Annotated in this window: 58 protein-coding genes, 1 riboswitch and 1 other annotated feature (1 of these 60 only partly in view); of the genes, 7 read left to right on the top strand and 51 right to left on the bottom strand. The window is 38.0% G+C overall.

The features are described from left to right. From RT41_RS01895 to RT41_RS01875, 5 genes are all read right to left on the bottom strand, one after another. Positions 1 to 6, bottom strand: partial view of an alpha/beta hydrolase gene (locus RT41_RS01895; RefSeq protein ID WP_180752665.1) — the 5' end (the start) only. 921 nt of this gene lie to the left of the window's left edge; only the first 6 of its 927 coding nucleotides appear in the window; the start codon lies at positions 4 to 6; its stop codon lies beyond the left edge, outside the window. Positions 7 to 157: 151 nt separating this feature from the next. Continuing rightward, entirely contained in the window at positions 158 to 847 is a 690-nt protein-coding gene (locus RT41_RS01890; RefSeq protein ID WP_054638859.1) for a YjjG family noncanonical pyrimidine nucleotidase, read from the bottom strand. Position 848: 1 nt separating this feature from the next. Then, positions 849 to 1,805 (bottom strand): zinc-binding dehydrogenase, encoded by a 957-nt coding sequence (locus RT41_RS01885; RefSeq protein ID WP_096817010.1) that lies wholly within the window; start codon positions 1,803 to 1,805, stop codon positions 849 to 851. A gap of 3 nt (positions 1,806 to 1,808) precedes the next feature. Then, positions 1,809 to 2,651: a thymidylate synthase gene (locus tag RT41_RS01880; RefSeq protein ID WP_096817009.1), complete on the bottom strand. Its 843-nt coding sequence runs from the start codon at positions 2,649 to 2,651 to the stop codon at positions 1,809 to 1,811. Positions 2,652 to 2,735: 84 nt separating this feature from the next. After that, positions 2,736 to 3,002, bottom strand: a complete 267-nt coding sequence (locus RT41_RS01875; RefSeq protein ID WP_245811560.1) for a bacteriocin immunity family protein — start codon at positions 3,000 to 3,002, stop codon at positions 2,736 to 2,738. Between the two features lie 187 nt (positions 3,003 to 3,189). Here RT41_RS01875 and msrA point away from each other — a divergent pair, with 187 nt between their 5' ends. Next, positions 3,190 to 3,720: a peptide-methionine (S)-S-oxide reductase MsrA gene (gene msrA / locus RT41_RS01870; protein ID WP_054638860.1), complete on the top strand. Its 531-nt coding sequence runs from the start codon at positions 3,190 to 3,192 to the stop codon at positions 3,718 to 3,720. 27 nt (positions 3,721 to 3,747) lie between these two features. On the opposite strand, the gene RT41_RS01865 is transcribed toward msrA, so the two are convergent. The 25 genes from RT41_RS01865 to RT41_RS01745 form a co-directional block, all read right to left on the bottom strand. Continuing rightward, positions 3,748 to 5,625 (bottom strand): ABC-F family ATP-binding cassette domain-containing protein, encoded by a 1,878-nt coding sequence (locus RT41_RS01865; protein WP_096817007.1) that lies wholly within the window; start codon positions 5,623 to 5,625, stop codon positions 3,748 to 3,750. Between the two features lie 103 nt (positions 5,626 to 5,728). Continuing rightward, positions 5,729 to 7,201, bottom strand: a complete 1,473-nt coding sequence (locus RT41_RS01860) for an MDR family MFS transporter (RefSeq protein ID WP_096817006.1) — start codon at positions 7,199 to 7,201, stop codon at positions 5,729 to 5,731. Between the two features lie 121 nt (positions 7,202 to 7,322). Next, positions 7,323 to 8,759, bottom strand: coding sequence for a C69 family dipeptidase (locus RT41_RS01855; RefSeq protein WP_054638862.1), 1,437 nt, complete (start codon positions 8,757 to 8,759; stop codon positions 7,323 to 7,325). A 2-nt stretch (positions 8,760 to 8,761) separates the two neighbouring features. Beyond that, a complete protein-coding gene (locus RT41_RS01850) occupies positions 8,762 to 9,982 on the bottom strand; it encodes a CCA tRNA nucleotidyltransferase (RefSeq protein WP_096817005.1) in 1,221 nt (406 codons plus the stop codon). Between the two features lie 160 nt (positions 9,983 to 10,142). Continuing rightward, positions 10,143 to 10,976, bottom strand: a complete 834-nt coding sequence (locus RT41_RS01845; protein ID WP_096817004.1) for an energy-coupling factor transporter transmembrane component T family protein — start codon at positions 10,974 to 10,976, stop codon at positions 10,143 to 10,145. Further along, positions 10,977 to 12,716, bottom strand: a complete 1,740-nt coding sequence (locus RT41_RS01840) for an ABC transporter ATP-binding protein (RefSeq protein ID WP_096817003.1) — start codon at positions 12,714 to 12,716, stop codon at positions 10,977 to 10,979. Between the two features lies 1 nt (position 12,717). Beyond that, positions 12,718 to 13,260: an ECF-type riboflavin transporter substrate-binding protein gene (locus RT41_RS01835; RefSeq protein WP_054639073.1), complete on the bottom strand. Its 543-nt coding sequence runs from the start codon at positions 13,258 to 13,260 to the stop codon at positions 12,718 to 12,720. A 33-nt stretch (positions 13,261 to 13,293) separates the two neighbouring features. Continuing rightward, positions 13,294 to 14,130, bottom strand: coding sequence for an SAM hydrolase/SAM-dependent halogenase family protein (locus RT41_RS01830; RefSeq protein ID WP_096817002.1), 837 nt, complete (start codon positions 14,128 to 14,130; stop codon positions 13,294 to 13,296). A 90-nt stretch (positions 14,131 to 14,220) separates the two neighbouring features. Further along, positions 14,221 to 14,429, bottom strand: a binding site (T-box leader). Between the two features lie 237 nt (positions 14,430 to 14,666). Beyond that, a complete protein-coding gene (gene dapB / locus RT41_RS01825) occupies positions 14,667 to 15,437 on the bottom strand; it encodes a 4-hydroxy-tetrahydrodipicolinate reductase (protein WP_096817001.1) in 771 nt (256 codons plus the stop codon). Positions 15,438 to 15,533: 96 nt separating this feature from the next. Next, the gene (locus RT41_RS01820) at positions 15,534 to 16,373 is read right to left on the bottom strand and encodes a DegV family protein (RefSeq protein WP_096817000.1); all 840 of its coding nucleotides are present in this window, start codon (positions 16,371 to 16,373) and stop codon (positions 15,534 to 15,536) included. Between the two features lie 49 nt (positions 16,374 to 16,422). Continuing rightward, positions 16,423 to 16,815, bottom strand: coding sequence for a DUF1149 family protein (locus tag RT41_RS01815; RefSeq protein WP_054639074.1), 393 nt, complete (start codon positions 16,813 to 16,815; stop codon positions 16,423 to 16,425). Then, a complete protein-coding gene (locus RT41_RS01810) occupies positions 16,812 to 17,465 on the bottom strand; it encodes an HAD-IA family hydrolase (RefSeq protein ID WP_096816999.1) in 654 nt (217 codons plus the stop codon). Before RT41_RS01810 ends, RT41_RS01815 begins: the two co-directional genes overlap by 4 nt. Beyond that, positions 17,462 to 18,205, bottom strand: a complete 744-nt coding sequence (gene trmD / locus RT41_RS01805) for a tRNA (guanosine(37)-N1)-methyltransferase TrmD (protein ID WP_054638863.1) — start codon at positions 18,203 to 18,205, stop codon at positions 17,462 to 17,464. Before trmD ends, RT41_RS01810 begins: the two co-directional genes overlap by 4 nt. A gap of 6 nt (positions 18,206 to 18,211) precedes the next feature. Further along, complete coding sequence (gene rimM / locus RT41_RS01800; protein WP_096816998.1) at positions 18,212 to 18,754, bottom strand: ribosome maturation factor RimM; 543 nt, start codon at positions 18,752 to 18,754, stop codon at positions 18,212 to 18,214. 68 nt (positions 18,755 to 18,822) lie between these two features. After that, positions 18,823 to 19,785, bottom strand: coding sequence for a glycosyltransferase family 2 protein (locus RT41_RS01795; RefSeq protein WP_096816997.1), 963 nt, complete (start codon positions 19,783 to 19,785; stop codon positions 18,823 to 18,825). Positions 19,786 to 19,886: 101 nt separating this feature from the next. Continuing rightward, on the bottom strand, positions 19,887 to 20,126 hold the full coding sequence (locus tag RT41_RS01790) for a KH domain-containing protein (protein ID WP_054638866.1): 240 nt from the start codon (positions 20,124 to 20,126) through the stop codon (positions 19,887 to 19,889). Between the two features lie 86 nt (positions 20,127 to 20,212). Further along, a complete protein-coding gene (gene rpsP, locus RT41_RS01785; RefSeq protein WP_096816996.1) occupies positions 20,213 to 20,485 on the bottom strand; it encodes a 30S ribosomal protein S16 in 273 nt (90 codons plus the stop codon). A gap of 99 nt (positions 20,486 to 20,584) precedes the next feature. After that, the gene (locus RT41_RS01780) at positions 20,585 to 20,911 is read right to left on the bottom strand and encodes a DsrE family protein (RefSeq protein WP_054638867.1); all 327 of its coding nucleotides are present in this window, start codon (positions 20,909 to 20,911) and stop codon (positions 20,585 to 20,587) included. 12 nt (positions 20,912 to 20,923) lie between these two features. Beyond that, the gene (locus tag RT41_RS01775; RefSeq protein WP_096816995.1) at positions 20,924 to 21,559 is read right to left on the bottom strand and encodes an NAD(P)-dependent oxidoreductase; all 636 of its coding nucleotides are present in this window, start codon (positions 21,557 to 21,559) and stop codon (positions 20,924 to 20,926) included. Between the two features lie 100 nt (positions 21,560 to 21,659). After that, on the bottom strand, positions 21,660 to 21,878 hold the full coding sequence (locus RT41_RS01770) for a hypothetical protein (RefSeq protein ID WP_054638868.1): 219 nt from the start codon (positions 21,876 to 21,878) through the stop codon (positions 21,660 to 21,662). 22 nt (positions 21,879 to 21,900) lie between these two features. Next, entirely contained in the window at positions 21,901 to 25,689 is a 3,789-nt protein-coding gene (locus RT41_RS01765; RefSeq protein ID WP_096816994.1) for a beta strand repeat-containing protein, read from the bottom strand. Between the two features lie 219 nt (positions 25,690 to 25,908). Next, a complete protein-coding gene (locus RT41_RS01760; RefSeq protein ID WP_096816993.1) occupies positions 25,909 to 26,541 on the bottom strand; it encodes a WxL domain-containing protein in 633 nt (210 codons plus the stop codon). 192 nt (positions 26,542 to 26,733) lie between these two features. Further along, positions 26,734 to 27,909, bottom strand: coding sequence for a WxLIP family cell surface protein (locus RT41_RS01755; RefSeq protein WP_096816992.1), 1,176 nt, complete (start codon positions 27,907 to 27,909; stop codon positions 26,734 to 26,736). 126 nt (positions 27,910 to 28,035) lie between these two features. Continuing rightward, a complete protein-coding gene (locus RT41_RS01750; RefSeq protein WP_096816991.1) occupies positions 28,036 to 29,265 on the bottom strand; it encodes a hydroxymethylglutaryl-CoA reductase, degradative in 1,230 nt (409 codons plus the stop codon). 51 nt (positions 29,266 to 29,316) lie between these two features. After that, a complete protein-coding gene (locus RT41_RS01745) occupies positions 29,317 to 30,468 on the bottom strand; it encodes a thiolase family protein (protein ID WP_245811558.1) in 1,152 nt (383 codons plus the stop codon). A gap of 189 nt (positions 30,469 to 30,657) precedes the next feature. Between RT41_RS01745 and RT41_RS01740 the strand changes: the two genes are divergently transcribed. After that, complete coding sequence (locus RT41_RS01740) at positions 30,658 to 31,827, top strand: hydroxymethylglutaryl-CoA synthase (protein ID WP_054639076.1); 1,170 nt, start codon at positions 30,658 to 30,660, stop codon at positions 31,825 to 31,827. 30 nt (positions 31,828 to 31,857) lie between these two features. Here RT41_RS01740 and RT41_RS01735 read toward each other — a convergent pair whose 3' ends face one another. Beyond that, entirely contained in the window at positions 31,858 to 32,706 is an 849-nt protein-coding gene (locus RT41_RS01735) for an aldo/keto reductase (RefSeq protein ID WP_054638873.1), read from the bottom strand. A 109-nt stretch (positions 32,707 to 32,815) separates the two neighbouring features. Further along, a riboswitch (FMN riboswitch) is annotated at positions 32,816 to 32,996 on the top strand. A gap of 116 nt (positions 32,997 to 33,112) precedes the next feature. On the opposite strand from RT41_RS01735, the gene RT41_RS01730 reads away from it, so the two are divergent. Further along, entirely contained in the window at positions 33,113 to 33,712 is a 600-nt protein-coding gene (locus RT41_RS01730; protein ID WP_054638874.1) for an ECF transporter S component, read from the top strand. 50 nt (positions 33,713 to 33,762) lie between these two features. On the opposite strand, the gene RT41_RS01725 is transcribed toward RT41_RS01730, so the two are convergent. Further along, complete coding sequence (locus RT41_RS01725) at positions 33,763 to 34,470, bottom strand: glucosamine-6-phosphate deaminase (RefSeq protein ID WP_096816990.1); 708 nt, start codon at positions 34,468 to 34,470, stop codon at positions 33,763 to 33,765. Positions 34,471 to 34,606: 136 nt separating this feature from the next. Between RT41_RS01725 and queA the strand changes: the two genes are divergently transcribed. Both queA and RT41_RS01715 read left to right on the top strand, forming a co-directional pair. Next, the gene (gene queA, locus RT41_RS01720) at positions 34,607 to 35,644 is read left to right on the top strand and encodes a tRNA preQ1(34) S-adenosylmethionine ribosyltransferase-isomerase QueA (protein ID WP_096816989.1); all 1,038 of its coding nucleotides are present in this window, start codon (positions 34,607 to 34,609) and stop codon (positions 35,642 to 35,644) included. 131 nt (positions 35,645 to 35,775) lie between these two features. Then, entirely contained in the window at positions 35,776 to 36,357 is a 582-nt protein-coding gene (locus RT41_RS01715; protein WP_096816988.1) for a hypothetical protein, read from the top strand. Here RT41_RS01715 and RT41_RS10415 read toward each other — a convergent pair whose 3' ends face one another. From RT41_RS10415 to RT41_RS01685, 4 genes are all read right to left on the bottom strand, one after another. Beyond that, positions 36,358 to 36,525, bottom strand: a complete 168-nt coding sequence (locus RT41_RS10415; RefSeq protein WP_096816987.1) for a hypothetical protein — start codon at positions 36,523 to 36,525, stop codon at positions 36,358 to 36,360. It lies immediately after the preceding gene. A 17-nt stretch (positions 36,526 to 36,542) separates the two neighbouring features. Beyond that, on the bottom strand, positions 36,543 to 37,856 hold the full coding sequence (gene obgE, locus RT41_RS01705; RefSeq protein ID WP_054638875.1) for a GTPase ObgE: 1,314 nt from the start codon (positions 37,854 to 37,856) through the stop codon (positions 36,543 to 36,545). A 232-nt stretch (positions 37,857 to 38,088) separates the two neighbouring features. Beyond that, entirely contained in the window at positions 38,089 to 38,394 is a 306-nt protein-coding gene (locus tag RT41_RS10725) for a tyrosine-type recombinase/integrase (protein ID WP_096816986.1), read from the bottom strand. Between the two features lie 1,500 nt (positions 38,395 to 39,894). Further along, a complete protein-coding gene (locus tag RT41_RS01685; protein ID WP_096816983.1) occupies positions 39,895 to 40,371 on the bottom strand; it encodes a GNAT family N-acetyltransferase in 477 nt (158 codons plus the stop codon). Positions 40,372 to 40,543: 172 nt separating this feature from the next. Between RT41_RS01685 and RT41_RS10555 the strand changes: the two genes are divergently transcribed. Then, positions 40,544 to 41,608, top strand: coding sequence for a CHAP domain-containing protein (locus tag RT41_RS10555; RefSeq protein ID WP_219524931.1), 1,065 nt, complete (start codon positions 40,544 to 40,546; stop codon positions 41,606 to 41,608). A 53-nt stretch (positions 41,609 to 41,661) separates the two neighbouring features. Here the strand turns inward: RT41_RS10555 and RT41_RS01675 are convergent, their stop codons facing one another. Then, on the bottom strand, positions 41,662 to 42,540 hold the full coding sequence (locus tag RT41_RS01675) for an alpha/beta hydrolase (RefSeq protein ID WP_245811557.1): 879 nt from the start codon (positions 42,538 to 42,540) through the stop codon (positions 41,662 to 41,664). A 241-nt stretch (positions 42,541 to 42,781) separates the two neighbouring features. Here RT41_RS01675 and RT41_RS10410 point away from each other — a divergent pair, with 241 nt between their 5' ends. Continuing rightward, the gene (locus RT41_RS10410; RefSeq protein ID WP_096816982.1) at positions 42,782 to 43,357 is read left to right on the top strand and encodes a hypothetical protein; all 576 of its coding nucleotides are present in this window, start codon (positions 42,782 to 42,784) and stop codon (positions 43,355 to 43,357) included. 154 nt (positions 43,358 to 43,511) lie between these two features. Here the strand turns inward: RT41_RS10410 and RT41_RS01665 are convergent, their stop codons facing one another. The 14 genes from RT41_RS01665 to pyrR all read right to left on the bottom strand — a co-directional run bounded on the left by RT41_RS01665 (position 43,512) and on the right by pyrR (position 57,651). Next, positions 43,512 to 44,870 (bottom strand): cell division protein FtsQ/DivIB, encoded by a 1,359-nt coding sequence (locus RT41_RS01665; RefSeq protein WP_096816981.1) that lies wholly within the window; start codon positions 44,868 to 44,870, stop codon positions 43,512 to 43,514. Further along, a complete protein-coding gene (murG, locus tag RT41_RS01660; protein WP_096816980.1) occupies positions 44,867 to 45,961 on the bottom strand; it encodes an undecaprenyldiphospho-muramoylpentapeptide beta-N-acetylglucosaminyltransferase in 1,095 nt (364 codons plus the stop codon). Before murG ends, RT41_RS01665 begins: the two co-directional genes overlap by 4 nt. Positions 45,962 to 45,982: 21 nt before the next feature. Further along, entirely contained in the window at positions 45,983 to 47,335 is a 1,353-nt protein-coding gene (gene murD, locus RT41_RS01655) for a UDP-N-acetylmuramoyl-L-alanine--D-glutamate ligase (protein WP_096816979.1), read from the bottom strand. A gap of 170 nt (positions 47,336 to 47,505) precedes the next feature. Continuing rightward, positions 47,506 to 48,993, bottom strand: a complete 1,488-nt coding sequence (locus tag RT41_RS01650) for a sensor histidine kinase (RefSeq protein WP_096816978.1) — start codon at positions 48,991 to 48,993, stop codon at positions 47,506 to 47,508. A 73-nt stretch (positions 48,994 to 49,066) separates the two neighbouring features. Beyond that, positions 49,067 to 49,762, bottom strand: coding sequence for a response regulator transcription factor (locus RT41_RS01645; RefSeq protein ID WP_096816977.1), 696 nt, complete (start codon positions 49,760 to 49,762; stop codon positions 49,067 to 49,069). Positions 49,763 to 49,912: 150 nt separating this feature from the next. Next, positions 49,913 to 50,446: a YceD family protein gene (locus RT41_RS01640; protein ID WP_054638885.1), complete on the bottom strand. Its 534-nt coding sequence runs from the start codon at positions 50,444 to 50,446 to the stop codon at positions 49,913 to 49,915. Between the two features lie 146 nt (positions 50,447 to 50,592). After that, the gene (locus RT41_RS01635) at positions 50,593 to 51,183 is read right to left on the bottom strand and encodes a flavin reductase family protein (RefSeq protein WP_096816976.1); all 591 of its coding nucleotides are present in this window, start codon (positions 51,181 to 51,183) and stop codon (positions 50,593 to 50,595) included. Positions 51,184 to 51,204: 21 nt separating this feature from the next. After that, complete coding sequence (locus RT41_RS01630; RefSeq protein WP_096816975.1) at positions 51,205 to 52,383, bottom strand: VOC family protein; 1,179 nt, start codon at positions 52,381 to 52,383, stop codon at positions 51,205 to 51,207. Positions 52,384 to 52,407: 24 nt separating this feature from the next. Continuing rightward, on the bottom strand, positions 52,408 to 53,016 hold the full coding sequence (locus RT41_RS01625) for an alpha/beta hydrolase (RefSeq protein ID WP_054639077.1): 609 nt from the start codon (positions 53,014 to 53,016) through the stop codon (positions 52,408 to 52,410). 165 nt (positions 53,017 to 53,181) lie between these two features. Then, complete coding sequence (locus tag RT41_RS01620; protein WP_096816974.1) at positions 53,182 to 53,421, bottom strand: type B 50S ribosomal protein L31; 240 nt, start codon at positions 53,419 to 53,421, stop codon at positions 53,182 to 53,184. A gap of 130 nt (positions 53,422 to 53,551) precedes the next feature. Beyond that, entirely contained in the window at positions 53,552 to 54,640 is a 1,089-nt protein-coding gene (locus tag RT41_RS01615) for a carbamoyl phosphate synthase small subunit (RefSeq protein WP_054639078.1), read from the bottom strand. Between the two features lie 71 nt (positions 54,641 to 54,711). Next, positions 54,712 to 55,653 (bottom strand): aspartate carbamoyltransferase catalytic subunit, encoded by a 942-nt coding sequence (locus tag RT41_RS01610; RefSeq protein ID WP_054638886.1) that lies wholly within the window; start codon positions 55,651 to 55,653, stop codon positions 54,712 to 54,714. Positions 55,654 to 55,727: 74 nt separating this feature from the next. Then, a complete protein-coding gene (locus RT41_RS01605; protein WP_054638887.1) occupies positions 55,728 to 57,017 on the bottom strand; it encodes a uracil-xanthine permease family protein in 1,290 nt (429 codons plus the stop codon). Positions 57,018 to 57,129: 112 nt separating this feature from the next. Continuing rightward, positions 57,130 to 57,651: a bifunctional pyr operon transcriptional regulator/uracil phosphoribosyltransferase PyrR gene (pyrR, locus tag RT41_RS01600; RefSeq protein WP_096816972.1), complete on the bottom strand. Its 522-nt coding sequence runs from the start codon at positions 57,649 to 57,651 to the stop codon at positions 57,130 to 57,132. Between the last annotated feature and the right edge of the window lie 20 nt (positions 57,652 to 57,671).

The raw sequence follows: 57,671 nt of genomic DNA, 5'->3' as shown, positions 1-57,671 counted from the left end.
CTTCATGATCATCCCCTTTTTCTTAACTGTATGAATTATAACACTTTGAAGTCTCCATATTTTACATTCGAATGAGAATTTATCAAAATTTTCATGAGATTTTATCAGACAAAAGAAAATAAAAAAAGAAATACAATTGTATTTCTTGACTCGATTATTATAGATTAACAACTGATAAAACATCCAATAAATCAGAAATTTCATACTCAGGTATGCTGTCAGTGCTGACAGAAAGGTGTTTGGGATTGTACCAAATCGTATGGATACCGGCATTATTTCCACCTTGAATATCTGTCGTTAATGAATCACCAATAATTGTAATTTCTTCATTTTCGTCAGTTTTAATATGATTTAAAACATAATCAAAAAAAGCAAGAGAGGGCTTATGTGCTCCAACTTCTTCACTGATGAATATTTCATCAAAATAAGGGGTAATCCCAGATTCAATGATTCGAGGGCGTGAAACTTTTGAAGTCCCATTTGAAACAATGTAAAGACGAGCAGGTGTTTTTGACAATTCATCAAGTAGCTCTTGAGCATGTTCCATCATTTCGTGTCCCTGAGACAAGTAGTATTGATAATCCACATCAACTTGGTGGCCGTCATAAGGAGTGGTTATTTTCATCGCTTCAAAAGCTTTGACAAATCGAGTGGATAACAATTCTGCTCTGCTTATTTCTCCTGCTTCATGACTTCGCCATAGTGCTTTATTCTCACGGGAATAGATGCTTCGATTTACATCATTGTCTTCAATATTGTAATGTTCAAAAATCTTTCCAAGTGCTACTTCTTCCGCACGATCAAAATTTAAAAGTGTGTTATCAATGTCAAATAATAATATGGTCATATCAATCCTTTATATTTTCTGTTACAAACAAAATTTTCCCTATGTTTTTTCCTGTTTCTAGGAATTCATGCGCGGCTTGCCCATCTGCTAATTCGAAAACGGTCGGTTCCGTCAATTGAATTTTACCGCTGGTAATATAACTAAATAGGCGACGTGCTCTACGTTCTCGTTCTTCAAAAGAAGTCAAATAGTCCCACAAGTCGCCTGTCATTACTGATTTTGACTCAGCCATTAAGTCAACAGGATTGATGAGTGGGGGATTTCCTCCCGCCATTCCAAAAAAGACAACTTTTCCTCGATGTTTCACTAAATCTAATGATTGGTTTATAGTTGAACCAACCCCATCAAAAACGGTATCAAACTGATTCTTCTCACGCTCAACCCAATCATTTGTCCGACTGTTAAACAATTGATTCACACCAAAAGAACGGGCGACATTTTGTTTATTAAGTGAAGCTGACCCAGAAACCTCTACGCCATCTGCCAATAAAATTTGTGCGAGTAATTGTCCAACACCGCCTGAAATCCCTGTGACAAAAACTTTATCTCCACTCTTATTTTGACCCAAATCATGTGCTAAAAAATCAGCAGTTAGCCCTTGGAGGCCAATGCTTGCGGCTAGTTTGAGACTGATTTCATCGGGTAAAAAAATAATTTTTTCAAGAGGGACAGCTACCAATTCAGCATTTGCTAAGGGACAATCCACGAACAGTACCTTTTGACCAACGATGTTTGCATCATCAGCCTCCACAATTATTCCTGATCCCTCGTAACCATTAATATAGGGGCGATGGGGTTCAATATGATAAGTTCCTCGACGTCTGTAAATATCCGCAAAGTTTAAACCGATAAATGCCGTCTGAACAAGGACTTCGCCTTCTTTTCTCATTGGTCGAGGCAAATCTCCATAAATCAGCTGCCCGACACTGCCAAAATCATTAAAATACAATGCTTTCATATCTTATATCGCCAAATCAAATTTAAGTTGTGGTTGAACAGGTTCGTAATTAACCAATTCAAAATCTTCTGGTTTAATGTCAAAGAAATTAGTCCCATCAGCAACATTTAATCGCAATTCCGGTTCAATAGCGTTTGCCTGACGATTCAAAAGTTCATTCGCTTGTTCAAATTGGTTATCATAAATATGCAAATTATTAATGAAATAAAAGAATTTGCCCACTTTCCATGAAAAATGTTTAGCAATCATCATTTGTAAGGCGACGTACTGCATGGCGTTGATATGGTGAGCAACAAGCATATCATTCGACCGTTGTATCAGTGTGGCATCAAGATAAATTTCACCATCAGCCCCACGGCGAACATCAAACATTGTTTGGAAGGCACAAGGCAGGAGGCCTTCAGTTTCTTCAAAGTCCTCATATTGCCAAAGGTTAATAATATTTCGTCTATTCCATGGGTTTTTCGCTAAACCATCGAGCAATTTGTTAATAATTTGATATTTTTTAACCGTTGCTCCATACCGCTGTCCAATAGTTCCACTATTAGCCACTTCCCATTCATCCCAGTAATTGACCGCATACTTTTCTTTTAAAACACCAAGATCACTGGTTTGGTCTTGATAAATCCACATTAATTCTTTGATGGCCGTCTTTATTGGAATCCTTCTCAACGTGGTAATTGGAAATTGTCCTTTTTGCAAATCATAAGTCGCAAAACTTCCCGTTATGTACTTGCTATTTGCCGTTTTTCCATTTTTATATTTAGGACGAGCCTGTTCAGAAAAAACGCCATTATCGAGAATATTGCTTATATTTTGTTTAAAAATTGTGTCTGCGTAAGTCATTTCCTTTGCTTTCTAATTTTAAAATATACCAACTCTAATTAATCATTAAATCTGGTTCTGTAAATTTACACTGAATTAATTATATCACAAAATTTTGCCCACTCCTGGTGCAAATAAACCATCTCTGGCAATCTGTTGATAAAAAGTGGTTACCTTGGGAGTTAAATTATATCTTAATGCAAGGGGGCGCAAAGTTGCTTCTAATTCTGCTAATGTATTTTTTACTCCGTCACCTGCTTCAATTTGATTTTTAGCCTTGAGTAAACATTGACGCTCGTATGTCCGAATGTGTTTATCTAAAATGAGATTGTATAACTCATTTAATATCTGAATCTTATCTAACTTTTCCATGATTGAATTATAGCAGAAAAATTTTAATGTCGCTTTTTTGTTAACTTATATGCTGGACTTTTGTATTAATGAATATGATGTAATTACCTTTGTTCCAAATTCTCTAGATTTGATTGACCAGTAAAAGTAAAGTTTTGCTTTGATTCTATTTAAGCATGCTATAATTAAATTAAAATGAGGTGATAAAATGATTGAAAAAGCAATATTTGCCGGAGGATGTTTTTGGTGCATGGTCGAACCCTTTGAGGAAAAAGAAGGTATTATTTCGGTAACGAGTGGTTATACTGGTGGTCACATTGATGACCCAACATACGACCAAGTATCAGGCAAATATACCGGTCATACTGAAGCAGTTGAAATCCTGTTTGACCCTGAACATATTTCTTATCAAGACTTGCTTGATATTTATTGGTCATTGATTGATCCAACTGATGCCGACGGTCAAATTTACGATCGCGGTTCAAATTATCGTCCAGTCATTTTTGTTGAGAATGCTGAACAACGTGTCATTGCTGAGAAAAGTAAGGCTGATCTGGAAGCGACTCACCTTTGGACTAAACCAATTGTTGTCCCGATTGAAGACAGTCAAGCTTTTTGGCCAGCCGAAGAATATCACCAAGATTTTTATAAGAAGAATCCAAAACGGGCGGAAGCCATGCATAAGGCTAGGAATCGCTACTTAGCAATGAAAAAATTTAAAGCTAAATTTCATTTATAAAAAAAACGCATGTCGCGTTTTTTTGTTTTAAACACGTTCGCTCAGGTATTCCCAACGTTCGTATTTTATTTCGAGTTGTTTGGTCGTCTCGTCGAGTTCGTCTTGTAATTTGAGCAAAAGCTCTGTATTTGAACCATTTAAGTTCATCTCTGTATCTATTTCTTCAATTCGATTTTCGAGCAAAGCAATATCATCTTCGATCGATTCCCATTCTTTCTTTTCCATGTATGTCAATTTGGGTTTGGCATCTTTTTTTTCTGGTGACAAAGAACCGACCGGCTCTTTGTCACCTTTATCAGGAATGACAGCAGAATTTTCTTGCGCTTTGACCGATAAATAATCACTGTAGGCCCCAAAATAGTGTTCAATCTTTTGGTTTTCGAAGGCAAGTAACTCCCTCGAAACCTTATCTTGAAAATATCGGTCGTGAGAAACTGTTAGGACTGCACCAGGAAATTGAGCTAAGAAATTTTCAAGAACAGTTAGAGTAGCAATATCTAAATCATTCGTAGGTTCGTCCAGTAATAAAACATTGGGCTGTAAAAGTAAAATTTTCAATAAGTAAAGTCTCTTTTTTTCGCCACCAGACAACTTGGATATGAGTGTCCCATGTGTACTTCTTGGGAATAAGAATTGTTCAAGCAAATTGACCACTGAAATGTTTTCACCAGAGGTATTGTGCGCTGCTGCTGCCGTTTCCTCGAGAAAATTAATCATTCGCTTACTTTCATCAAGCCCTCGAACTTCCTGGCTAAAATAACCAATATTGACAGTTTCACCAATTTCAAGTTGGCCAGACGTCAGTTCTAATTCATGGTCAATAATGTTTAAGAGCGTTGACTTTCCGACACCGTTATCTCCGACAATCCCAATTCTAGCATGTGGTTTTACGATGAGGTTGAAATCACTAAAAATTTCTCGGTCAGGAAAGGCAAAACCAGCGGCTTTAAATTCAATGACTTTCTTTCCAAGCCTTTGACTCGCGATATTCATGTCTAAATCGCCCAAAGCTTTTTCCGTTTTTAAACTGTCCTTCAAGTCTTCAAAACGTGAAATACGGGCTTGCTGTTTGGTTCCTCTGGCTTGCGGTGATTTGCGTATCCAGACTAATTCTGATTTGTAGAGTTGTTTTGCTTTGTGGCTACTCGCTGCATCACGTTCTTCATCATCAGCTTTTTTTGCTAAATAATCTTGATAATTTCCTTGATATTCTTTAAGCTGAGCATGGTCTAATTCAAAAATTCGTGTGGCAACTTGATCTAAAAAATAGCGATCGTGTGTAACAAAAAGGACAGTTCGTTTTGCATTCTTTAAATAGTTTTGTAACCAGGCAATCGTTTCGACATCTAAATGATTGGTAGGTTCATCGAGTAAAAGTAAGTCAGAGGGATTAACCAAAGCTTGAGCTAATTGTACTCGACGCATTTGACCTCCAGAAAGTGTCCCAATTTTTGTCGTTGGATCAGGCAAATTTAATTTCGTCAGCACTGTTTTGACGTCCGCTTCCACATTCCACGCATCAAGGCGATCCATATCAGCTTGGATTTTTTCAAAAGCTTGCATCTTCTCTTCAGTCAGTTCGGACAAGATTAACTCATACGCTTTAATCGCTCGCATTTGTGGCAACTGGTCATCTAATACAGCATCCAAAATGGTTGATTCATCATCAAAATCAGGTTCCTGAGTCAAATAAGTAAACGTAAAATTTGTAGGCTTATCAAAGGGAGAAACATCGCCATCAAAGCCCGACTGTCCCGCAATAACGTTTAAGAGAGTCGTCTTACCAGTTCCATTCACACCGAGCAGACCTATCCGATCTAGATCATGAATGATGAAATTTACGCCATCAAAAACCATCTTTTCGCCAACACTTTTAGTTAAATTTTGTGCAATAAAATCTGCCATTTTCTATTTTGTCCAATTCTAATTTCGATACAATCTAGACTTAATTATATCATAAAAAGCCTGTCAGAACGGACAGACTTTTTTCTATAAGGAATTTTTTAATTTATTCTTTTATGTCCCTTTTTGACCCTTGTTTTTCAAAACAACAAACAATTAACGTTAATAAACATAGAGATGTCACAATCCAAAAGACTGAATGAATAGCTCCGAGTACAACTTGGTCCAATAGGTTCTTCAATCTTATCGGAACTTCTGACGCTGTACTGGAACTAATAAATTCGTTGACTTGTTGAAAGTTTAACTCCTGATGGTTAGTGAGGCCAGAATTAATTCCCAGTGAGAAAGCTAAGCCAAATATTCCTGTCATCATGGCCTGTCCAAGTGTCCTCCCTAATACAATCATTGAACTCGCGAGTCCAATGTTTTCTTTAGGGACCAAATTTTGTGCAATTAACGTTGACATCGTCAATATTATCCCCATACATGCGCCCATCAATCCAGCGATGAGATAGAAATAAAACATTGGGAAAGTCACACTTGCAAAAACAAGTGGAAGGCTGAGTAAAGTCAAAATTCCACTAATCAACAAGAAAAGTTGTTTTGTTTTGAATTTTTTCATGAGCCAGCCGACAAAAAAGCCGGATACCATCCACATGACTGAGCTTGGCGTTAACGTTAAACCGGCCAAAAAAGCAGGGACGCGATAAATCGCTTGAAGCCATATGGGGAAATAAATGTTGTAACCAATAAGTGCACCTGATAAGAGCAAAGAAACCATGATTTGAATGGAAAAGGTTCGATTTTTAAACATTTCGATTTGAAAAATAGGATCTTTTGCCTTTTTCTCTGCCCGAATGAACCAGTAGGTTGAAGCGAAGAAAACAAGAACCAAAATTAGTTCCCAAAGCCAATTAATTCGACTTGCGCCAAGCTCTTGAAAAATCATGAGCAAAGAAAGGAGGAGAACAGATAAGGATGCAATTCCCGACCAATCCATATTGATTTGGCTCGTTTTTTTATGGTGATCATGGTAGCCCCACGCGGTCAATGCGATCGTCAAAAGTCCCAGAGGAACATTAATGAAAAAGACCCAATGCCAGCTTAGTGTGTCAACAATCCAACCTCCCAAAAGAGGGCCAGCCAAGGCAGAAATAGCCCATGCCGTGTTATTGAAAGCGAGAATATTCGCTCTTTCTTCAAATGAAAATAAATCGGCAATTATTGTAAATGTCAAAGGCATAATTGCTCCGGCACCTATCCCTTGAATCAGGCGGAAAATGATTAGGGTTAACATATCTGGCGCTAAACCACACAAAAATGACCCAATGATGAACAATGCCAAGCCAAAAATAAAAATATTTTTACGTCCTATTGCATCTGACAATTTTCCGTATAGCGGTGTTGTAATTGCGGAAATCAAGAGATAAACAGCAAAAACCCAGCTTTGTATTTCAAGCCCATGTAATTCTGAGATAATTGTAGGCATGGCTGTCGTAACAATTGTCACTTCGACAGAGGTCATAAATGTTGCGAGAAATATTGCTGCAAGTATCGCAAACCTTCCTTTAATTTTCATAAATAGAGAAGTCCTTCATTCCAAAATAAATTTTTAATACAATACTCCTATTTTAACATATTATTAATGTGGAAAAGGGTATCTAAAAATAAAAAACATGCACGCATGTTTTTTTATTTTTTTAGTCATTGAAATCATAGCGAAGCTTCATATTTGCTGAACCTAGAATGACCATTCGACCAAGCAGTTCATTTTGTGCAGAAAAAGCGATTTGCGCTAGTTTTTCATTTGCCTCTGTTAAATAAGTTCTGATGTCTGTATCTTTTGGTAGATTTTCAAGATTTTTATCTGTCTGATTTTGAATTTCATGGAATTTAGCCATTGTATTCAATGCGAAAGTATCACGCAAGTCAACAAACAGGTTGTAATTGGCATCTCCTAATACTGCTGTTGTAGCGCTCAACCAGTACATATTTGTTGGGTCATACTCTGCCCTAGCATCACGATAGCAGGCAGGGGTGTCAGTAATATTCGTGTAAAATGGCACCACATGATTGAAAGTATTTGCACCGAAAGCCAACCAGTGAACGCCAGCAACTTCTTTGGGCACATTATTTCTCACTTGTAAAATATGGACGGAATGATTCCGGTTAATACCGATTGGACGGAATAGCTCGCCCTCTTCTTTTGTATTTGTCGTGCCATAGACGTCATATTTTGTATTTTCAAAATGGCTAGAGAGGACAAATTTAACATCTTCGATTGAGATTTTACGAGTCGCTTCGCAAATGAATGGCATATCCGCACTTTGTGGATCACCAGATGGTGTACCTAAATAATTTTGACCGTACCAAACACGTGGATTATTATAGACTGTATCTTTAATTGAACTTGAACCAAAAATATGTCGCAAATTATAATGGGTTTCATAGCCACCCAAATCATCGGGATTCAAATGATATTCTTCAATCATTGCTTTCAAATCGGAAGAGCAGAGGGTATCATTACTTTCAAAATCGAAAGCATCAATATTCATGCGATTAGGTGCAACAACGTAAGAATCATCGGGAATACGAACAGCAGCCCAATGATGACCACCGATTGTTTCTAGCCACCACACCTCTTTATTGTCAGCGAAGGCAATCCCATTGGGCTCGTAGGTTCCATAAGTTGTCAACAACTCACCTAAACGCGTAACTCCTTCACGCGCAGAATGAATATAAGGCAAAACAAGTGTGACAATGTCTTCTTCACCGATCCCATCTGCAACATATGGGTCAATCCCTAAAATACGTGGATTCGTTGTGATTGTTTCTGTTGCTGACATGGCAACATTTTCACTATTAATCCCCGCAGCTGGCCAGATTCCTTCGGTCAAAACAGCATTGGGTGTTGACGTGTAAGACAATGGGTTTTCTGGTAGATCTAATTCGAGAGCTGAAAGTACTGCTTTATAATGACGTGGTTGCTCCTCCGGGCTAACAAGAACAAAACGTTGTGGATCTAGTGCTTCATGTCCATCATCGTTTCGTGCAATAATCGTTGACCCATCCAAAGATGCTTTTCTACCGACTAAAATTGTTGTGCAAGAACCTTTACGGCGACTTTCTATTTTCATTTTTACTCCTTATTTTTTAATAATTCATTTTTTGCAAAATCAAACAAATGAACTTTATCATTTTGCAATTCATTTAAGACGACACTTTTTTCAATAGATTTTAACAGCTGACCCAATTTGGGACCAGGTTGGATTAAATCTGGAAATTTGGTAAGCAAATCGTGTCCTGATATTTGTAATTCAGATTTGTCGTGAATTTGCAATGCTTGGTTGAGTCTAATCACAAGTTTCTCGTCTACTGACTTTCCTTCAGCTTGTCGTAAATCGTCAATGAGTTGGATGCTCTTAAGACCAAACCTGTACAAATTTGACAAATTCCACTCCTGTTCACGATATGCTTCCATCAGTAAGGCCACATCACGAATAAATTCGTTTGGAACCTTCCATTTTCGAAGAAATTGATGCGCATCAACATCTGGATTGAATCTGACTAGAAAAGCAGCCCAAGCCTGCTCTGAACTTTTGAAAGTAAATGAAGCAACTAATTCTCTTTGTAGTTTTCGAAGCGGTTCAAGTTTAAATTGGGGTAAATATTGCCAAGCACCTGATTCCATCAGCACTGACAAGCCTTTTTTGTAGCCCTGAGCTTGAATTAACTTATCAAATTCAATGAAAATTCGTTCGATCGAAATTTTCGATAAAAGGGGGGCATGAGATTTCATGGCTAAAAATGTTTCTTCTTCAATAGAAAAATTTAAACTTGATGCAAAACGCATGGCTCGCATGATTCTCAAAGCATCCTCATTGAAACGTTCTTGAGCTTTGCCTACTGCGCGAATTCTTCGTTCTGACAAATCTTGAAGGCCATTGAAACAGTCAATAATTTCACCATCTATGCCACAGGCGAAAGCATTAATCGTGAAATCACGTCTTTTTAAATCTTCCTTTAAATCACGCACAAAATCAACATGATCAGGTCGGCGATAATCGGTATATTGACTTTCGGTTCTAAATGTTGTCACTTCATAATGCTCAGCTTCCGTTTTTCCCGCCAATACCAGAACTGTCCCATGCTCAATTCCCACATCAATGGTATGCGGGAAAATCGCCTTTATTTCCTCTGGATAAGCACTTGTGGCGATATCCACATCGTGAATGGGACGCCCAAGCAAGACGTCGCGAACAGATCCGCCAACGAAATAGGCCTCATACCCATGTTCAATAATTTTTTCTAAAACCGGTAAAGCTTGACTGAACTCAACAGGTATTGTTTCTAATTTCATATCCTCTATTATAGCACAAATCACAGTCTCCTTTTACCTTTGGGAATAAGAAAACTGGTCTAATTTATTTAGTTTGACCTTTATCCGATGTCAATTTTTTCACATAAAAAGCCTAAAACAAAATAAGAATAAGGAAACTCATTCTTATTTATTCATGATTTTAAAGCTTCCTAAAAGGATTGTAAAAACGACCGTCATTAATCGCATAAAGTGAGATTGATATCATTATTGCCAAAATTGAGACAACAATCATGATATAATCGGCATTTCTTAGTTTTCTTGTTTTGTACCATGTTCTTTTTTTACCTTTACCAAAACCACGTAACTCCATCGCGTTAGTTATGACGTCAATTCTGTCCAAACTTGTGAAAACAAGTGGCATCAAAATGGTTGTCATATTTTTAATTCGTGTCCAGAGTTTCGCTTTTTTACTGGTGTCGATGCCACGTGCTTGTTGACTTTGCGAAATGTTTTTAAAGTCCCTTTGAATATCTGGGATATAGCGAAGGGTCAGGGCAACAGAATATGCAATTTTGTAAGAAACACCAACCCGGTTGAGTGAAGCAGCAAATTCTGACGGGTCTGTTGTCATGATGAAGATCAAAGCTAATGGTAAAACAGCAAAATATTTCAAAACGACATTTAAAATATAAAATAACTCTTCTGCACTCATGGAATATGGGCCAACCATGTGAAAAAGCAGATGATAACTTCCATAGACCATTGTACCTTGATTAGGTGAAAATAGGAAAATGACAAGGGCATTAATAACCATAAAAACCGCGATAAAAATAAAGAGCACTCTTATTTCCGAAAATTTAATTTTTGCCATTGCAAACATTATTAACGACAATAACACAACAGCAATTAAGAAACGCGTATCATAGGTCATCATTACTGAAATTGAAACAAGCAAAACCATTAAGAGTTTACTCATTCCATTCAAGGCATGGATAGGGGTATCTCGCTTGACGTACCCAAAACTTTTTGCCATTTAATTGACCTCCCCTAGATTGATTAGGTCGTGTTTTCGTCGCCGTTCCGAATCAATAAAATGCTTAATAAATCCAGTGCCATCATTAATTGAACAACGTTTTGCCAATTCGAATAGCGAAGTCTCTTTTAAACTTGCCTCAGTCAGTAATTTTTCATCAACAAAAACTTCTTCTGGTTTCAAATCAGCTAATAAACGCTGCTTCCCAAAGACGAGGACCCGACGAGCACATTCCAACATTAAGTGCATGTCATGCGTAATGATGACGATGGTAATCCCACGAGCATTTAATGTCTCCAAAAAATCCATAATTTCAGTGTAGTGACGATAGTCTTGCCCAGCCGTTGGTTCATCTAGGATTAACATTTCAGGATCGAGAACTAGAATTGAAGCTATCGTCACCCTCTTCTTTTGACCAAAGGAGAGTGCAGAAATCGGCCAATTTCTAAAAGGGAAAAGTCCACAAATCTTTAGCGTTTTTTCGACCTTTTCACGGATTTCTTGCTCCGAATAATCACGTGAACGTAAACCCAAAGCAACCTCGTCAAAAATCAATGATTTAGAAATCATCTGGTTGGGGTTTTGCAAAACATAACCAATATGTTTTGCCCTCTCAGCAATCGTGAGCTCTGACAAATCCTTCTGATTGAAATATATTTTCCCTTCGTTTAATTTTTCAAAGCCACAAATCAATTTGGACAAGGTTGACTTCCCAGCTCCATTTTGTCCAACTACCGCAGTAAACTCACCTTGATTGATGATTACGTTGATATCCTTTAAAACTGGACGATTTTTTTCATAAGCAAAGTTTAAATGTTCTATTCGGACTAATTCTTTAGTCGTTTCTTCTTTTTTTTCATCATATTTTTCATTAAACCAATTTTGAATGGCTTTTTTATTTTCATCAGTCATGACAAAATGCGAGAGGGAGTCAGGATGTTGCTCAGGTAAAATGGTTTGATTTGCATATCGAAGGGCAGCCAAATAAAGCGGTTCGCGAATGCCATAAGAGCTTAATAAGTCCGACGTCAAGAGATCATCTGCTGGCAGGTCCGCAATAATTTCTCCATCAGCAAGTAAAACAATTCGATCAACCCGACGGTAGAGAACATCCTCAAGTCGATGTTCAACGATAACAGTGGTTGTCTTTTTTTCTTTGCTGAGCCAATCGATTAAATGAATCGCTTCTTTACCAGCTGAAGGGTCGAGATTAGCCAACGGCTCATCAAACAAGAGAATATCGACCGCGTCAACAAGGACACCAGCAAGTGAGACGGATTGTTTTTGCCCCCCAGAAAGCGCGTGTGGCTCGTTATCTAAAAATGCAGACATTCCGACTAATTGACTCGTCTCTAGAACACTTTGGTGCATTTGCTCAGGAGGTACCTCATCGTTTTCTAAAGAAAAAGCGATGTCTTCTGCCACGGTTAAGCCAATGAACTGACCGTCAGTATCTTGTAAAACAGTTCCGACAAGTTTTGACCGCTCGAATAAAGGAAGCTCACTTTCGAGCACATTTTGTCCTTTAATCCATAATTCCCCAGATGTTTCGCCTTGATAACTATGAGGAATAAGCCCATTGATACAATCAGTTAATGTCGATTTACCTGACCCAGAAGGTCCAATAATTAACACCTTCTCTCCTTCATGGATCGTTAAGTTAATATGCTTCAAAGTTGGCTCAGCTTGAGCCAAATATTGAAATGAAAAATCTTTGAATTGGATTGCAATTTCAGACATCTTATTCTTTCTTTAAACTTCCAGGTTTTACAATTGTTTTACTGTACGCTACTAAAAGCAAGGTCCCGATGACACCAGTTGAAATAATATCGCCAACAGAGGCAATCAAGCCCTGTGTAAACACCTTATTCGCTGGTTCAGCATAAATCAATATATCACCAATTGGTGCGATAACGCCCCAACATACGATATTTGCAATAATCTGCCACAGATTAAACGTAATTATCTTTTTACCATCAAAAGGCTCTGACGCGATCTTAATGCGGTTAACCAAAAGTCCAAGTGCTAGACCTAGCAAGCCGTCAGCAATAATCCAACTCCACCAAGGTCCATAAGTAGTAAAATCATTCAGTGCATGACCAATAAATGCAATTAGGAAACCCGCAATTGGGCCAAAAATAACTGCAAAGAGTGCCAATATTCCGTATTGTAATGAAATAGTTGTATTTGCAAATACTGGAATAGAGGCAAATCGGTCAAGAACAAAGAATAAAGCAGCGCCAATCCCTGCAGCAACAAAGGTTTTAATTGTAACTTTAAACATAATTTCCAACTTTCTATTTTTCTAATTCGTCTATCAATTTACTTTTTTAAATGATATTTTCCAATTAATGCCCGTCCCCAAACCATAGGCTTTCAAAAAATTACCTTGATTGATTGCTAAGGCAATGTTATCGAGGCTATTGACATAAATTAAAGCAGCACCTGGTTTAACCTCTGCAAAGAAATGGTCAAAGGTCAAGGTAGCTTGATAATAGACTTGCTCATTGTGAGTAATTTCCACCTCAACATCCTGTCCATAACCGATAAGATTTTGAAAATCCAATCTCGGAACATTCGTCCATAAATTTCCATACCTGATATCTGAAACATCAATTGTCCCACTTATTTCGGTATCCGTTAATTCTGGTTTATCTACCTTTAATTTGACCAAGCTCTCAACATCGACCGAAGGCCCAACTTCGCTGTAATTAATGATTCCCGCTGCTAAACGGGCTCCTGTGTACGCATAAACATCCCGACCGTGAAAAGTATAAGACTCCGAACTCCCAGGAAGCCGATTGACATTTTCATCAATAATACGAAGCTCTTCAATTCCCAAATGTAGATATAAATGAGTCAAAGTGCCGTTGTCAGGGCTGACAATATAATGCCCCGTTGAAGTCTTAGCCACAATTGAGCGGCGACTTGAGCCTACGCCAGGATCAACTACAGAGACAAAAACAGTTTCTTTTGGCCAGTAATTAACGGTTTGTAACAAACGATATGATGCCTCCCAAATATTAAACTGAGGGATTCCGTGTGTTAAATCATAAATATTAAGCGTTTGCGAAACCTGATTGGCAACACCATACATGGCTGATACAGCTCCATCACTACGACCGAAATCGGTCTGTAAAACTAATAAATCCATTATTCTTGCTTCATTGTGTGGTCAAAGGCTGCAACCATTCAAGAAGTCTCCCTTTCTGTATATTCATGAGACAAAAAAAGTCCTAGCATAGCTTAGGACGAAAACCGTGGTACCACCTAAATTCGCTGAAAATTCAGCCTTAAAATGATGAGCGATAAAGGCGCCACCTCTTCAAGCTCGAATAAACTCACTTGAAAGAATGCTCGGAATCCATTTTCAAACCTGCCAAACATGACTTTCCACCAACCAGTCACTCGCTGTACTTTTTTCGGTTCTACTTAATTCTTCATTGCTATGATTTCAAATTTTAACACAGGATTCAATACAATACAAGCCTGTTTTTAGAAAATTATAAACTTTTCTGTGTATTGTTCGGAAATAGCGGTTTTGATGAAATTAAAAAAATGGTTGAAGTCAATCCAGAACCGCAAAACACCTTAAAATGCCTCACGATTTGACATAAAATCTTAACTTTGTATTTCAAAAAAATTTTAAAAGAATAAAAAAACTGGATTCCCAGTTCTTCAGTATCTAAATTACAAATCTAGAAAATGTTCCAAGCCATATTTTAGTTCTGTAACGTTCATGACCTGACGTACACCAAGTGCGACTCCCGTCATAAAACTGATTCTGTCATAAGAGTCGTGACGAATGGTCAGTCCTTCACCTTGAGAACCAAAAATAACTTCCTGATGTGCCACCAAGCCAGGCAACCGAACGGAGTGAATACGCATCCCCTCAAAATCAGCTCCACGCGCTCCCGAAAGAGTTTCTTCTTCATCAACGGCACCTTGATGATGCGCTTCACGTACCTCCGCCATTAGCTCTGCGGTTTTCACTGCCGTACCGCTAGGCGCATCTTTTTTCTGGTCATGGTGTAATTCAATAATTTCAACATCAGGAAAATATTTGGCAGCTGCTTTTGAAAATTGCATTAATAAAACAGCTCCAAGTGCAAAATTTGGTGCAATAAGACCACCTCGTTTTTCTTTCTTAGAAAGGTCTATCAAACTTTTAATTTGATCGTCGCTAAATCCCGTTGTTCCGACTACTGGCCTAAATCCGTTTTCCAAAGCAAACAAAGTATTTTCGTAAGCAACAGCAGGCTGGGTAAAATCAATCCAGACATCAGCCTTGACATCAACCATGTCTTTTTTGTCATTGAAAACGGGGGCTCCAAAGGCCTCCTTATCTGTCGCATTGGGGTCTAAAAGTCCGACCAATTCAAAATCAGTTTGTTCGAGGACCATATTGACCGCCGTCGAACCCATTCGACCTCGAAATCCAGCAATAATTACTCTAATCATCTCTATTCCTCTTTCAATTCAAAGTATTCTGAACATTTATATTGCTTTAAAAGCACGCAAATCACGTGCTTTTAGTAAATAATAACGTTTAATAATTTATTTGGGAGATACAGCATATGCAACTGCACCTACTCCTAGATGAGTGGCTACCACAGGGCCAAGTGTTGTAAATTCAACATCTTTAAAACCTTGTTCAATCGCAAAATCATATAGCTCTTGAGCACGATCTAGTGTCCCCGTATTCAAAACAAAGACCTTGTAATCCCCATCTTGTGTCCGTTCCAACAATAACTTCTTCATTGCCGCGATGGCTTTTTTCGTCGTCCGGACTTTATCATAAACAACAACCTCGCCTTCTTCAGAAAATTGAAGCAAGGGTTTAATATTCATTAATGTTCCAACAAAAGCGGAAGCATTTGACAAGCGACCACCTTTGGCTAACCATTTCAAATCATCAACCAACATAAAGGCAGTGTCATGGTCTCTCTGATATTCAAAAGTAGCCTTAATTTCATCAAATGTCTTACCAGCATCAATGCCGTCAAGTGCTGTTTCAACCATGTAGCCTAAAGGACGTGCCGTAATAAATGTCTCGGGGAACTCCACTTTCATATTATTGTATTCACTTTGCAAATAGAAAGCATTCGCATAAAAGCCCGATATCCCAGAAGGTAAAAATAGACCTAATACGTGTGTATAGCCTTTCTTTTCAAGTGTTTTCAAAAGAATGGCCAATTCCGCTACTGAAGGCTGAGATGTTTTAGGGGCATCTTTCGATGTTTTCATCAAATCAAACCAAGCTTCAGCCTTCATTTTCGAAGGTTCATAATCCACCCCATCAATTGAAATCGGAATTTCAAGGACGAAAAGATCAGCTCTTGTTTTATAAGTTTCGGCGATATCTGCCGAGGTGTCAGTGACTATCGCTAATTTCATTTAAAATAATAACTCCAATAATTTTTTATCAAAAAATAAAATTTCTAGTTTAGAATTCGAGTTGAATTCCAGGCTGGTCCAATGCAACTTCCGTTGTTTCACGAACTAACCGTTTCAACAAATCAAACAAAGGGGCAGCCAATTCGGCCATATCGTCTTTATCTAATTCTTCTTGTTCTTCAATCACACGGTCTCGAACATAGTCCAATTGGCTTACAAAACCTGATAAGACCACATTTTCAAGTGGAATCATATAAGTCAAAACGGTATGGATAGCAGTATCGCCTTCTTTTGCGTTTTTCAAATCATCCACAGGAACCAATTGAAATTGGACATTTAAAGCTGTTTCAGGTGTCCCATTTTCTTTTTCCCATTCATAATTTCGCGCATCATAGTGAAATTGATTTACGAATTCTTGTTCACGTTCGATAACTAATGTCATTTCCATTCACTCCAATTTTTTATTTTTTTATCGGCAATAGGGCCGAATAATTCATTCTCATCAAATAACAGTGTTTGCACACCAGCATTCCGCCCCGCCTCAACATCGAGAGGACGATCGCCTACCATCACTGTCTCAGCTGGATTTAAGTGATACTTTGAGACCAAATAGAGAATTGCTTCAGGATTAGGTTTTCTCGCAAAAGACTGTTTAGATGTAATAATTTCCCTAAATACCGATGTTAAAAGTCCTAAATACTCAATGGTGGACTCGTCACGATGGCTCAGGACGAAATTCTGTCCTCCATTCTCTTGAATCGATACCAAAATTTCTGCAAGATGCGGATAGATTTTTGGTCGATACCTTTTTTGCAACTCACTTTCCAATCGGTGGTAGTCATCCAAAAAAGGTTGATTAGCAAACCGTTCAGCAAATGTTTTGATTGAATGCTGTTTTATATAAACTGCTAAGTCACCCTCAAAGCTTACTTTATTCAAAATCATCGCTTGTTTTAAGGCTTCTAACATTACTGGATAAGTATTAAAAAGTGTTCCATCAAAGTCCCAAATAAAGTTCTTCTGGTGAAAAATAGGTTCGAGTTGAACATTCGATTTGTTCTTCTCTGAACTTCCCTTCGTCAACTTCTTCATTCTATCACATCATGAGGTTCATTGCATGAATGACGCAATTCATCCAAGATTTTGACCTCTTCTTCATTTGCCTCATATTGATCAAGCAAATCTGGACGTCGCACGAGCGTTTTCTTCAAGCTTTCTCTTAATCGCCATTGACGAATATTTTCGTGGTGGCCCGATGTTAAAACCTCAGGCACTTTCATTCCTCGAAAATCGTCAGGCCTCGTGTATTGTGGATATTCAAGCAAGCCACTAGAAAAAGAGTCGTCTTCATAAGAGGCCTGTTTACCTAAGACACCTGGAATGAGGCGCGAAACAGCATCAATCATGACGTTAGCCGCAACCTCTCCACCAGTCAAGACAAAGTCGCCTAATGAGACCTCGTCGGTTACGAGGGTTTTAATCCGTTCATCATAACCCTCATAATGACCACAAATAAAAACGACTTGTTCTTCATTTGCTAATTCTTCAGCCATTTTCTGATCAAATTTTCGACCTGCAGGATCCATTAATAAGACTCTGGCTCCCTCATGTGGAAATTGATCCATGGTGTCAAAAATAGGTTGAGGCATAAGAAGCATCCCTTGTCCCCCACCATAAGGCACATCATCAACGTGACGTTGTTTGTTAGATGCAAAATCACGGAAATCATGCGTATGAATTTCGACAATTCCTTTTTCTTGCGCTTTTCCAACGATTGATTGATTCAATGGTGAAAACATATCAGGGAAAATTGTTAATATATCAAATCTCATTTTTCCTTAGTCCTCATTTTCATCATTCCCGGCGTCATCATCCAATCCATCCATAATATCAACATCAACGCGTTTTCCTTTGACGTCCACATTAAGAATAACCGACGGGATATAAGGCAAAAGTAAATCTCTTTTTCCTTTCCGTTTTACGACCCAGACATCATTTGCACCTGGTTGTAAAATTTCTGAAATTTGGCCGACTAAGCTGTCGTTTTCATAGACTTCCAAGCCAATAATTTCGTGATAATAAAACTCACCATCATCTAAGTCCGTCAGTTTATCTTCTGAAACCTTGAGGGACATCCCCTTAAATTTCTCCACATCATTGATATGGTCAAATCCGAAGAACTTGACCAAGTACATGTTTTTATATGACTTTCCTGATTTAACTTTTAATTCTCTGATTTTTAAATCTTTATCATCAAAAAGTGTGAGTTCTGAATTCTTTGCAAAACGTGCTTCTGGAAAATCAGTTGTTGGCATCACACGTACCTCGCCCTGAAGTCCTTGAGTATTAACAATTGTTCCAACTTTGTAAAATTTTGTCATAGAACTATTATAGCAAAAAAAGAGAATCTTTTCTGAACAAAACGAAACTTTCTTTGCCCTTCGAATCGTCAATCTTTAAAGGAATTTTGTAGCTTATATTGATGCTTTTGTAAAAAAAGGAAAATCTGCCTTCCCCAATGCGTTTCTTTCAGTGATTTAATAACTTCTGGGTCATTAATTTCCTGCCAATCAACCTCATGTTTGTCTTTCAACAATTTCGCCCAAATTGTTTTTAACTTGCTTTTTTTAAGAACCGACTTTTCTTTCCCTAAAATTGTTCTCAATACGGTTAATTCGATTTGAAACACTTTAGTATAAATCAAACTTTTCATTTCCGGAAATTGCTGAATAAATTCTTTTTCCATAATATCGCACAACAATAATGAATTTATTTCATCATATAAAGTCCGATTGACTTCAATGGGGTTTTGATAAATTTCATCATCAGATAGGAGGAATATCCATGTGGAAAGGCCAAAAGCTTCTGACAGTTGTTTGATATTCTGTTCCTCCCAAGTCTCTGATTCTAAGCCGTCAAGTAAAATAAATCGCTTAAACAGGATCCCGTTCAGACTAAATAAATAGTCACTACATAAGAGGGTTTGCAAGACTTGTTCAGTATATTGCAATTGACGATTCTGGTCACTGTTTTTTAATATGCATGAGCATGACATGGTTAAATCTGCTCCGTATGACATTCCTTCAAGTAAGAGTGAGAGTGCATCTTGTTTCAAGAGAACATCGGAATGAAGAAAAAGAACAAATTTACCCTTCACTAAACGCAGTCCCAAATTTCTCGATGCTGCCAAGCCCGTATGTAAATTAGAAACCACTCTGATTCGATCATCTTCGTCCCCCCACTGACGGAGTTGATTTAATGTAAAATCCGTTGATCCATCATTTATGGCGAGCAATTCAAACTTTGGGTAGCTTTGATTCACAATCGAATTTAGACAGCGATTGACTAATGATTGATGATTATTAAAAACGATAATTATCGAGATTAACGGGAGCTCATTGTCATTTTTCATAGGCGACCTCTTTGTAGGTATTGTGTTGTATTTATTATACTACATTTTTAAGAAAACATAAAGAACAAAAAAAGCCCTCAACTGGGGCTCGTTTAAAATAATCATTGGTCAACCAGAAGTCGTACTTTTTTTCCTTCTACAGGTACAAAATAGACAACGGTCCGAATCGCTTGAATGATTCGACCTTGACGACCAATAATTCGACCAATGTCAGTTTCAGCGACTTTCAAATGGTATTCAGCAAATTCTTCACCGTCTACGATTTCAAGCGATACTTCGTCTGGCTGTGTAACCAGTGGCTTAACAATTGTTAAGACCAAATCTTTTACATCTGTTTGCATTTCTTTCCTCTACTCTAATTTAACTTATGTTAAATCCAAATGATGTTTTCTTTTCAAAAAAACCGCGCAAAAACGCAGTTTAATTATTATTTACCAAATTTTTGGTCGTGGAATTTTTTCATAATACCAGCTTTAGACAAGATATTACGAACTGTATCTGAAGGTTGGGCACCATTGTTCAACCATTCCATAACGCGTTCTTCTTTCAAAACTACTTGGTTTTCAGCAATCAATGGATTGTAAGTTCCAACTGTTTCGATGAATTTACCATCACGTGGAGCACGTGAGTCAGCAATGTTAATACGGTAGAAAGGTTTTTTCTTAGAACCCATACGAGTCAAACGAATTTTTACAGACATGTTTAATGTTTCCTCTTTAGAATTATTTTTACATTAACAAGTATATCATGAATGATAAGCACTGTCAAGAAAAAAACTTGACAGGTAAAAATAAAACAATCAAGGTTTGATATAGGCGTAACCATCAGCTTGCTTTAGCGCAAGTTCAACCACTCCACTTGGAACAGTTTCAACCCCTTCTTGTAAGTCAGCTGGTCGAATCGAACGCGCCTCCAAAGAATTATTGCAAACAGCAACATGTGCTTGTTTTGTCAGCACTGACAGGTCATGAAAACTATTTTTAATAGCGGATTGAACAGCCTCCCCGTTAACTAAAACTTCAATTTGTCCATCATTTACCTCATCAAAGTACTGTCTGAGATGATGAACATTAGACAAAAGGGTCTCCCATTTGCTTTCTTCATCAATGTGAAAAATGACTTTCATCTCCACCCTCTTTCATTTTGCAACAACTGAAATTCTTTCTTTATTATGTTCATTATTTTCAATTTCATCAACCATTGCGATCGCATAGTCGGCATAAGAAATTTGACTTTCATTTTCGCTGTTCAGAGTAAATTCTTCACCTGCTAAAATATAATTGCCCGTTCTTGGTCCATCGAAACGGAAATCAGCTGCAGGACTAATAAAGGTCCAATTAACATCATCGAATGAACGTAAGACATCAAGTGCTTTAGATTGGGCTTTTGCGAGCGGTTTGAATGCATCTGGAAAATCGGGTGTATCAAAAAGTTGTACGGTGTGTTCAGGATCGACATAAAGTGAACCTGCACCGCCAACCACAAGGAGACGATTGGGCTTGTTTTCGAGAAGTCCTGCCAACTTTTCGATGACTTTAGGATGTAATTCCAATAATTCAGGTTGGTGAGTCCCAAAAGCATCAACGATGACATCAAACTTCTCTAAATCAGCATAGTCCAAGTCAAATAAATCTTTAATAATGACCTGCTCACCAAAAGCATCAGCCTTTTTTGAATCTCGGATGATTGCAGTCACATCATGACCTCTTTTACTTGCTTCATCAAATATTTCGCGTCCTGCTTTACCACTCGCAGAAATAACAGCAATTTTCATTTTGAGTCCTCTTTTTCTTTATGATAAATTCATTATATCACTGACTCGTTTACAAGTGTAGTCAATTAGTTTAAAAAAATAAACCTCGAAAGATTTATTTTTAAATTTTACCGATATGGCGAATCATAAAGGTCGATTGACCACAATTTGGACATTTTTCTTCACGCTTTCCAAAAAAATGTGGTTTTAATAAATCCCAGCCATTTTTATCAAAATGGGTGCCGCATTTTGGGCATTCATAATGGGTCATTTTAGATACAAAATAACTATAAAGAATAACCAGAATTAAAAATAGGATGATTATCAATGTTCTAGGCATATCTTCTACTCCTTATTGGATATTATTTGACTGTCGTTGCTGAATCAGCAATCGTCCAAGTAATCGTTGCTGAATAATTAACACTGGGTTCAATATTATAAAGGTCACTTCCTGAGATGAGCAAACTAGGGGATGAAAAAGTGAACACATTACTACCAGTGCCCGTACTTCCTGGAGCAGAAATAAGGGTACTCGTGCTTCCATCACCAGTTAAACTAGATTGTGCCGTCCCGTTGACGGTTTCAATAGTGGGTCCATTGGTCACCGTTTGACTGTTAGCAATGGTGAAATCTAATGTGGTATTGCTTAAAGTCCAAACGGTACTGCTACTATCCGTCCCGGTAAATGCAGATAAAGAAGCGTTTAAGCTCCAACCATTACTCGTTGCCGGGTCGTTTATGACGGTTAAATTACCAGTTGAAGAACCGTTGACTGTAATAGGCGTCCCTGTAATAGTCTGAGAAGCTGCAGCTAATGTAATTGATGGCGCGCTATCTAAAAATAGCCCTTCATTTACAACGACAGTTGAGACAGCGGATAAACTATTGCCATCTGCATCTTTATAAACAAATAATATGTTATATGTGCCAGCCTGGCTGAGCATTGATGTCACATTGGCAACCGAAAGACCTTTCGTGTCACTGATCGAATAACTTATCGCACTTGATAAACTTGTCGGGGGAACCGTCCCTGAACCTACAGTTGAACTATATAATGTCGTTGCTCCAGTTGAATCGGTAATTTTGGATACCAAAACTAATGGATTCCAACTGCTGGAAGTTGTTGGTCCCAATGTGTTATCACTTGTGCCATTTGAAGTTTGGAAAATCGTTGCATCTTTAAGGACATTGACTGTCGCACTTGTCGTTAAAACAGAATTCGTCGCTGTATCTGTATAAGAATAGGTAAAAGTCATCGTTCCGACTTGACTATTTGAGCTTCCCAGCCAGCTTGCATAATTGGTAGCAAAATCACTTTGAGTACCAGAAACGGTACTTGTTCCGCTCAATGTATAAGTATAGCTAATCGAGCTTGAAGCGACACTATTGCCATAAGCATCCGTAGCCGTTACGAGCGATAAGGGATCGAAAGTACTGTTGTTATTACCAATCGAGATCGGACTTGTTGCTTTTATCATGGCGGAGTCAATAACCACTTTTTGCTGAATGGTAACGGCTGAACCTGAACTATCGTACAAAGTATTCCCGGCACTATCTTCAAGTGTATAGACTAAATAGTAAGTTCCCGTATTTGAGGTGTTTAGTGTTGTTCCAGAACCAGTAATCGCCGTTTCAACTACTTTAAGTCCACTTGTTTCTCCGCTATAACCTGTATAGCTGAAGGATGGTAACACATAGGTCCCCCCTTTTTGAATGACGACACTAGCATCAGAAGTCGTTGAAAAAGTAAGTGTAGGATTCGCCCGAATAACCACCTGTGATGTTGCCGTAATCGCCGTTCCGCTACTATTTACAATCGCATTCCCAGTCGTATCAAACAAACTGAATAGGATTGTGTAAGTTCCAGGAGTGGACAACATTGTGGCTGAACTAACGCTTGTACTAGCACTGTTCAGAATCGAATAAACGACATGAGAAGAATCATTAACTGAGGTTCCTGTATAATCCGTTGCTGTTGCGACCAGGTTGAGTGGTGCAAAAGAGGCAGCTGCTGTTGAACCAGTGTATAGGGTCGTGGTCGTGGTCGTGGTTAAGCTGGCTTGATTTGCTGTGATAGTTACTGGTTCAGCTGTTGATGTCGCCACCACACTGCCTGAGACAGTTAATTCATATTTAACATAAAATGTTCCTGAATTTGTAGCAATCCCACTTGATGTATTGAATAGCGTACTAGGCAGTATCGCATCCAGAGCAGTGGCTGACGAGCCTCCAGCTACATAAGCACTAAAAGTCCCCGTTGAAGTGGTGCAATAAGCCACAGAAAGTGCCGAATTTGGCCAGGTATAGGCAACGGAGTTTGTATCAATAGCAACAAGTAAATTTGAACCTGGAGTAAATGTTTGCCCAGCATAAATACTGTAAGAAGTTTTAGCACTTACAGTCGCAGTTACCGTAGTACTGGAAGTATTATTATTCGTACCACCATTTGCCGACACTTGAGCATTAACTAAATCAATCATATCGGTTGCTGTTGTGCCCGCAAGACCTGTGAAAGACTGAAGGCTACTATCACCAGAGACAAGACCGGCGTAAGAAACACTTGTCGCTGGAGTGAATCCACCTCCTAAGTTGACCGCAATCAGACTCGTATTGCCTTGAAACATGGAGTTCATATCAAAGACACAACCAGTACCCGATGGAGATTGGTTGGTCGTAGCATAAAACGAGGTAAGCGAGGCATCATTTTGCATGAGTCCGTTTAGTGAAATGGTCTTCGTCTTGCCTCCATTTCCACGCGTATCAAAAGCCATCCACATCATCCCATTTCCGCCAACAATATTGGCAGCCGTGGTATTAGCCGTCGCCCAATAAGCGTTGACATTAGCTTTAGACGATGCTCCAGTTGAGGGGTCTCCAGTTAAAAATTGATCATTAGCAACAATAAATGACTCGTCTGCTGGTCCAGATACAAGATTTATACCGATAAAATTATTAATGGTCGTTAAATTTGGAAAATCGGCCATGACAAACGATCCGTCACTCGAAAATGTTGCCTGTGTCCCTGTGATATTTTGAATTACACCCTGAGAAGCAACGATGGGTCCCGCAGCCGTCACCCCACTTGGTCCTGAAAAACTCGTAATTGTGGGTGAACCATACCAAGGATAAAAGGTCGGATCATCCGTTGCATTATTCGCTTGGGCAACTGCTTTTAAGGTTACATTCGCTCCTGAAATCGTCGCCATGCTTGTCGTTTCAGTCGTTGATCCAGTCGTACCGATGACAGGGCTCAGGTTTAGTTCAGGGTCGTTTATCATAATGTTGCCCGCATCATTAATGTTTTCTAGAGTGCCTGCTGCAGCGGTACCAGATAAAATACCATTAAAATAATCATAAGTTCCGTTTGTTGATTGAATTGTGGTTAAATTGGGCATATTCGCATAAAGATATGCGATTGAGAGGTTGGCAGAAACTTCGTTTGAAGTCGAAACTGCCCCGCCTGCTGCAGCTCCACCGACTACAATTTTTGTTACCGCTGAATTATCGTACCAGGGCCAAAAGGTTGGGTCATCATTGGTATTTGTAGGTAATGTGCCTGCTGCAATAGTTAGCACACCCGATGCGACAGACCAGTTGACACCAGAACTGGCGAGTATAGCATTCTGAGCTGCTGTCGTTGTTGTGGCAGTGACCGCAGCTACTGCTGCACAAGAACTTGTTGTGCCACTCGCTTTAGCTGCTTGTGTTGCCGCAAGCGCCGTATCGCCAGTAAATAAATTAAATGCCATTGGGGTTGCCGTCATGTTCAAGTCATTGTTGGTTGTAATTGAAGTCAAATTGGGCATATTAGCAAACAAATAATTCGCATTGGCTAAAGTTGAGTAAGACGATCCCGAAGTGAAAACCATACTTGTCACACGAGCATCGTTAGACCAAGGATAAAAGGTTGAGCTATTTCCAGCATTTGATGGGATCACTCCTGCAGAATAATTTGTACTTTTACTGTATGAACTAATCGTTAATTGCCCCGATGAATCGAGGACGTAGCTAATCCCTCGTAAATTTCCTGACATTAATGTTGAGGCTTGTGCTTGATTCAGTTGTTTTTGAAGCAGTGGAAGGGTCATAAATACAAAAGCAAAGAGGAAAATAATTAAATACGCCAACCTTTTTCTAATATGTTTCATCATCTTCCCTCACTTTCCATTTCTATAGGCCTGAAAATATTCTATAGCTGCTTTATCTTGCCTGATTTTCAAGTTTATTATAGTCTAATAATATATTTCATCCAAACGATTTACAAGGAAAATTTCTCTTGCAGGATGCAAGAGAAAGGTTAGCCTTTCTCGTTTGTTATTTGTCTAAAAAATCGACCACTTAGTGGCCGATTTAATTTTGAATGACCACAATTATTTAACAGTACCAGCTGCTGCTGCCAATGTCCAAGTAATTGTACCAGCATAAGTACCAGCATTAACAACTTGACCGACACCTGTATTCAGTGTAGCGGAAGTAACAGCTTGGCTAACGGTTTGATTACTGTCATCACTGGCAGTCAAAACAGGAACCGTAGTAGCGCCATCTGTTGTCAATTGAGTAGCTGTTGTAGCAGCAGAAATTTTAGATGCTGTACCTGATGCTGTCAAAGTTCCCATTGTCAACGTTAAATAATTACCTGCTCCAATTGTAGTGAGACCGGAGCCTGTCAAAGTACTAGCCTGGGCAGAAACAGTCCAACCTGTTGTGCCACCAGTCATATCTGTAACACCAATTGCAGGTGTTGTAGTGCCTGCAGGAACAGCATAAGTTTCTGCACTGCTGCTTGATAAAATACTCAAGCTAGATGTGGTTGCAAACGATGGAGCGGTGGTCAATTGAAGATTACCTGAAGCAAATGTCAAGCTGACAGGTGTTGTGTTCCCAGTCGAAGTGGTCGTTGTGACTGGAGTCGCAAAAGTATCTGCGCTAGCAACACTTGCTCCCATGGCCAATACAGTTAGTGCAATTGTTGAAAGTGAAGCTACTTTAAGTGATTTTTTCATTTAGGGTGTTAATCCTTCTTTCCGCGGACTCCACTCCAACATTTTTTGGGGGTAAGAATCCTCAACTTATTTTGTAATCCTTGGATTACAGATACTATTATACACTTATTTTTACAAAAATGTTCCTTTTTGTTTATTAAATATATTTTTTTAGAAAAAACCAAAAAGAAACGATTCTTTTTGGTTTGATGCTTAATTATTATTCTTCTTTTCTAATTCTTTTTGCATATCATTAATTTTGTTTTGGAGTGCTCTCTTTTCATCATTTGATTTTTTCCGACGTTTTCGTAAAATAAAGAGAAAGAAGAAAACCACCAAAATAAATAAGAGGACACCCGCACCTAATCCAATTAGCCAATTATCATTCACTTTTTGAATGGACATATCTGTACGATTTAATTTATTCGCTTGAGCTTGTGTAATGGTAAAATTTTTGCTAAAGGACCAACGATAATCGTAATGTTGTAATTGGCCTGATGTATCAAGAGCAGAATAAACTCCGCTACTATCTTCTTGGCCATAGGCAGTCATTGTCATTTTGTAATTGCCAGCCTGCAAAGGTTTAGAGTATTGATTGCTTGCTAATGGTCCTTGAATTGAAACAGGTATTGCTAAATTGAAGTTCGAATTCGGCGCCATTTGCATACTTGAATTTTTGAAATGATAGCTTAAGGTCTTGTTCGTGAGTCCAGTGACATCAGCTTTAACGTTCAAATTACAAAAAAAATAGGGGGCACTGTTTTCCAAGTTCACAGCAATGACATTCCGTGTATTGTTTTGACTGGCATCCACATTGCTCAAGGTCAGTTGAGGCATCTGCTTGTTGTGAACCTGTCTCATCAAAATTGAAATCATATATTGATAAAGATTGGTTAGCATAATGCCTTTCGTTGAATTTGTACTTTGATGGCTTGCTTTTTCTTTGAAGGTTAGTCCTCCAGCAATTAAGCCATTGAAATTTACATCGGGCATTTTTACACGGAAAGAAATCGTCTTACTTTCGCCTGCTAGCAAGTTGATCTCAGAAGGAAATTGGACCAGGTCTTTTATGTTATATTTTAGAGATGGATCAAGACTCCCTTGAGTTTCAGTGTATTGAACAATACCAGTGCTTGATGTCGTCGCTGGCGCAATCGATGCCTCAACAGTGATTGCTTTTTTACTGATGTTTTTGAAGACTATTTGCAGGTTTTGTTCGCTTCCGGGATTCGGCATGAGGAGGTCAAAAAAACCTTCATCTGGATTCGCTTGATTACTCGGAATTTGCGGGGAAATCGTGAAATCCATTGTGGCAGCAGAAACTTTTAAGGTCCCTAAAGAAAAAATAAAGCAACTCAAAAAAAATATGAAAATGAATTTCTTTTTCATTTTTCACCCTTCTTTACTTCCGATTTTTCCTCCCTATCATAGCATAAATTATTTTTATTTACTAGAAAAATACAATTTTTTGTAATCTTTTTTCTCCAAAAATAAAAAGCAGCGTTTCCACTGCTCTTATTTTCTTAGATCTGCCAAATTTTGTTTGGCAATTTCCTGATTCATTATTTTTTCATGACGTAATCGTTCTGTCAACAAAGGTATTTCTTCATTTGTTGCGCCAACTGACATGGCCAGACTCCTTGCCTGCAAACTCATATGACCTCTTTGAATTCCTTCAGACACTAGTGCTCGAAGTGCAGCCAAATTTTGCGCCAACCCAACAGATACAATGATTTTAGCGAGTTCTTCAGCCTTAGTCACGCCTAAAATTTCCAGTGCGGCCTGTGCTTTAGGAAGAACTTTAGTCCCCCCACCAACAGTTGCGACTGGCAAAGGGAGGGTTAACTCACCTACAAGATTGTTATTTTTTACTTCCCAGGTGGCCAAACCCTCGTAACGTCCTTTAATTGCAGCAAAGGCATGTGCACCGGCATTAACTGCCCGGCTGTCATTTCCTGTTGCCAAAACTACTGCTTCAACACCATTCATTATCCCTTTGTTATGTGTTGCTGCTCGATAAGGATCTAATTTAGAAAAGACAGAAGCTAGGGCAATTTTTTGAGCAATTTCTGCACCATCTTCACCTTTTGACAAGGCTTTGACAGGAATTTTACATTTCGCAGTAACAAGTGATTCTGTTGCAAGATTGCTTAAGATACTAAACAAGGTGTGGGTTTGAGGAAACCAAAGATGAAAGAGTGAGGTGATGCCTTCTAAAATGGCATTAATGATATTCGCGCCCATGGCATCTTTGACATCAACAAGAAAGTCTACGGAGACAAAATTTTGTTCAAAGATACGTGTTTCAATTTTTCGTAAGCCTCCGCCTCTTTTTACAATCGATGGATACGATTGTTCAGCCTGAAGAAATATTTCTGTTTGTCGCTCCAAAATTGCCTTTGTAAGTGAAGACGGATCTGTGACATCGTAGAACACAATCTGGCCTCGCATTAGACGTTCATTCATTGTCGCTTTGAATGAACCTGCAATCCGAGCACCATTCGAGGCGGCAGCAATTACAGATGGTTCTTCTGTAACCATTGGAATTAATACGGGTCTGTCATTAATGACGAAATTTTGAGCAATACCCATTGGTATCTCAAATTCACTGATTTGATTCTCAATCAAATTATTGGCAATTTCAGAGTCAAGTGCCATTTTTTCGAGATTAGATCGCGCACTGCGTGACAAATTTAGGCTATCCATACGCTCTGCTGGCGTCATTTGATAAAATTTTTTCTCCATTCTCTAAAAAACACCCAGTAAACCTGGGCATATCTCCTTTATTTTGCTTTTTTACATTGTGAAATGTGGATTCTCAATCAAGACAGCAAGGCCAAGGCCACCTCCGATACATAGGCTGGCAATTCCGAAATGCTTGTTTTCTTGAATTAATTCACGACTCAATGTCCCGACTAAACGCGCACCAGTGCTGCCCAAAGGGTGTCCTAATGCGATGGCACCACCATAAATGTTAACTTTCTCACTTGGAATATTGAGTTCACGTTCGATAATTAAACTCGATGCTGCAAATGCTTCATTGATTTCGAACAAATCAATTTGATCAAGCGTCATTTCTGCCTTTTTCAAAACTTTTTGAATCGCATTTATGGGTGATATCCCCATTCTAGCAGGTTCAACACCAACTTCCGAGGTAGCTTTTATGATTGCTAAAACGTCTAGTTCATTTTCTTTAGCAAATTGTCCCGATGCCAGTAACAATGCACTTGCGCCATCTGATACGGGGGAGGAATTTCCCGCAGTTAATTTGCCTTCTGCTTGATAAACCGTGCGTAGACTTGCTAATTTTTCAAATGAGGTATCAGGGCGAGGACATTGATCCACATCCCCAATGTCATCAACTTTAATGATTTCATCTGCAAATTTATCAGCTGCTATTGCCGCTACTGCTTTTTGATGAGAGCGGAGGGAAAATTGGTCCATTTCTTCACGGCTTATGTTATATTCGTTAGCCAAAACCTCAACTGTATTTCCCATTAATTGATCGGAAAAAGCGTCCATCAATCCATCACGCGCCATGGCATTTAATTCATTGCCCTCTTTATCAGCACTGACCAATGGGGTATTTGACATCATCTCAACGCCACCAACAAGGGCAACTTGTGATTCTCCCAACTGAATTGCTTGGCTTGCGAGAATTGCCGACTTCATTCCAGAACCACACACCTCATTTATCGTCATTGCTGGCACTTCAACTGGAATTCCAGCATGAACAGAAATCTGACGTGCAATATTTTGGCCTTGACCCGCAGTAATTACCGAGCCAAAAATCAATTGGTCAATCGCCCCTTTTGATTTGGGATTACGTTCAAGCATTTGTTCTACAAGAATTTTTCCTAATTGGCTACTTGAATAACTGCTCAAAATCCCATTGTATTTTCCCATTGGTGTTCGGCAACTATCTAAAATAACTGTTTCATTTATCATTAAAAAAGTCTATTCTTTCTACAATCAATTTCTTTTCTAATCAATTATAACAAAAAATAAATCATTTTAGCTGTTTTCATCTCTCTTTCGCTTCTTGTTCATAAAAAATACCACTAAAAAATCTATTATTAATCTTTCTCTAAACTTTTTAATCTTCTTTTCATAAATCTTCTATGATATAATATGGCTATGGAAAATATTGAATTTAACGTTGGGATTGATAAACTATCATTTTTTGTGCCCAACTATTTTGTTGATATGACGGATTTAGCACTTGCCCGAGCAGTAGATCCTGCAAAATTCCACATTGGAATCGGTCAAGACGAAATGGCTGTAAATCCAGCAACGCAAGATATTATCACCTTTGCAACATCTGCAGCAGCGCAAATTTTATCTGACGAAGATAAAAAGCAAGTGGATATGGTGATTGTTGCTACAGAATCAAGCGTTGACGAATCAAAAGCCGCAGCAGTTGTTGTTCATGGTCTTTTGGGAATTCAACCCTTTGCGAGATCAATCGAAATGAAGGAGGCTTGCTATGCGGCTACAGCTGGACTTGTTTTAGCTCGTGATTATGTCACATTACACCAAGAAAAAAAAGTTTTGGTCATAGCAACTGACATCGCAAAATATGGGCTTAATTCAGGGGGAGAACCTACACAAGGTGCAGGTGCAGTTGCTCTTCTAGTGACAGCCAATCCTTCCATCTTAAAACTAAATGCCGACAATGTTGCCCTAACGCAAGACATTTACGACTTTTGGCGACCAACTGGTCAAGCCTATCCTAGTGTCGATGGTAAATTTTCAAATTCAGTCTACATCAATGCGTTCAGTCAAGTTTGGGATGAATATTGTCGCCGTTATGATGCCACTTTTAGCGAATTTTCCGCCATTGCTTTTCATACCCCTTACACCAAAATGGGGAAAAAAGCTTTGTTGCCAAAAATTGAATCAGAAAATGAGACCATTCAAAAACATTTGATGGATCAATTTGAAAAAGGAATTGTTTACAATCGTCGCGTGGGAAATCTTTACACAGGTTCATTATATTTAAGTTTGATTTCGCTACTCGAAAATTCTGAGCTGCTCACAGCTGGAGATAAAATTGGACTCTTTTCATATGGTTCAGGTACTGTGGCAGAATTTTTCTCTGCTCAACTCGTCCCAGGTTATGAAAAACATTTACGGAAAGCTGAGCATGAGGCCTTGCTTAATCAACGCGTCCGTTTATCAATTGAAGCATATGAAGCCATGTTTGAATCAAAGATCGATTTAAACCACAATGATTCATTTGATGATCCAACCCTCTATTCGATTTCTGAAATCAAAGAAAACCACCGCTTATATCGAACGAAATAAAAGGGATGCCTGGCATCTCTTTTTATCTTATTAAAACTGAACCTGATCAGGAAATTTGTGAGGGAGTAAAGCCCCATGTAATCGGTCAATGAAAGCCATGTCGTCATCTTGGAGAGAAAAATCAAACAACTTAATATTTTCCTCAATCCGAGTAGGTGTTACCGATTTTGGGAGGGGAAGATATCCCTTTTGAAGATGCCACCGGAGAACGATTTGAGCAACCGTGTGTTGATATTTACGTGCAAGATCCTCAAGGGCCTTTATTCTGAAGATTTCACCCGTTCCCAAAGGCGAATAGGCTTCCGTCAGTATGTCGTGAGCCCTGTTATATGCCACAATTGTTTCTTGTTGGTCACTTGGATTACAATAAATTTGATTCACAACGGGCTTAATTTTTGCTGATTGATACAATGCATCTAAATGATGGCTTTGGAAATTTGCAACACCTAATGACTTGATTTTTCCTTCCCCCACACCTGCTTCCATTGCTTGCCAAACTGCTGCGTTACGTTCTTCAAAATGAGGCCTTGTAGCCAATGGATTTGGCCAATGAATGAGCAAAAGATCAATATAATCAAGGTTCATTTTCGATAGTGAACGGTCAATCGCTTGTTTGGCAGAATCATAATCTAATGCGTCAGAGTTTAATTTTGTCGTCAAAAAAATTTTATTTCTTGGAATTTTCGATGCTTTTATTGCTTTTGCAACAGAAGCCTCGTTTCCATAAGCTGCAGCCGTATCGATGTGACGATAACCAACTCTGAGTGCTTTCTTCACTGATTCAAAAGCAATTTCCCCATCTGGTGTTTGCCAAGTTCCAAAGCCAAGAATAGGTATTCTTACTCCATTTGAAAGCTGATAAGTGTCTGATAATTCCATCATATTCACCTCTATAATGCTATTATTTTACCACTTTTTTTCGTGAATATTAAGTTTTAAAAACAGTTCTTTTTTTACTTGTTAATATTTAAACAAAGTGATATATTATTCATATCTTCAGGGCACCGTGAAATTCGGGACCGGCGGTAAATGAGATTAATTAATTGATCTGATGAGTCCGCGATTCGCAAAGCGATTGAAGCAGTGAGATCCTGCTACCGACAGTAAAATGCATTTGCATGTGACCAATGAACGCATTGGTCTGATAGTCTGGATGGAAGAAGATATACAGTGCAAAAAATGAATAAGTGATTTAAATTCATTTATCATGACCTTTTTGCGACTTCTGCTTATCAACTTCCTCGAAATTTGAAGAAATTTATTTTTCACATTTGGAGGTTTTTTTATGTCTCATTCACGTCACTTGACGGGGACTCGTCGTTTAACCCTTATTGCAATGCTATCTGCAATTTCAACAATATTGGCCTTTCCAGTTTTTCAGTTTGTGCTAATTCCAAGCGTTAATTTCATGAAAGTTGAATTGACCATTTTACCTATTTTAATTGGTGTCTTTGTTTTAGGCTTAGCCGACGGCTTTATTATCCTGATTATTCGATCGATTCTGTGGTTGATTTTATTCAATCAAGGACCATCGACCATTATTGGGATGCCGATGAATATGATTGCACTTGGAATTTTCATGGTCATGATGTGGCTTTTTCTCCACAAATCTTATTCGATAAAAGGTCTAATTTGGGGCTCAGTTTCTGCAATCATCGCGACAGTGCTCATTGAAATGCTAATGAATATCATCTACGCCATTCCAGTCTACGCTAAATTTGCAGGTTTCAACATCGCAACCATGTTTCCAGGTGGGATCAAAGCCTATCTTCTTGGGGGAGTTCTACCATTTAACACACTCGAAAATCTCATTTTTGCCGTTTTGTTTGCTATTATTTTTACAGTTTTACGTCGCAATAAAGTCGTTACTTTTTACAATGCTTAACTCATGTTAAAAAAAAGCCTCTGTCAGTGACAGAGGTTTTAGTGTACAAATTATTTGCTTAAAAGTGAGGCAGCTGCTTCATCAGCAATAACTGTAACGTTGTCGCGTGTTTGTAAGATTGAAGCAGGCAAATCAACAGTAACTTCCCCTTCGATCATGCCTTTAACTGCTTCTGCTTTTTCTTTCCCGTAAGCCATCAAAACAATATTTTTTGATTTCATGATACTTGCAAGTCCCATTGAAATTGCTTGTTTAGGAACATCTTCAATATGGTCGAAGAAACGTGCATTTGCTTCAATTGTAGATTCAGTCAAATCAACAACATGAGTTGTTACAGTAGTTGGAGTTCCAGGCTCGTTGAAACCGATATGTCCATTTTGACCAATTCCAAGGATTTGCCAATCGATTGGGTTTTCATCAATGATGCTATCGTAATGTTTCACTTCAACGTCCAAATCAGCTGCTTTACCATTTGGTAAGTAATTCACTTTGAAAGGTTTTTCCTCAAACAAGTGCTTGTTCATGAAATAAGAATAAGATTGATCATTTGATCCGTCAAGACCAACATATTCGTCAAGGTTAACTGAAGTCATGTCAGAAAAATCAAGGTCAGAATTAACAATTTGGTTATAAAACTCAACTGGCGTAGATCCAGTAGCAAGTCCAAGCGTTTTTGCTCCGTTTTGCATAGCTTCGCTCAAAAGTTTAAATCCTTCTTTGCCGCCTTCAAGTTGATTTTTAACAACGATAAGTTTCATTTTGTGTCTCCTTATTGATAAAACAGATTAAAAATTGGTATATATCAATTTCTTTACACTCTTATTATAACACAAAATTGGACAAAGTCAATTCTTATTCCTCACTTTATTTGAGATTCTGTTATAATTAGTTATTATGAATATTAACGATTTCGATTTTAATTTACCAGAAGAGCTCATCGCTCAAACCCCATTAAAAGTACGTGACTCTTCACGCTTACTTGTCCTTGATCCTAAAACGGGACAAATGGAAGATAAACATTTTACAGATATTTTGGATGAATTTGAGGCCGGGGATGCTTTAGTTCTAAATAATACACGCGTTTTGCCTGCTCGTTTGCATGGTGTTAAACCTGATACACAAGGGCACGTCGAATTGCTTTTATTGAAGGATAAAGGCAATAATGAATGGGAAACGTTAGCTAAACCAGCCCGCCGTTTGCATCCAGGTTCTGAAATCAGTTTTGGTGATGGACGCTTAAAAGCGACCGTCCTTGAAGATCTAGAACACGGCGGAAAAATTGTAAAATTTGCTTATGACGGTATTTTCCTTGAAGTTCTTGAAAGTTTAGGTGAAATGCCTTTACCTCCATATATCCACGAGCAATTGGAAGATCAAGAACGCTATCAAACTGTTTACGCAAAAGAAAATGGTTCTGCTGCCGCTCCAACTGCTGGATTACACTATACCCCTGAGCTTCTTGAGGCAATTAAAGCAAAGGGCGTCCATATCGTTGAGTTAACCTTGCACGTTGGTCTTGGAACATTCCGTCCCGTTTCTGTAGAAAATGTTGATGAACACATCATGCACAGTGAATTCTACCGACTAACCGAAGATGCAGCTGCTGAACTCCGTGCAGTTAAATCTTCGGGGCACAAGATTGTTGCCTCTGGCACAACATCAATTCGCACACTTGAGACGATTGGAACTAAATTCAATGGTGATATCCAGGCTGATTCTGGTTGGACTGACATTTTTATTAAGCCAGGTTACGATTGGAAAGTCGTAGATGCTTTCAATACCAATTTCCACTTGCCAAAATCAACATTAGTCATGCTCGTTGCTTCATTTGCAGGACGTGAATTTGTTCTTGAAGCATACAAACACGCTGTCGATGAACGTTACCGCTTTTTCAGCTTCGGAGACGCAATGTTTGTAAAGCCTAAGAATTGAGTGTCATTCATTGAACGTTTTCCTTTGTGTTGCTTTCTGATTGTCCCAATCTTAAATTATTAATAAAACAATTCAAAAATCACTTTTCTCGAAAGTGATTTTTTTGATATAATTATTTTCAAGAGGTAATTATGAGTTTTATCAATCTGGTCATGACTGACCAACTAATTTCCATCATTTCTGATGGTCAAATTACAAAAAATGGAATCATAACCGAATCACATTTTAAAAAATTTGAATCAAGCCCCCAAGGCTATGTCATTGGCATTACAGGATATGAAAAAATCACCAATGCAATACGAAAGAAATTTTTTTATCAGCCAATGATGCCCTATCATGAAGCCGAGGAGCTTCTTTTATCAGAGCTCAATAAATTTAAAAACAAACAAGTTCGTATCAATCAAAGCATTAAATATAATGCCGTAATGGCTGGTTTCGTCAGTGCTGACCGTATCCCTCAGGCAAGTCTTTTTCATATTGAAGATGGAAAAATCAAGCAAAAAAATTATCATTCAGGGGCAGTTTTATCTTTACTCCCTGATGATATCAGTTTTAATCCCAATCAATTAATTTTACAAAACTTGAAGCAAATCCCTAAAGAAAATCATGCCTTAGCCCTCCCCATTTTACAACGCAATACCTTATACAAAGTTGCAAGTGCCTCACAAACGGTCAACAATACCGTGTTTCAGGAAATAATAAGAAAAGGCTGATTACTCAGCCTTTTCTTTTTCTTCTTTCTCTATAGCGGAAGACAAACGGAGCTTCCCATTGGGGTTGTATTTTTTCAACAAAACATCTATTTTTGCATCGTCCCAGTGATCCGCTGAGGCAATGAAATTTCCATCTTTATCTCGATTTGAAATAATTTTAAATCCCATTTTTTCCTCCCAAGGTATTAATCTACAAATTCAAATTCAAACTTCTCGATCCGGACCAAGTCTCCATCACTTGCACCCGCTTTACGAAGTGCTTCATCAACTCCCATGCCGCGTAACCGACGCGCAAATTTGAGGGCTGATTCATCATGATCAAGATTTGTCATTTTATACATCTTAATCAATTTGTCACCTGTCAAGCGGTAGGCGCCGTCTGGATCACGTTCAATATTAAAAGGTGTTGTTTCTTCTTCAAAACCATAATATGCGGCTTTTGCAGCCAAATCTTCTTCATCATAAAGTGGAAACTCAGGCGTTTGACGAAGTAAATCACTTGTTGCAGACAGTAGCGGTTGAAGGCCATCACGTGTAATTCCAGAAATAGGGAAAATGCGAGGCATTTCTTCTCCATCTCTCAAAGAAGCCTGCAATTTTTCTTTGAATTCAGCTAAATTCTCAGCTGCATCTGGCATATCCATTTTGTTAGCAACGATAATCTGTGGACGTTCCATCAAACGTAAATCATACGATTCAAGTTCTTCATTAATTGTCTTGTAATCTTCAAATGGATCCCGTTCTTCAATTCCTGACATATCAAGAACGTGTAGTAATACACGTGTCCGTTCAATATGACGCAAGAATTGTATACCCAATCCAGCACCAGAATGAGCACCTTCGATTAGCCCAGGCATATCAGCCATGACAAATGAATTCTCATAACCAACTTGGACCATCCCAATATTGGGCGTAATTGTCGTGAAATGATAAGCACCGATTTTTGGACGCGCATTGGTGACGACAGACAAAAGCGTTGATTTTCCAACAGAAGGGAAACCAACAAGGCCTACATCTGCTAGGACACGCAGTTCCAACATGAGCATTCTCTGTTCACCTGGTTCGCCATTTTCAGCAACTTCCGGTGCAGGATTGGTTGGCGTGGCAAATTTAATATTCCCACGACCGCCGCGACCACCTTTAGCAACAACATATTCTTGATTGTTGTCAATGAGGTCAACTAGGACAGCACCTGTTTCAAAGTCCTTAACGGTTGTTCCTTGAGGTACTTTAACAATGGTATCTTGAGCACCACGACCGTGCATTCCCTTGGTCATCCCCTTTTCACCAGGTTTGCCACGGAAAATCCGGTTATAACGAAAATCCATCAAGGTAGTCATTCCTTCATCGACTTTAAAAATGACAGAACCTCCGCGTCCTCCGTCACCGCCCCATGGCCCACCATCAGGAACAAATTTTTCTCGACGAAATGCAACTGCCCCATCTCCTCCTTTTCCCGCAAGAACTTCTATTTTTGCGGTATCTAAAAATAAACTCATTTTATCCTTCTTTCATTCTAAACAATAGCCGACAAATCCTGTCATTAAGCTATTTATATGCCTTTTTTCGATTTTCTTTTTGTTGCCATTATAGACAAAATAGTCAATTATAGACTTCTTTTTGGTTAGTTCTTGGTGCGTGTAACATTCATTTCAAACCAATAGATCTGCACTTCTTTATAAACGTTTTTTCGCTTATGGAGCGTTATGTTACAGTTTGATTGCATAAACACTAAAAACTAAAATTCATTAACTTTTCCCTCTCAGCTGGCTGCATTTTTTCAGTCATATAAGTTTGAAGTGACATGGTCATCTTCTCATTCGCATGTCCAACACGTTCAATAATAACTTTCATAGGCACTCCTAACTCAACAAGTAAGGAAATATAAGAATGCCTAAAAACATGCAAGGTCAAGATTTTATTAAAATCTGGGCCAAATGCGTCTCTAGACAATTTTCTCAAATACACATGCATCGTATTTGATGCCATTATTCGACCTTTATCATTCACAAAAATAAAAGGATCTTTTGAGAACATTGTCAAAAAATTTTCAAAGTATCCATCGTCCTCTGATTCATGAATACAAGACGAGAAGAATTAATCATCTTATGAGATGTCAATTTTCGTTTATTTATTAATTCAGAATAATTGTCCAGTGCATATATTACCTTAAACTCTGAATGAGTATCGTCATTATCTTCCATCTTAAAGTTAAAGCCTCACCAATACGTAAGCCCGTGAGAAATAAAAACTCGAATAACAAATGGTTTCTTTCATGCCTAGGAAGTTTAGACGAACCACAATCAAGCAAAATTCTCATTTCTTCTTTCATAAGAAACTTATTCTTTTCATGTTGGACTTCTTCTAAAGTTCTACGCCTCTTAGGCAAAACTACTCTCTTTGTAGGATTAGCTTCAATATACCCAATGTTTACAGCATAATCAAAGAAAATGTTAAAATAACGCTTTCTTCTCACTCTTACTCTAAAACTCAAATTAGAACTCAACAAATAATTTTATTTATGGTGATATGTTATTGATTCAATAACATAATCACCATATTTCCGAAGAAAGACCCTCAAGGCTCAATTTTCGGAAACTGATGTTGAGCCTTTAATCTCTTCTCTTCTTCTAATCAACTGCCACTCTTCGAAAACATCCTTAACAGTCATCCTTGAGCTGTTCTGGTCGCTTTCCCTTATGAGTCACTCGGTATTTTCTGGATTTTTAAATCCAATAAATCATTTACTTCAGCCTCTGTCACCCTACTTTTCGTTTTCATGGTTACTGAGACTTGTCGCCAAATTTTTCTATTTTCGTCAAAAATTTCTCAAAATAACGATATTTACCAATATTTAATTTTTGTTTAAACATTTATTCTCCTATAAAAGCAAGAAAAACGTGTGCCCTCTATTATAGCATTTTATAACGTTTTTTTGTACTCTCTTTCTTTAAATTCCAAGAATTTTTGATAAACTTACGCATCAATGTATATTCTTCGATAACTTGGCCGACATATCAATTCTGAAAAAATAGGATTTCGTTTCATTTCGGTCAACTCTCTTTAAAACAAATTATTTTTATTTCAAATACATCGAATTCCACAAAACAAAAAGTCGATCGTCTTTTGATCTATCGACTCTTTATTTTATATCTATTTTGTAACTGTTTATCATATTTTATAGCTGTCTCTTTTTGCAAGATATTTAAATTTACTGATATTTCAATGATCAAGCCACCAAATATTAGTAAAGAAAATATTGGGCATTGATACAAGGATAATTGTTTTTGAGTCCTCATAACTAAATTTCATATCGCTCCAAGTGATTAGAATTCATACGCAGTCCCTTGTAGTTGACTCAGCTCATTTACTCTAATGCCACAAGATCTGAAAAAGCAGACTGAGTGAAGTTACTCATTAATTCAATAAGGTATGGCATAATTTGGATTCTAGATTCCTTGCATACTTTATCATCGTAATCTATCGACTCTACAAATGGAATCGGCACAATCCTTTTGGCTTTATAACTTTCTTCCCTTAAAGGGATAATTTCTTTATCATCCAACGGTCCATCAAAGAATGTTCACTTCCTGAAATGGGTTCACTAAGGGACATAAATCCCATGGATTCATATAAATAAAGGGCTTTTTGTAAATAATGATGTGTTTCCAAATATATTTCCTCATACGATTGCTTAGCCGCCTCGAAAATTTTTTCGATTAATATTTTTGAATAACCTTTTCCACGATATTGAGGGATAATATAAAGTTTCTGTAACTCGCAAATCTTGCCTGAAAATGGAGCAAATCCAGCTCCACCAACAACTTGTCCGTCATCATTCACAAGCACATAATAGTGACCGGGTTGATGCGTCTCATAATATTCTGATAAATGAGTAAGTGAATCATCATCATATGCCGTTCCAGGTAAAGCTAATTTTTCGTCTCTTAAAATTGATCGGATTATTTGATAGAGGACCATATTATCCTGCTGCTCAATTACACGAATCAGCATCTTCTTTCCTCCTCTTCGTTAGTTCTATTTTAACACAATCGGTCATTTCTGACTCGAAAGATGAAAAAATATCATCTCCTTTGTATTTTGCTTGAATAATCTGCTGAAATAGTTTAAACTAAAAATATCATACTTGTATTCTTATTAATACTTTATGAAAAAAGGAGAAAATTTGAATTTAAATCATAATTGGCATCGACATTTTTCAAAGATTATTTTGGCATCTAGCTTTTTTGCTGGCCTTGGTTTGCTCGTAGCAACCACTCAAATCCAAACCCAAGCAGATACAATAGCGAATACACCAGTTTATCGACTCTATAATAAAACAACAAAGGAACATCTTTACACAATTAACAGTACAGAATATAATACTTTAGCAAATTCCAAAAGTCATTGGATTAAAGAAGGGATTGCATTTAATGCCCCTACATTGAGTAAAATTCCAGTCTATCGACTTTATAATCGCATATCAGGGGAGCATTTTTATACAACAGATGCAGCAAAAGTTGCAGAACTCATAAAAAACGGAACTAAATCGGGATGGCGTAATGACAGCTCAGTCTCTGCTGATTATTATAATGATAAAACGAAGGTCATCGCCTTTTATTCGGCAATGCCGACGACTTCAAATATTCCCGTGTTGAGTTTATACAATCCATTGGCAGGGATTGGTTCCCATTTTTATACCGCTAGTCCTTTTGAAGCGACTTATGATGAAACGAATTTTCAATATAAAAAAGCTGATAATTTTAATTATGAATTCGGTGTTGCCTGGTACGCGTTGGGCGAGTCGGACTCAAAGGGGATTGTAGGTTCAAGTCAAGCAACCAATTTCCCAATTCCTGATGTTCCAAACGGATGGACTATAGACAAACCAATTGATACAAGTCACTATTCAAATGCCACTTACAACTACCGTCAATGTACTTGGTTTGCATGGAACCGTGCTAGAGATTTTGGCATTAGTTATAGTCCTTATATGGGCAATGGGCAAGATTGGCAAAATGCAGTGGGTTATACAGTGACCACTAATCCAGTCTTACATTCGGTAGTCAGTTTTAAAGCTGGTCAATTTGGCTTTAGTGCTCAATATGGCCATGTCGCTTTCGTTGAAGCCATACACCCTGATGGATCAATATTAGTCTCTGAATCTGGTTTGGGATACAGTAGTCTCTTCGTTTATCAAGTATTTACAGCCGCTGAAGCGAGTCAATTGCACTATGTCATTGGCCATTAATTAAATTATTAATAAAAAAATACCTCATGACCATGCAAGATCACGAGATATTTTTATTTATAAAATGCTGTTTTTATATAGTTGATGGCTTGTTTGTTTTGGGGTACATCCGCATGATTTGTATATTGTCCTTTAAAAAGAAAGTAAGAAACAGGATTCCCATTAGCCACTAAAAAATGATAAATCGAAAAAGTATCTGCCCACGGAACGACACCGTCTGTTTCATTCTTTATATCATAGGCCCCTTCTAAAAATGTCACTTGAATATTTGAATCCAATTTTGTGTAGTTTTGCTCCCAGTATTGATAATATTTTGTTTTAATTAAAGGTCCTGATTTGAGCACTTCCTCAAGGCTTTGATTAGGCTGAGCAGTGGAAGCATTATACTGCCCGTCAAGTGAAACAAATTTCTCAACGGATGGTAAACTGCTATCATTTCCATACTGCAAGAGATAACGATAAACGCCAGAACCGCCTGCAGAATAACCCATGACATTTACAAATGGAATTCGATAGTGTTCACTCAGATAAGTCATGACAGATTTCAACGCTGCCTCGTATTTAAGACTGTTGTTCGTTCCATTTTCCATACCAACCTCAATGGTTGGATAATGATTCATGGGTGAAATTTTACCACTGATGGTCAACTTATTATCAGCATCGACGACAATCTCAAGGCCACGCTTAGCTTTTGTATCTTTATCATCAATGACCCCCCTAACAATTGGATCAATGCTGGAAATTTTTCCAGATGAACCTGTAATATAAATCGAGGGGTAGATGGGGGGCATTTGACCACCCGAAAGATTTGGATTTCCTTTTCGACCCATTTGCATTCCTAAGAGGAAACCAAGGAGGCTAGTTAATAAAGCAATAAGGAGAATCAGAAGGAAGCCACGCTTTTTACTTCGAAAAATTTTTTCTTTCACCATTGACTTTTCCAATCTAGAGTTATGAAGGCACTCACTATGCTGTCTGCATTATAAACTATTATTAAGAAAATTTCAGCTTATAGAACGCAAAAACTCATATTACATTGCGTTTCTCAGTGGTAAAAGACGAAGACATTCCAATGGTTGAGGAATGGATCGAGGAGCGAAAAGAGAACGGACTCCCCAAAAATGACGAATAAACCCGCCCCATGCGGAAAAATTAAAACTAGGAGGTTTTATCATGGAAAATAGCTTTGAATTTAAAAAACCAAAAGCAATAATCACTTTTGATGGTGCTAATCTTATCCTCAGTAGAGGTGGTGGTATTGGCAACTTTGGAATGGAAAAAGAGGAAACAATCAACGTCAAAGAAATTATTGACGTTGAAACATCTGATCCTGTTAGCATAATACCTGGATTCATCAAGTTTTCATTTAAAGGGAAAAACAGCGGTAATTATGTTTTTTACTTCAAAAAAAATGAGCAGGAAAAAGTCAACGAATTGTTACAAAAAATTGAAAGCCTAAAAAATGAGTATTTGACTGCAGATGATCTCGCTAATATTGAATCTGTTAAAGCACAAATCACTGAAGAACAAGAACAAAAAGAGCAAGAAAGATTAGAAGCAAAGGCAGAGGCAAAAGTAGAAAAAGACCTACACAAAGCAACTAGAACTTTAGAAAAATCTGGCGCAATTTGTCCAAAATGTCATAGTGAAAAAGTCATGGTGCTTGGAGAAACAATAAACAATTTTCAACTGGAAAAGCACTCACAGGCGCAGCTCTGTTTGGTTGGGTTGGAGCTACTGCGGGGCTGATGGGGAAAAAAGGCAAGTTTGTAATGGTCTGCCAAAGCTGCGGAAATAAATACAAAGTTAATTTATAAATCCGCCCCATGCGGAGAAATTAAAACTAGGAGGTAAATTCGTGATTTATTCTATTTTTTGAAGCAAAAAAAGCCAAACGGCTTTTTTAATTGCTCGAACTTGTAACAGTTGAGCTTGTGGAACTTGAGCTTGTGGAATTAGATGACGCACTTGAGTTTGTTGCGGCCTCAGCTTTAGATATGGATGCTGATTTAGCACTGGCTTGTTTACTGAGATCAGCTTGGTAGTCACTTAATGATTTAGCATAAATACCAGCTTCCATATCCACAACTTGTGGGGCTTTAATTTGTTTAGCAATACTTGGATAATATGGGAGTTTAACAGCCATTTGACTAAGGGCCACACGGACTTGATTACCATCACTGAGTTGAAGTGCAATGAAATCTTTTGTTGCACTCGTCGGCGTTTTAGTTACTTTTTTTATCAAGTTTTGCATGCTAGGTGTCAAAGTTTCAAAAGCTTTAACAAAGGTTTTCGCTTCCTCATCTGTAAAATCAACCAGGAGTGGTAAATTCTTTATTTGATCAGCAGTCGCCGCAGCGGATTTGACCACATAGCCATTGTCTAAAACTAAATAGGTAACCTTCCCTTGTTGTAAGGCCACAGAATTTTTATGCTCTGTTACCATCACCTCAATGCGATTAGGAAAATGGAATATCAATTTTGCATTGGCCACTCTTGAAAATTGGGACTCAATTTTTTTATTTATCGTTGCTTGTTGTTTATAAATTGAATAAATCGTATCCCCTGTTTTCAATCCTGAGGCAGTGGCAATTTGAGCTGATGTTTCACTAACATTTCCAGAAACGGTAAACTTACCAATTTTGCTGACAGGAAGGATAAAATAAGCTGAAATCAAGAAGACAATAAGTGACAGCCCCAAAGGAAACCACATTTTTTTTAAAATTGGTAAATAAATCGATTCTCTTTTTACCTTTTTCTTCTCTTCTTTATATTCATAACTCAAGGCTTCATTTTGAGATTTAAAACGATCAAATGCAGCACTAGCTGCTTCATCATTTTCGATGTTCTCTTCTACCGTTTGTTCAATATCTTGATTTTGATTTAAATCAGAAGTTTCATCATAATAAGTTTCGTCAATGAAATGATCATCGGTGTTCTCTGGATCTGATTCTAATGCTCTCTCTTCATCGGTGTCTTCTGGAAATTGATCTTGGTCAACTTTTTCTGAGACGTGGTCGGTGGCAATCTGTTCAAAAAAATCTTCAAACTCTGGACTCATATCATTTTCAGAGTTTTGCTCCGATCTTGTAACTTCTGCTGTATCTTCCTTTTTGACAGCATCATCTTCAAGATTCTCATTAAAAAATTTGGTTACACTAAAACGACTTGATGTTCCCCGATTCGGGTGTTCGACTGTCTTTTGAGGTTCATAATCCAAATCTTTGTTATTAAAGGGTGTATGATTTTTATCTTCACTCATTTAGTTATTTCTTTCACAAGTTGATATAAGCGCGTGCTTGCGTCGGGAACTCCAGCCTTACGACTATTTTCTGACATTTTTTGGTAATTTTCTTCATTGGCAAAAATATCTGAGATGGTCTTTACCATCACTTCACCAGTTAAATCTGCATCTCGTATCATTTTTGCTGCATCCTTGTCAACAAGCGCTTGCGCATTTTTAGTTTGATGGTCGGCGGTAACATTAGGACTTGGTACGAAAATTGTTGGTAAGCCCAAGGCAGTTACTTCAGCAATAGTTGTTGCTCCTGCACGGCAGAGAACCAAATCAGTTGAGGCAAAAAGTTCCAGCATATTGGAAATATAAGGGCGGATTGCAATGTTCTTGCTGTCCTTATATTTTTCAAAAATTGAATGATCTTCATCATAATAGATTTGGCCTGAGGCGTAGACAACTTGATAGTCCACTTCTTCAAACAATGGGAGGGCTGATTTAAACGCCTCATTGATGGTCATTGCACCGCGTGATCCCCCAAAGATAACCACTGTTTTCTTATCTTTTTGTAAACCATAGTCTTTTTCTAAAATATCTGAAGCTTGTAAATTCGCTACTTCTTGAGCACGCGGATTTCCTGTGAAAAAGGTTTTCTCAGCTGGGAAGTAGGATTTTGCTGCTTCAAAAGCAACGGCAATCTTCGTCACTTTTTTACTCAAAAATTTATTAGTAATCCCAGGAATTGAGTTTTGTTCATGAATTAAAGTTGGAATATGTAATCGTTCAGCAGCATATAAAACTGGCCCCGCTACATAACCTCCAGTTCCAACAACAACGTCAGGTTTAAATGCTTTAATTATCTTTTTAGCTTCGTTAGTTGAACTTAAAAATTTAGCAATTGTACGGAAATTATCTAGGGATAATGAACGTTTAAACCCTTGGACATCAACCGTTTTAAATTCAATCCCAGCAGCGGGAACAATTTTGTTTTCTAATCCCCGTTTTGTACCAACATATAGAATTTCTGAATCTGGTTCAACTGCTTTAAGATATTTGATAAAGGCCAAGGCTGGATAAATATGTCCTCCAGTTCCACCTCCTGTTAAAATAATACGCATGATTCGTTCCTCCGTAAGTCCTTATTTTTTGAGTGCTTCAAAAGCATCGATGAACAGATCACCGCGTTGTTCAGCGTTTTTATATTGATCCCAACTTGCACAAGCAGGACTCAAAAGGATGGTATCCCCTTCTTCAGTTTTTGGGAAAATTTCATTTAATCCTGTTACAACATTTTCTGTTTCAATATAGGGAATATTTAATTTTTCTGCAATTTTACGGAATTTAGGAGTTGTTTCCCCCATAATCACCATGCCTTTGAGACCCACTAAAGATTCTTCAAGTTCATCAATTTCATTACCACGATCAAGACCACCAGCAAAAAGCCAAAGTTTACTATTATCAAAACCAGTTAATGCTTTTTTTGCAGCTAAAATATTTGTAGCTTCTGTGTCATTGTAGGCTCGACGCCCATGAGCTGTTCCCAAAAATTGGAGGCGATGACGAACACCTTCAAAAGTTGTCAAAACAGTCACAATTGCTGAATTTTTAGCTCCGGAAAGTTTTGCTACAGAAATTGCTGCCAATGCATTCTCAATGTTGTGATCCCCTGGTAATGATAAATCGGCCGTTTCCATAATGTACTCCCCTTTGAAATACATTTTACCATCTTGTGCATATGCACCATCTGTCACTTCTGACGTAGAGAATGGAACAACGGTAGCTTGAGTCATTGTGGCATACTTTTTCATTTTATCTTGATTAAAATTCAAAATAAGGTAATCTTCATTGGTCAAATTATTTTGAATGTTCCATTTTGCTGCTTCATAATTTTCTTGTGTTCCGTGATAATCTAAATGCGTTGAATAGATATTGGTAATGACGGCAATTTTTGGACGAAATTGGTCAACCCCCATCAATTGAAAACTTGATGTTTCCATTACAATCGTATCAGTACTTACAGTTTCCGAAGCAACAGTTGATGCAGGGTAGCCAATGTTTCCTGCAAGCTTTGCTGTCTGACCATCTGCATTTAAGATGTCAGCAATCAAAGTTGTGGTTGTCGTTTTGCCATTTGTACCAGTGATGGCAATAATAGGGGCCTCTGAAACAAGGTACGCCAGTTCTATTTCAGTGAGGACAGGCAAATTTAATTCTTGAGCACGGACGACCATAGGATTGTCGTAACGTATCCCTGGATTTTTGACCATTAGTTCAAAGCCCTCATCCAGGAGTTCAATCGGATGCCCCCCTGTGATTACTTTTATCCCTTCTTCGAGTAGTTCTTGGGCATCCGGATTTTCGTCAAATGGTTTGAAATCATTGACTGTAACAATGGCACCGAGTTGATACAAGAGTCGAGCTGCAGCCATCCCTGATTTTGCTAATCCAAGAACAAGTACTTTTTTATTTTCAAAAGTTGTTATTTTTTTCATTTTTAATTTCTAACTTCCCCTAAGAAGTGATCCTGCGATCAAAACTATCATTTTTAGGCCAAACAGTCATGATGTCCGACTTTAACTTCTCTATTTTACCGCGATTTAGCTTTTTTTTCAACAGTCCTAACTATTTCAGTGTGACAAAAAAAGCCAATACAATTTGGCTTTTATTCCTCATTCGGTTTTACTTTTGGTATTTTTAAGATAAAGTCGGAACCGATACCTAACTTAGAATGGACAGATATTTCACCATTATAATTGTCAACCAATTGACTGATAATTGAAAGTCCTAATCCTGTACCGCCAATTTGACGACTTCTAGCTTTGTCTGCACGGAAGAAGCGCTCGAAAACATGACCAATATCATCTTCACCAATGCCCATTCCCTTGTCTGCAATCGAAGTGATGATGTAATTTTCGTCCTCAGATAAAGTCATGGTAATTTCTTTTGTTTCACCCGGCGAATATTTTGCGGCATTGTCTAACAAAATGAGTAAGCCTTGTTCATAATGATTTTCATGAATTTTAGCTAATCCTTCTCCTTGAATAAGATTAATCATTTTTAGATCAAAATTTTCGTGAACCAATTTAAAATTTTTCAATGTAAGATCAGCAATTCGAGGCAGATCGGTTGATAGATGTTCTAAGTCCATTTCATCATTTTCAAAGCGTGATAATGCTAACATTTCTTCCAGCATAGATTTCATCCGAATAATTTCTTCGCGGCTGGCTAGCAAGGATTCTTCAAGAATTTCAGGATCATTTTTCCCCCAGCGATTCAACATGTTAATATGACCATCTAACACGGCTAAGGGTGTTCTCAATTCATGAGAAACATCTGACACTAACCTTTTCTGCTGTTCTAAATAGCGATGCGCTTTTTCCATTGTTTGATTGTAGACATCAGCCAAATCTTCAATCTCATCATTTGTTTTTATAATCACTGGCTGGTAGGCTATTTCAGGGGATGTTGCCACTTTTTTCATGGCTTTGTGTAATTTCTCGAGTGGAGTCATAAAGCGTGCCACCATATAGAAGCCGATAATTTGTGATAAGATCAGGACGACAATTTCTAAAATAGTCAAAGTAAGCATCAAGCGACGATTTATATTATAGTAGAAACTAATATCATAGAATGCTTGAATATAACCTATTGGCTCACCTGTTTCTTGCGAAATAATTTTCCGTTCAACAATATAGCCTGGCGTTTTGCCGTTGATTTCAACGATCTTATTGTTGGGTTTATTTTGAAAATCCATGGCCGTTTTTGCTGTCGTATATAGCAGACGTTTGTCTACATCATAGATATAGAACGACCGACGGTGTCCAACCATCGAATTGAGTGTCTTAAGTGTTTCGTCCTCTGTATGACTCGGCGTAACTTTGTTGAATTGAATAAAATTATGTAAATTTTGAAGCGTTAATGGGACGTCAGATTTATTAAGTGTATCATCTACATTGTCCATCGCAGTCATGATGCCACTTTTTTCCTCATTTACATAGGTTGTCACGGTAATCTGGTAAATCAGTACTGAAAAAATCGTAAAGACGACGAAACAGAAAATTGTATTGACAAAAGCCCAACGTAAAACAATTGGACGTCTGGACTGATTTTCTCTAACTTTTTTTATTTCTTTTTTAAATAAACTATTCATTCTATCTTTAGATTACCTTAATATTATTCAGAAAAATTCTGTCAGTGCTGACAGAATTTTTATTTATTTTTCATTATTTTGAACGGTCACGCATGACATATCCGAGGCCTCGAACAGTTTGGATATAGCTTTCTTTTCCGTCCACGTCAATTTTATTGCGCAGGTACCTAATATAAACATCTACGACATTCGTTTCAGTTCCTTCTTCGTAGCCCCAGACTTCTGAGACCAAATGTTCGCGTGTTACAACATCACCTGTATGCTTCATCAATGTTAACAAAAGGTCGTATTCACGGCGTGTGAGATCAATGACTTTCTTACCCCGATGAACGGTTCGATTTGTTTTATCAATTACCAAGTCACGAAATGACGTATTAGCAGCTTCTTCAGCTAGATGCGAATGTTCTTCACGACGAAAGAATGCACGAACTCTAGCCAACAATTCCTCAATTGCAAAAGGTTTTGTAATATAATCATCCGCCCCAATATCAAGTCCAGCAACACGATCCATAGTAGAATCGCGCGCAGTCATCATAATAATTGGCGTGTCCTTTTCCTTGCGAAGTCGACGTGCAACTTCAAAACCGTCAAGCTCAGGTAACATCAAGTCGAGTAAGATCAGATCAAATTCTTTGCTCAAGGCCTCATCAAGACCCACACGTCCATTTTCTTTTATTTCGGTTGCATAACCTTCATGTTCAAGCTCAAGTGAAACAAAGCGAGCAAGATTTCGTTCATCTTCGATGATTAAAATTTTCTTAGATGCCATGTTATTCTCCTTTATCTTAGTAAAAAAATAAGTGAAGCTGATTCGCTCTAACGACATTATAATTCAATTATAAAAAATAAGCGAGAATTTCACTCATTTTATTCTAATTTTTTTATCATAAAGTCATATTTAGCATACATTCAAATTAATTTAGTCAAAAAGTCCGTCTAAATCCGCGAATGGCGACTTCTTTTCTTCCTTTTTCTCAACCTGTTTGGCCTGATAATCATCTTCGCTCAAGACAGTCCAATGCTGACCAGCTGGTAGTTCAGAAATCTCTTTTTCTTCATCTGAAAGAACCTGTAATGGAATCTCTAGTAAAATATTATCTTCAACAGATTCATCGAGTGAAATTAGGTCTTTATCCAACGGAATAATTAAATCAGAATCAAGTAAATCTGTTGATGAATTCAAAAATTCTGGACTAGCAAAACTTTCATTGACGAAGCTTGTCATTGGATATTCAACCGGTTTTAGTGAACGTGAAGAGGGCAAGGTAAGAACGGTATCCAATTGATAATCAAGGAGATATAAGCCATTGTCATAGCTAATTTGTCCAAAGACGTGTATTGGTGTTGCATTAAGTATTTCTGAGGAACGTTGACTTAGACTCTCACTTAACTCTAATGTTTCATCGAAATCAATGCTCTTTTTCTTGGTTATTTCATTTGTTGACCACTTCATGTGTTACTTCTCCTTAGTTTTATTTTAACCTATTTTTAATTTTTTTCAAAGCATATTTACTATTAATTAAGATATTATTATAATTTATCATTAAACATTATAATTAAATTAAAAAAAGCCAATGATCTGGCTTTTTCTATCTCTTTTTATTCAGGTCGAATGAGCGTCCATTGTTCTCCGAGTGTCGCAAAGTTATTTCCAGCTAAACGAGCAACTGGATCAAGCTTCTCTGCTAAAATATGTAAGCTTGATTCTTCCAAAACTTCTTCATCAAAAATAAAATTCTTAAGCTTTAAAATGACAAATTGTGCGTCATTTTCTAGTGGAATGTGCTTATAAAGAACCGTCTCAAAACGGACCAAACTATTTTTTAAACTAGGGACAGTTACACGTTGAGAAGGAATTAATTCTAAATCATATTTGTCTGCTTCACTCTCGTTTGAATTTAGTTTGGAGGCTGTCAAATTCATCTCTTTTACATTTTGGCTCGAAATCAGATGGATAACTGCTTCTTTGGTCGCCATAATATTATTGAATGTGTCTTTTTTTGCTGTGAAAGCGATTGAGACGAGAGGTGGCTGACTTGAAACGACATTAAAAAAACTAAAAGGGGCAACGTTGACGAGGCCTGACCTATTTTGCGTCGTAACCCAAGCGATTGGGCGAGGAATGATTGATCCCGACATTAATTTATAGATTTGTCGTTCATCCAATTCCTCCACATTAAAACTTTTCATCGTGACCTCCAACATTAATCTTTATCCTTTAGTTATATCATGATTTTTACTTGTTTGTCTATTTAATACATCTTCTACCGTCCAAAGTTCGTCATTTGAACGATCACGAAGGGCATCAGAAGTATCTAATGGACGTAAATTAGCAGCGGTTTTAGCTTTTATTGCTTCATCTCCTGGGAAAAGGTGAGGTGGTAAACTCAATTTTGTACCAGCAACATCTTTAGATTCATCGATCCAAAAACCTGAGGTAATTAGTGCCTCTTCGTATGAATCGACCGCTCCCAAGCCTGATTTTGCCATTTCTAAAGCTCCTATTCCAGGTGTATAAGTGGCAATTTCAAACAATACCCCTGGTGCAACTCGAACATATTCACTTGAAAAATAGAAACGGTCAACCAATCCTGAATGGGGCAAACGATAAGCTTTAATTCGATTAATCCAATAGTTCAATGTTTCTGGGTTGGCAGTTCCGAGCGCCATGTGGTGAATGGTTCCATAGCCTTGGTAAGCATAAACATCATTATCGCTGGCATCTTCAAGAATAACTGAGGCTCCATTGCCCCCTTTAGCCACTTCAAATAAATGGTATTTACCTTCTTGTCCCCCGTTCACAAAACCGAAGACTGTTTCCATAATTAATTCTAAATTCTCAGGGTTAGCAACTTTTACAAACACTGGACCCAACCCTGTGATTCCATGTTCTGCCGGAACATTAGAAAGCTGCCATGAACGCCCATTCGATGCTTCACCACTATCGTGTGCATCCGAAATTAATTGGTATTGTTGGCCATCGAAGTCTTCAAAAGCAAGTGTTTTTTGACCAAACAAAGTAGAAATTGAGCCATGTTTAACATGCGCTTGTTCAAAACGTTTTTCCCAATAGTCTAGTGAAGCGTCTGTCGGAACGCGGAATGAGGCACGGTCGATTGAATTCAAGCCGTGTTCCCCTTTAGGTGCATTTTTGAAATCAAAGAATGTCATATCTGCACCTCTGGCATTTTCTTCGGTGAAAAAGAGATGATAAGTTTCATAGTCGTCTTGGTTGACGGTCAATTTTGCTAGCCGTAGACCTAAGATATTAGTAAAAAAATCATAGATATGTTGAGCGCTTGATGTAATTGCTGTGACGTGATGTACGCCACCCAAAATATTTTCTTGTTCAATAGTTGAATTGATATGCGTTTCTGTTTGATTTGTCATGCTTAATCCTTGTTTTCTTTTGATTTATTGATTCAGCCAGTTTTTAGCTGCGTTTACTTCATCTTCAGTGAGTTGATGTCCATATGAACTCTTAAAAATCTCAGGTTGACAACCTGCCTGTTTGATATCAGCTACCAAAGCATCGAACCATACCCTTGGCACAATTGGATCTGCTGGGTCATTGGTTAGGAAAAAGTCAGTTTTCACAACATCAGCCTGTTCAATTTTGGCAATTTGCATCGGATGAAAGGCAATCATCTTGGAAAAACTGAATTTTCCATTCAGCGCCATATTCAATGTCATATTGGCCCCATTTGAATAACCAATAGCAATAAAATGATGCGAATCAAGTTGATGTTTTTCACTCAAACGCTTTATTTCTTCGGCTAACCAATCACTTTCGATGGCTAAAGAAACCAAATCAAAATTTTCTTGTCTAAACCCCGGGGCTTTGAGGCGGAAATAACGATTCATGCCCCCCTCAGAAATGCGTCCGCGAATGGATAAAATCGGATGACCTGGTGCGATTAATTCTGCCAATGTCACCAATTGATGCTCGTCCCCACCTGTCCCATGTAACAGTAAAACGGGTGCTAAATTTGCTTTTCCTTCTTTAAAAATATAATGTGTCATCATACTCCTTTTTCAAAAAATAAATTAAATCGCTTATCGTTTACATTTGTAAACTATATATTGATTATATCATTTACGTTTGTAAACGCAAGCTAATTGCTCAGAATAATAAAAAAAAAGAGCAATAGCTCTTCTCGATAAAATAAAAACAGCTTTCGCTGTTTATTATTTTCCATATTTTTTGTTGAAACGTGCGATACGTCCATCTGCAGCTTGGAATTTTGCTTTACCAGTGTAGAATGGGTGTGAGTCAGCTGAAGTTTCAACACGGATCAATGGATATGTGTTTCCTTCGAATTCAATTGTTTCTTTAGAGAATTTAGTTGAACCACTCAAGAATTTAAAACCAGTTGTTGTGTCCATGAAGACAACTTCTTGATACTTAGGATGGATACCTTTTTTCATTTTTAGAAATTTCCTTTCTGCCTTGGACTGTTTGCCAGACCAAAGTTGTACGAATACTAATCTATTTTAGCAAAATCAATCATTAATTTCAAGTATAAAAATCGCTTTGTCAAGTTTTTTTCTTGACAGATTATTGATTTACTTCTACCGTATGGCATTGGTCAATCAAATCCATGAAATCATCAAACAGGTAAGAGGCATCATGTGGACCAGGCGCTGCATCTGGGTGAAACTGCACGGAGAACGCTGGATAATTTCGATGTCGGATGCCTTCTATCGAATGGTCGTTGATTTCTTCATGTGTGATGAGCAAATCCTTTGGTAAATTTTCACGGGCGACAGCGTAGCCATGGTTTTGAGATGTGAAATCAATTCGTCCTGTAGCTATTTCTCGTACGGCGTGATTAAATCCTCGGTGACCAAACTTCATTTTGTAAGTTGTAGCACCGCAAGCCAGACTTAGTAATTGGTGTCCCAAACAAATTCCGAAAATAGGAACTTGACCAAGGATGGATTGAATCATCTTTAGTGCCTCTGGTACATCAGTTGGGTCGCCAGGGCCATTTGTTAACATGACGCCATCTGGATGCATGCTTAATATTTCTTCTGCACTTGTATTAAATGGAACAACTGTGACGTCGCAATGACGTTTTGACAATTCTCTTAAAATGGAATGTTTCAAGCCAAAATCGACAACAACAATTTTTCTTCCGATATTCGGTGAGGGATATGGGGTCAAGGTACTGCTGGTTTGAACTTGATTCGTGGGCAAAACGGTTGCTTTTAATTGACTCATTTGATGTTCAAATTCATCGCCGGGACTAACAAGTGATGCTTTCATTGTTCCATGCTCACGCACAATTTTTGTCAGCGCTCTTGTGTCGATTCCACTAATGCCCGGAATCCGCCTTGCTTCAAGAAATTCATTGAGGGACATGTTGCTACGCCAATTCGATGGTCGACGTGCTGCTTCGTGAACTACGACACCCTTGCATGTTGGTATTATGGTCTCGTAGTCATCTCGATTAATTCCGTAATTTCCGACCAGGGGAAAGGTAAACATCAAAATCTGACCATTGTAGGATTGATCAGTGATTGATTCTTGATAGCCCGTCATCCCTGTATTAAAAACGAGTTCACCGTTCACTTCTATATTGGCGCCAATTGCCTCGCCTTCGAATACCGTTCCGTCTTCTAAGATTAGGAGTCTCTTGCTCATAATTATCTTACCTCGATTTTCTTTTTGCACAACAAACATACACTTTGCTGCGAATTGTCAGCACTGATTTTTTAAATCGTCATTGCTTTTTGATTTTGTTTATTTAGAATTGCTTCAAGAATCGCCATTCGAATGTATACACCATTTGTCATTTGCTGAACGATACGACTTTGTCGTGATTCAACCAGCTCATCAGCTATTTCTACATCACGATTGACTGGAGCTGGGTGCATGATAATCGCTGTTTTCTTCATTTTCTGAGCTCGTTTGATGGTAAGACCATAGGTTTGATGGTAATCGACTTTCGAAAATCCTTCGTTTTCCTCGTGTCGCTCAAACTGAACTCGGAGAAGCATTTCAACATCTAATTCTGGCAGTATTTCATCTATCTTGACATATTTTCCAAACGCATCGAATTCAGGCGTGTACCATTCTTCAGGACCAGTGAAATAGAGCACAGCACCTAATTTTTTTAATATCATCATATTAGATTTTGCCACGCGAGAATGACTTAAATCTCCTGAAATCGCAATTTTTAGGCCTTTAAAATGTCCAAACTCTTCATAGATGGTCATTAAGTCCAATAAGCATTGACTGGGATGCTGTCCAGAACCATCGCCACCGTTAACTACGGCGCACGTTAAACTTTTTGATTGGATAAGAGGTTCATAGTACTTTTCTTCTTTTGCTCGAATGACGACAATACTTGTCCCCAAAGCATTGAGCGTTAGAATTGTGTCATACAACGTTTCACCTTTTTTAATGGAGCTGTCTGCCGCCTCAAATTCTAGCACTTCCAATCCCAATTTTCTTTCGGCAACATGAAAAGATTGATGGGTTCGTGTACTATTTTCAAAAAACAAATTCGATACAAAAGTCTGAGGAAATTGAGGTATTTTTACTTTTCTATTTTTGAAATCTGTAGCACGTTGAATCAGCGCCATGACTTCTTCAATTGATAAATCTTCCATACTTGTCAGATTGGACAAGGTCAATTTGTTTGTTGTACTCATTTTATGACTTCTTTCAATTTATTAAAAATCGTTTGTTATTTTGAGTTTTTATTAGATGAACGTTGCTTTATTATTTAGTCTTCTTTTGGTAAAACAAGGTTTAAAATAATTCCGAATAAAGTTGCAATCGCAACGGGAGATATTTGTAAACTATGTCCCCCCAGTGAAATATCAAAGACCATGCCACCAATCCCGATAACCAGAACAACTGACGAAATCAAGAGATTTCGCTTGATGTCAAAGTTGATTTTATTTTCGACCAAGATTTTCAACCCTGATGCTGCTATAACACCGAATAAGGCAATGGATGCGCCACCAATAACAGGTGCCGGAATGGATTGTAAGAGCGCAGTAATTTTGCCTATGAAGGATACCACGATCGCTAATCCAGCTGCACCAGCAATTACATAGATGGAATGGATTTTGGTGATTGCCATGACGCCAATATTTTCACCGTAAGAAGTGACAGGAGGTGCCCCAACAAAACCAGCAATAATTTGTGCAACCCCGTCTCCGGTTAGTGTTTTTTCAAGTCCTGGATCTTTGAAATAATCTTTCTTGGTCAATGAATTCAAAACCATGATATGCCCAAAGTGTTCTGTCATTGTGACAAAAGCGATGGGAGCCATTGTTAAGATTGCTGATGGATAGAATGCCCATTGATATGAAGCAAATGGGATCTCGACTGGAGGCAAACTCAACCAATTTGCTGATGATACACCAGAGAATGAAATAATATCCATGCCGGTCATTTTCCCAATGACCAAAGCTGCAACGTAACCAGTGACTATCCCCAATAAAATTGGAACGACTGACAAGAACCCACGACCATAAATACTATAAATGACAATAGATAATACTGTGATCAGAGCGATGATGATGTAGGCCATACTATATCCAGTTTGAGTACCAGGCGTGATATACATGGCATCATTAATGGCAGTTGGTGCCAAACTCAACCCGATGACCATGACAATAGGACCCACTACAATCGGAGGCAATATTTTATCAATCCATCCATTTCCAGCAAACTTGACAATCAAAGCCACGATCAGGTAAACAAGACCGCCCGTCATTGCACCTTGAGCAATCGCAGGCATTCCCCCATGCTTCATCAAAAGTTGCATGGCACCAATATAGGCGAAACTCGACCCCATATAAGCAGGCACTTTGAATTTTGTTACCGACATGTGAGCTAAAGTTCCAAGCCCTGAGCTAAGTAATGCAATAGCCGGATTAATTCCGACTAAAATTGGAACTAAAACGGTCGAACCAAACATGGCAAATAAGTGTTGGAAGGATAATCCAAACCATTGTGACGCTTTTGGTTTCTCATCAACGTGAAGAATAATATCGTCTTTCATAATTTACTTTCTAAAATCTTCTTTCATTGTCAGTCATGACAACTTTTATCAATAAACTTTTTCATGAACCTGGAAAATGTAACCATCACATTTCCTGTAACATCATTTAAGATTAATTGTCGCTGGCAATGAGGATGCTGTCTTGGCCATCGTGTTCAGTCATTTGAACAATAATTTCTTCATCATGAGCAGTAGGAATGTTTTTTCCGACATAATCTGCACGGATTGGAAGTTCCCTGTGTCCGCGGTCAACAAGGACAGCTAATTGAACCCTTGCTGGTCGGCCTAAGTGAACAAGTCCATCAATGGCAGCACGGATTGTACGACCTGTATAAAGGACGTCGTCAACTAAAATGATATCCTTTCCTGTCACATCAACATCAATTTCTGACGTATCATTTTCTGCCTGTTTGTCATCACGAAAGGGCTTCGTATCCAATTCACCAAGAGGAATATCCAACCCTTCGAGTTGTTTCAAGCGTTCTTGAATCCGTTGAGCCAAATAAACGCCGCGAGTCCGAATACCGACAAGCACCAACTTGTCCATTTCCTTATTGCGTTCAATAATTTCATAGGTGATACGTGTGATGGCACGCTTCATTGTGATTTCATCAATTATTTCTTTTTGCTTCATGTAAGCTCCTTTGATTTTAG

Origin of the sequence: Lactococcus fujiensis JCM 16395, assembly GCF_002441655.1 — a bacterium.
Classification (GTDB): domain Bacteria; phylum Bacillota; class Bacilli; order Lactobacillales; family Streptococcaceae; genus Lactococcus; species Lactococcus fujiensis.
The sequence above is the reverse complement of the archived record's forward strand: the minus strand, read 5'-3'. Positions and strand labels throughout refer to the sequence as shown.

Coding starts and splice junctions, on each gene's coding strand:
- RT41_RS01890 (WP_054638859.1), bottom strand. CDS start 847: ATGACCATATTATTATTTGACATTGATAACACACTTTTAAATTTTGAT.
- RT41_RS01885 (WP_096817010.1), bottom strand. CDS start 1,805: ATGAAAGCATTGTATTTTAATGATTTTGGCAGTGTCGGGCAGCTGATT.
- RT41_RS01880 (WP_096817009.1), bottom strand. CDS start 2,651: ATGACTTACGCAGACACAATTTTTAAACAAAATATAAGCAATATTCTC.
- RT41_RS01875 (WP_245811560.1), bottom strand. CDS start 3,002: ATGGAAAAGTTAGATAAGATTCAGATATTAAATGAGTTATACAATCTC.
- msrA (WP_054638860.1), top strand. CDS start 3,190: ATGATTGAAAAAGCAATATTTGCCGGAGGATGTTTTTGGTGCATGGTC.
- RT41_RS01865 (WP_096817007.1), bottom strand. CDS start 5,625: ATGGCAGATTTTATTGCACAAAATTTAACTAAAAGTGTTGGCGAAAAG.
- RT41_RS01860 (WP_096817006.1), bottom strand. CDS start 7,201: ATGAAAATTAAAGGAAGGTTTGCGATACTTGCAGCAATATTTCTCGCA.
- RT41_RS01855 (WP_054638862.1), bottom strand. CDS start 8,759: ATGAAAATAGAAAGTCGCCGTAAAGGTTCTTGCACAACAATTTTAGTC.
- RT41_RS01850 (WP_096817005.1), bottom strand. CDS start 9,982: ATGAAATTAGAAACAATACCTGTTGAGTTCAGTCAAGCTTTACCGGTT.
- RT41_RS01845 (WP_096817004.1), bottom strand. CDS start 10,976: ATGGCAAAAAGTTTTGGGTACGTCAAGCGAGATACCCCTATCCATGCC.
- RT41_RS01840 (WP_096817003.1), bottom strand. CDS start 12,716: ATGTCTGAAATTGCAATCCAATTCAAAGATTTTTCATTTCAATATTTG.
- RT41_RS01835 (WP_054639073.1), bottom strand. CDS start 13,260: ATGTTTAAAGTTACAATTAAAACCTTTGTTGCTGCAGGGATTGGCGCT.
- RT41_RS01830 (WP_096817002.1), bottom strand. CDS start 14,130: ATGGATTTATTAGTTTTACAGACCGATTTCGGTCGTAGTGATGGAGCT.
- dapB (WP_096817001.1), bottom strand. CDS start 15,437: ATGATTAGAGTAATTATTGCTGGATTTCGAGGTCGAATGGGTTCGACG.
- RT41_RS01820 (WP_096817000.1), bottom strand. CDS start 16,373: ATGAAATTAGCGATAGTCACTGACACCTCGGCAGATATCGCCGAAACT.
- RT41_RS01815 (WP_054639074.1), bottom strand. CDS start 16,815: ATGACATTAGTTATCGAACGTGAACAAGAATTCGTAAATCAATTTCAC.
- RT41_RS01810 (WP_096816999.1), bottom strand. CDS start 17,465: ATGAAGAAGTTGACGAAGGGAAGTTCAGAGAAGAACAAATCGAATGTT.
- trmD (WP_054638863.1), bottom strand. CDS start 18,205: ATGAGATTTGATATATTAACAATTTTCCCTGATATGTTTTCACCATTG.
- rimM (WP_096816998.1), bottom strand. CDS start 18,754: ATGACAAAATTTTACAAAGTTGGAACAATTGTTAATACTCAAGGACTT.
- RT41_RS01795 (WP_096816997.1), bottom strand. CDS start 19,785: ATGAAAAATGACAATGAGCTCCCGTTAATCTCGATAATTATCGTTTTT.
- RT41_RS01790 (WP_054638866.1), bottom strand. CDS start 20,126: ATGCAAACAGATGTAAAAGATTTGGTCTTAACAATTGTTAAGCCACTG.
- rpsP (WP_096816996.1), bottom strand. CDS start 20,485: ATGTCTGTAAAAATTCGTTTGACTCGTATGGGTTCTAAGAAAAAACCT.
- RT41_RS01780 (WP_054638867.1), bottom strand. CDS start 20,911: ATGAAAGTCATTTTTCACATTGATGAAGAAAGCAAATGGGAGACCCTT.
- RT41_RS01775 (WP_096816995.1), bottom strand. CDS start 21,559: ATGAAAATTGCTGTTATTTCTGCGAGTGGTAAAGCAGGACGCGAAATA.
- RT41_RS01770 (WP_054638868.1), bottom strand. CDS start 21,878: ATGCCTAGAACATTGATAATCATCCTATTTTTAATTCTGGTTATTCTT.
- RT41_RS01765 (WP_096816994.1), bottom strand. CDS start 25,689: ATGATGAAACATATTAGAAAAAGGTTGGCGTATTTAATTATTTTCCTC.
- RT41_RS01760 (WP_096816993.1), bottom strand. CDS start 26,541: ATGAAAAAATCACTTAAAGTAGCTTCACTTTCAACAATTGCACTAACT.
- RT41_RS01755 (WP_096816992.1), bottom strand. CDS start 27,909: ATGAAAAAGAAATTCATTTTCATATTTTTTTTGAGTTGCTTTATTTTT.
- RT41_RS01750 (WP_096816991.1), bottom strand. CDS start 29,265: ATGGAGAAAAAATTTTATCAAATGACGCCAGCAGAGCGTATGGATAGC.
- RT41_RS01745 (WP_245811558.1), bottom strand. CDS start 30,468: ATGATAAATGAAACAGTTATTTTAGATAGTTGCCGAACACCAATGGGA.
- RT41_RS01740 (WP_054639076.1), top strand. CDS start 30,658: ATGGAAAATATTGAATTTAACGTTGGGATTGATAAACTATCATTTTTT.
- RT41_RS01735 (WP_054638873.1), bottom strand. CDS start 32,706: ATGGAATTATCAGACACTTATCAGCTTTCAAATGGAGTAAGAATACCT.
- RT41_RS01730 (WP_054638874.1), top strand. CDS start 33,113: ATGTCTCATTCACGTCACTTGACGGGGACTCGTCGTTTAACCCTTATT.
- RT41_RS01725 (WP_096816990.1), bottom strand. CDS start 34,470: ATGAAACTTATCGTTGTTAAAAATCAACTTGAAGGCGGCAAAGAAGGA.
- queA (WP_096816989.1), top strand. CDS start 34,607: ATGAATATTAACGATTTCGATTTTAATTTACCAGAAGAGCTCATCGCT.
- RT41_RS01715 (WP_096816988.1), top strand. CDS start 35,776: ATGAGTTTTATCAATCTGGTCATGACTGACCAACTAATTTCCATCATT.
- RT41_RS10415 (WP_096816987.1), bottom strand. CDS start 36,525: ATGGGATTTAAAATTATTTCAAATCGAGATAAAGATGGAAATTTCATT.
- obgE (WP_054638875.1), bottom strand. CDS start 37,856: ATGAGTTTATTTTTAGATACCGCAAAAATAGAAGTTCTTGCGGGAAAA.
- RT41_RS10725 (WP_096816986.1), bottom strand. CDS start 38,394: ATGTTCTCAAAAGATCCTTTTATTTTTGTGAATGATAAAGGTCGAATA.
- RT41_RS01685 (WP_096816983.1), bottom strand. CDS start 40,371: ATGCTGATTCGTGTAATTGAGCAGCAGGATAATATGGTCCTCTATCAA.
- RT41_RS01675 (WP_245811557.1), bottom strand. CDS start 42,540: ATGGTGAAAGAAAAAATTTTTCGAAGTAAAAAGCGTGGCTTCCTTCTG.
- RT41_RS10410 (WP_096816982.1), top strand. CDS start 42,782: ATGGAAAATAGCTTTGAATTTAAAAAACCAAAAGCAATAATCACTTTT.
- RT41_RS01665 (WP_096816981.1), bottom strand. CDS start 44,870: ATGAGTGAAGATAAAAATCATACACCCTTTAATAACAAAGATTTGGAT.
- murG (WP_096816980.1), bottom strand. CDS start 45,961: ATGCGTATTATTTTAACAGGAGGTGGAACTGGAGGACATATTTATCCA.
- murD (WP_096816979.1), bottom strand. CDS start 47,335: ATGAAAAAAATAACAACTTTTGAAAATAAAAAAGTACTTGTTCTTGGA.
- RT41_RS01650 (WP_096816978.1), bottom strand. CDS start 48,993: ATGAATAGTTTATTTAAAAAAGAAATAAAAAAAGTTAGAGAAAATCAG.
- RT41_RS01645 (WP_096816977.1), bottom strand. CDS start 49,762: ATGGCATCTAAGAAAATTTTAATCATCGAAGATGAACGAAATCTTGCT.
- RT41_RS01640 (WP_054638885.1), bottom strand. CDS start 50,446: ATGAAGTGGTCAACAAATGAAATAACCAAGAAAAAGAGCATTGATTTC.
- RT41_RS01635 (WP_096816976.1), bottom strand. CDS start 51,183: ATGAAAAGTTTTAATGTGGAGGAATTGGATGAACGACAAATCTATAAA.
- RT41_RS01630 (WP_096816975.1), bottom strand. CDS start 52,383: ATGACAAATCAAACAGAAACGCATATCAATTCAACTATTGAACAAGAA.
- RT41_RS01625 (WP_054639077.1), bottom strand. CDS start 53,016: ATGACACATTATATTTTTAAAGAAGGAAAAGCAAATTTAGCACCCGTT.
- RT41_RS01620 (WP_096816974.1), bottom strand. CDS start 53,421: ATGAAAAAAGGTATCCATCCTAAGTATCAAGAAGTTGTCTTCATGGAC.
- RT41_RS01615 (WP_054639078.1), bottom strand. CDS start 54,640: ATGAGCAAGAGACTCCTAATCTTAGAAGACGGAACGGTATTCGAAGGC.
- RT41_RS01610 (WP_054638886.1), bottom strand. CDS start 55,653: ATGAGTACAACAAACAAATTGACCTTGTCCAATCTGACAAGTATGGAA.
- RT41_RS01605 (WP_054638887.1), bottom strand. CDS start 57,017: ATGAAAGACGATATTATTCTTCACGTTGATGAGAAACCAAAAGCGTCA.
- pyrR (WP_096816972.1), bottom strand. CDS start 57,651: ATGAAGCAAAAAGAAATAATTGATGAAATCACAATGAAGCGTGCCATC.